A 56,341-nucleotide genomic window follows, 5' to 3' on the forward strand; every position below is an offset into this window, starting at 1 on the left:
GTTCCCACAGTGTGGATCGGATCATCGGGCCCTGGGGGAATCAGGCGTCGGGAGCCTGATCTTTCGGTGCATCGACATCGTCTTCTGCTGCTACTTCGCCTTCGCTATCCGGGCTCAGTGCGGCTTCTTCTTCAGCTGTGGCTTTCTTGCGCTGCAGCTTTTCCTCTTTCTTCTGCTCCTTGGCCAAGTCTCTCTGACGTTTGGCGAAGGAATAATTGGGTTTGGCCATGGGCGATCCTCTGGGGTCGAAGGTGAGGTTGAGCGGCGCATATTCTGCCCTGTATCGGGGCCGAGCCGTTAGCTGGGTTTTTGTTCGGCCCATTTTGGCTGTACGGACGGTTGCCATTCGTCCAGGGCATCGAGCAGGTTCTGCGCGGATTCGCTCACTTGCAGCATGTCACGATGGGGCGTGCGGACGAAGCCTTCGCCGACGATATGATCGAGAAAAGCGGTGAGCTTGCTGTAGAAACCGTTCACTTCCAGCAGCCCCAGCGGTTTGCCGTGGTAGCCGAGTTGGCCCCAGGTCCAGACTTCGAACAACTCCTCCAGCGTGCCGAGGCCGCCGGGCAGGGCGATGAAGGCATCGCTGAGTTCAGCCATGCGCGCCTTGCGAGCATGCATGCCGTCCACCACTTCCAGGCGGGTCAGGCCGCTGTGGCCGATTTCCTTGTCCTTCAGGCTTTGCGGGATGATGCCGATGACTTCGCCACCGGCCGCCAGGGCCGCGTCGGCGACGACACCCATCAGGCCGACGGCCCCGCCGCCATAGACCAGGGTCAGTTTTCGTTCCGCCAACGCCCGCCCGAGGGCCTGCGCCGCTTCACGATATGCTGGGTCGGTGCCAGTGCTGGCGCCGCAAAATACACAAACAGACGCAATGGACATGCTTTACTCCGTGGTCAGTCACCACACCAGAGTAAAGCCTGGCCTATGCTGCGCAAAGGACTTAAACCTCGCGCCGGGGTTTTTCATAGGTGCCACTGGCGCCACAGGCGTAGGCGGCGAGCAAGCTGCATAACAGGCTATTGAAGTTCATGGCGATCGCTCCAGAGGTTGATGGGCTGATCATAGGGGCGCGTCATACTTCTGGCTGGTTGATTATGTCCATCAGGCTGATAGCCTTAAGTTGTATACAATCTTTGACTCAGGTCATAGGAACTTGCCGGAAAATCAGGCAGTCTTTCTCTTTGACGGATTTTTGTTAACCATGCCTTGGAGATTCACGATGTTTGCCAAACTTGTTGCAGTATCCCTGTTGACGCTGGCCAGCAGCCAACTGATGGCAGCGGATTGCAAGACCACCATCGACTCGACCGACCAGATGTCCTTCAACACCAAGGCCATCGAGATCGACAAGAGCTGCAAGACATTCACCGTTGAGCTGACCCACTCGGGCAGCTTGCCGAAAAACGTCATGGGCCATAACTGGGTGCTGAGCAAAGAGGCCGACATGCAGCCGATCGCCACCGATGGCCTCGCTGCCGGTATCGACAAGAACTACCTCAAGGAAGGTGATGCCCGCATCATTGCCCACACCAAGATCATTGGTGCTGGCGAAAAGGACTCGGTGACCTTCGACGTCTCGAAACTTGATGCTGCCGAAAAATACGGCTTCTTCTGCTCGTTCCCGGGCCACATCTCGATGATGAAAGGCACTGTTTCGCTGAAGTAATCCTACCAGGCACAAAAAAGCGCCCGCTTCAGGGCGCTTTTTTGTGTCCGGCCAATAACCGCACCCCCTGTGGGAGCGAGCCTGCTCGCGATGACGGCAGCACATCCAACATCAATGCAAACTGACCCACCGCTATCGCGAGCAGGCTCGCTCCCACAGAGATTGCCGGTCAGGGGGCGTAGGGCATCACCCGCTTGTGCTCGGTCTTGCGATAGGTGTCGCAAATGATCCTGGCCGCCTCTTCGCGAATCGGTTGGCCGTGCAGGAACGCATCGATCTCGGCGTAAGTCACGCCGTGGGAGGCTTCATCCGGCTTGCCAGGCGACAGGTCTTCAAGATCGGCGGTGGGGACTTTTTCCACCAGCGATTCCGGGGCGCCAAAGTCACGGGCGATGGCCCGGACCTGGTTTTTCACCAGGCCGCTCAACGGCGCCAGGTCGCAGGCGCCGTCACCGAACTTGGTGAAGAACCCCATGACCGCTTCGGCCGCATGGTCAGTGCCGATCACCAGGCCCTGCTCGGCCCCGGCGATGGTGTATTGCGCCACCATGCGCATCCGCGCCTTGGTGTTGCCCAGCACGAAGTCCCGCGAGACCGCCGCCTTGCCTTCGAACGCGGCGACTTGCTCGGCCAGGGCCTTGACCGCCGGGCCGATATTGACGGTATGGCGTTCGTCGGGATCGATGAAGTCCACACAGGCCTGTGCTTCATGCTCGTCGAACTGGGTGTCGTACGGCAGGCGCACGGCGATGAACTTATAGGCCGCGTTGCCGGTTTTCTCCCGCAGTTCGCGCATGGCACGTTGGGCCAGCAGCCCGGCGGTCAACGAGTCGACGCCACCGCTGATGCCCAGCACGAGGGACTTGAGCCCGGAATTGACCAGGCAATCCTGAATAAAGCTCACTCGCCGGGCGATTTCGGCCTTGAGGTCGGCGTCATGGGCGAACGGTGGCTGGACCTTGAGCTGTTCAGCTATCTCACGCTGTACGGCTTGCATGAATTCACTCCTTGCGTATCAAAGGGCGGCAGGTACTTGGAAAACGTGTCGCATGTAGGCGACGAAATTCGGATCCTTGCAGTGGGTCTTGCCGGGCTCGTCTGAAATCTTGGCCACGGGTTGCCCGTCACAGCTGATCATTTTAAGCACGATGCTCATGGGCTCGACACCCGGAATGTCACAGGTCAGATTGGTGCCGATACCGAAGCTGACATTAATGCGACCACGCAACGCCCGAAAAATCTCCAGGCATTTGGGCAATGTCAGGCTATCGGAGAACACCAGCGTCTTGCTCATCGGGTCGATGCCGAGCTTGTGGTAGTGGGCGATGGCTTTTTCGCCCCAGATCACCGGGTCGCCGGAGTCATGGCGCAAGCCGTCGAACAGCTTGGCGAAGAACAGATCGAAATCCTTGAGGAAGGCATCCATGGTGATGCAGTCGGTCAGCGCGATCCCCAACAGGCCGCGGTATTCGCGCACCCAGCAGTCGAGGGCGGCGATCTGGCTGTCGATCAGCCGCGGGCCCAGTTGCTGGTGGGCCATTATCCACTCATGGGCCATGGTGCCCAGGGGTTTCATGTCCAGCTCCCGGGACAGGTGCACGTTACTGGTGCCGACGAAACGCCCGGGGAAATCATGCTTGAGCACGTTGACCACTTCTTCCTGGACGCGGAAGGAAAACCGCCGACGGGTGCCGAAATCCGCGACCTGCAGTTCGGACAACTCGTCGGCGCTGGCGTTGGCGCTCAGCCAGTCGAACTTGCGATACAGCTGCTCGCGGGCCTGCTCGAGGACGATTTCACGGTAGCGATAGCGATTGCGCACTTCGCTGACAATGGCCAGCAGCGGTACTTCGAACAGAATCACGTGCAACCAGGGGCCGCGCAGGCGGATGAACAGCTCGCCGTTGTCGATGCCGGTGTGGACGTAGCGCAGGTTGAAGCGAAACAGTCCCAGGAACCGCAGGAAGTCCGGCTTGAGAAAGCTGATACGTTCCAGGAAACCCAACTGGTCGGCGCTCAGGCTCAGCTCCGCCAGGCGCTCGATCTGGAAGCGGATCTCCGCCAGGTACGGACGCAGGTCTTCGCTGTTGCGGCAACGAAACTCCCACTCGACTTCGACGTTGGGGTAGTTGTGCAGCACCGCCTGCATCATCGTCAGTTTGTAGAAGTCGGTGTCGAGCAGGTTCTGCACGATACGATCGGCAAATACGCTCTCGCTCATAGGGTTCTCCAGACAGGCCGCTGCGGCGGGTTGGGATGAGGGGTTAGTGGCGCATAACCTGGGTGGGTATTGCCAGTGATTTTTGGTCACCGACTCTTCTCTGGCAAAGGTCTCTCTACTGTGGCGAGGGGATTTATCCCCGCTGGGTGCGTAGCGCCCCATCAATTGTTGGGCCTGCTGCGCAGTCCAGCGGGGATAAATCCCCTCGCCACAGGGGGAAAGCCAATGGCTATTGCGGCGTACCCGGACTATCGAGCTGTTCCAGCATCCACTCCACGAAAAGCCGCACCTTGGGCACCTCCGCCGAATGTTCCGGGTAGGCCAAGTAATAAGCATCGGTGCTTGGCATCGCATGCTGCCAGGGAATGATCAGTTTGCCATCGGCCAGTTCTTCTTCCACCAGAAACCGCGGCAGCAGGGCGACGCCGCAGCCGACCTGGGCGGCCCGGATGCACATGTAGAAGGTTTCGAAGCGTGGCCCGTGGTAGCTGTGTTCGGTGTGGTAGCCCTGGCTGTCGAACCAGTCGTGCCAGGCCTGGGGGCGCGAGGCGTTTTGCAGCAGCACCAGCTCGGCCAGTTGGGTCGGGTCGGTGAAGGCCTGGTCAGGCAGGCTGCCGGGCGCGCAGACCGGCACCAGCTCTTCGTCGAACAGTCTCCGGGACTCGGTGCCAGGGCGCGAACCCTGGCCGAAGTAGAACGCCAGGTCGCTGCGCCCCTGCTGCAAATCGTCGGCTTCCTGCTCGCTGCACAGGTCCAGATGAATTTTTGGATGACGCAACCGCCAACCCTTCAGGCGCGGGACCAGCCAGCGGGCACCGAAGGTCGGAGGCGTGGAAACACGCAGCACTTCGGTATCGCCGCCGTAGGAGCGCAGGTAGTGGGTGGACATCTCCACCTGGGTAAGGATTTTTCGTACTTCCCCCAAGTACAACTCACCGGCCGGTGTCAGTTGCAAGCGGCGACGCACACGCCGAAACAGCAGGTGCTGCAACAGTTCCTCGAGCTGGGCGACCTGTTTGCTGACGGCGCTCTGGGTCAGATGGAGTTCTTCGGCGGCACGGGTAAAGCTCAGGTGGCGAGTCACGGCTTCGAAGCACTGGAGTGCGGTGATCGACGGTAAATAGCGCTTGTTGAGCATGACGAGGGCCTTTTTTCTTGTTGCTCTATAAATCGAGTCAGGGGCAGCATGAATAAACGGAATGATATCTCGCTTAATGGTCGTTTGTTGGCAAGACTCGGGCCAGCTAAAACTAGAGGCCTGAGCGTACGGTGATGGTCCGTCCGCCAATCTTTTATCGCTCGTTTAGAGGAGTTACCCCATGGTTGCTGCATTGCTTGATCGTCTGGGCGTCAATCCGGCCTTGTACCAGGGCGGCGCACAGCCGGTGCATTCGCCTATCGATGGCAGCCGCATCGGCGCCGTGAACTGGGAAGGCGCCGCTGAAGTCGAGCAGCAGGTCAGCCGTGCCGAACACGCCTTCGACCTGTGGCGCCAGGTGCCGGCCCCGCGTCGCGGCGAGCTGGTGCGTCAATTCGGCGACCTGTTGCGTGAGTACAAGGCCGACCTCGGCGAGCTGGTGTCATGGGAAGCCGGCAAGATCACCCAGGAAGGCCTGGGTGAAGTACAGGAGATGATCGACATCTGCGACTTCGCCGTCGGCCTGTCCCGCCAGCTGTACGGCCTGACCATCGCCTCCGAGCGTCCGGGCCACCACATGCGTGAATCCTGGCACCCGCTGGGTGTGGTCGGGGTGATCAGTGCCTTCAACTTCCCTGTCGCGGTCTGGGCCTGGAACACCACGCTGGCCCTGGTCTGCGGCAACTCGGTGATCTGGAAACCCTCGGAAAAGACCCCGCTCACCGCCCTGGCGTGCCAGGCGCTGTTCGAGCGGGTGCTGAAGAACTTCAGCGACGCACCACCGTACCTGAGCCAGGTGATCATTGGCGGTCGCGATGCCGGTGAGGCCCTGGTGGATGACCCGCGCGTGGCCTTGATCAGCGCCACCGGCAGCACCCGCATGGGCCGAGAAGTGGCGCCGAAAGTCGCCGCGCGTTTCGCCCGCAGCATCCTCGAACTGGGCGGTAACAACGCCATGATCCTGGCGCCGAGCGCCGACCTGGACATGGCCGTGCGCGCCATCCTGTTCAGCGCCGTCGGCACCGCCGGCCAGCGTTGCACCACCCTGCGCCGGCTGATCGCCCACGAATCGGTGAAGGAAGAGATCGTCACCCGCCTCAAGGCCGCCTACTCGAAAGTGCGCATCGGTCATCCGCTGGAAGGCAACCTCGTCGGGCCACTGATCGACAAGCACAGCTTCGACGGCATGCAGGACGCGCTGGAGCAGGCCCTGAGCGAAGGCGGGCGCGTGTTTGGTGGCAAGCGCCAGCTCGAAGACCAGTTCCCGAATGCCTACTACGTCTCGCCGGCCATCGTCGAGATGCCCGAACAGAGTGATGTGGTGCGCCACGAAACCTTCGCACCGATCCTGTACGTGGTCGGCTACAAGGACTTCGCCGAAGCCCTGCACCTGAACAATGCCGTGCCCCAGGGCCTGTCGTCCTGCATCTTCACCACCGACGTGCGTGAAGCCGAGCAGTTCATGTCGGCCGTGGGCAGCGACTGCGGCATCGCCAACGTCAACATCGGCCCGAGTGGCGCGGAAATCGGCGGCGCATTCGGTGGCGAAAAAGAAACCGGCGGCGGTCGCGAATCCGGCTCCGATGCGTGGCGCGGCTACATGCGCCGCCAGACCAACACCGTGAACTACTCGCTGGAGTTGCCGTTGGCCCAGGGGATTACCTTCGACTGAAGTCCGGTCAACGAAAATCCCTGTGGGAGCGAGCCTGCTCGCGATGGCGTCGGTCCGGTTGGCAACTATGTTGATGGGTACTGCGCCATCGCGAGCAGGCTCGCTCCCACAATTGAATCATGTGTTTGTTGGGTTTCTGTCTGGAGTCTGGCAATGCCGTTACGCGAAGAATGTCTGTGGGAAAAACTGACGCCGCAAAGGCCTGAAAATACTCCGCTCACCGGCGAGGTCACGGTGGATGTCTGCGTGATAGGTGCCGGCTTCACCGGGCTGTCGGCGGCGGTGCACTTGCTCGAACAAGGCAAGCGCGTGGCTGTGCTGGAAGCCCATCGGGCCGGGCATGGCGGATCGGGGCGCAACGTTGGCCTGGTGAACGCCGGGCTGTGGATCCCGCCGGATGACATCGAGGCCGGATTCGGCGAGGCAGTGGGCAGCCAGCTCAACCGCATGTTGGGAGCCGCGCCGGCCCTGGTGTTCAGCCTCATCGATAAATACAACATCGATTGCCAGTTGCGCCGCGAAGGCACCTTGCACATGGCCCATAACGCCCGGGGCGAAGCCGACCTGCGCAGTCGCGAAGCTCAATGGAAGCGCCGTGGCGCCCCGGTGGAATTGCTCACCGGCCAGGCCTGTGCCGAGGCGACAGGCACCTCGAAAATCGCCGCGGCCTTGCTCGACCGCCGCGCCGGCACGCTCAATCCGATGGCCTACACCAGCGGGCTGGCCAAGGCCGCCACGGACCTTGGTGGCCAGTTGTTCGACCATTCGCCGGTGACGCGCCTGGAACGTCAAGGCCAGCGCTGGTCGGTGCAGACCGCCCAGGGTTCGGTGCTGGCCGAGCAGGTGGTGATTGCCTCCAATGCCTATACCGAGGGTGATTGGACCGAACTGCGGCGCAATTTCTTCCCGGGTTATTACTATCAGGTCGCTTCCGTCCCGCTGACCGACGAAGCCGCCCAACGCATTCTGCCGGGCGGGCAGGGCTCGTGGGATACCCGCCAGGTGCTGAGCAGCATCCGGCGGGACAAGGACGGTCGTTTGCTGCTGGGCAGCCTGGGCAACGGCAACCGCAAGCCGACCTGGTTCCTCAAGGCCTGGGCCGACCGGGTGCAGCAGCACTATTTTCCTTATCTCAAGCCGGTGGAGTGGGAGTGCACCTGGACCGGTTGCATCGCCTTCACCCCCGATCACTTGATGCGCCTGTTCGAACCCGCTCCCGGGCTGGTGGCCGTAACCGGCTACAACGGCCGGGGCGTAACCACCGGTACGGTGGTCGGCAAGGCGTTCGCCGATTACCTGTGTCACGGCAATACCCAGGCCCTGCCTATCCCTTTCGCCCCCATGCAGCCGCTGGCCGGGGTGGGATTGCGCAGTTGCCTGTATGAGGCGGGCTTTTCGCTGTATCACGCGGGCCAGTGCCTGCGGATCGTCATTTGAGTGACGAAAATTGTTGCTGGACGCCGCGTTTTCCGGCGTAGCGTCTAGCCTGTTATGGTGCGGGTTGTAGCAGTCGCGCACCGACAGTGTGCAGTTCGGTGACGTGGGTTGTTACACAGTGGTTGCACGCCGTTTCGCGCGATGGTTGCAATGATGGCTCATGAAGGGTTTTACCCGTTTGGACAAAAGGTTGCACCTTGTGCGGTTTAGACGGTTGCACGCCCCATGAAAAAGGGCCCGAAACAGTCGAAATAACAATAAAGCAGCGACTTTTTTCAGAATAAAAAACCGATGGCACGGCCCTTGCTCTGAGCTTTTCAGTGAAATGAAGTCGCAGTGCCAACTAAAAAAAACCTTGGAGCACCACCTCATGTCCCAGACGTTTTACAAGAAAGGTTTCCTGGCCCTCGCAGTGGCAGCTGCGCTGGGTGTTTCTGCGTTTGCCCAGGCTGACGTGAAATTCGGTGTGGCGGGGCCGATGACTGGCGCCAACGCCGCATTCGGCGAGCAGTACATGAAGGGTGCCCAGGCGGCAGCCGATGTCATCAACAAGGCCGGTGGCGTCAACGGCGAGAAAATTGTCCTGGTGGCCGGCGACGACGCCTGCGAGCCCAAGCAGGCCGTGGCCGTGGCCAACCGCCTGGTGGAGCAGGACAAGGTGATCGGCGTGGTCGGGCACTTCTGCTCGTCCAATACCATCCCGGCCTCCGAGGTCTATGACGAAGCCGGCATCATTGCCATCACCCCCGGTTCGACCAACCCGAAAGTCACCGAGCGTGGCCTGAGCGCGATGTTCCGCATGTGCGGTCGTGATGACCAGCAAGGCATCGTGGCGGGCGACTACATCGTCGACGTGCTCAAGGGCAAGAAAGTCGCGGTACTGCACGACAAGGACACCTACGGCCAGGGCCTGGCGGATGCAACCATGGCCCAGCTCGAGAAGCGTGGTGTCAAGCCAGTGCTGTACGAGGGGTTGACCCGCGGCGAAAAAGACTTCAGCGCCGTGGTGACCAAGATCCGTTCGACGGGCGCCGACGTGGTCTATTTCGGTGGCCTGCACCCGGAAGCCGGCCCGCTGGTTCGCCAGTTGCGTGAGCAAGGCCTCAAGGACGTGAAATTCATGTCCGACGACGGCATCGTCACCGACGAACTGGTCACCACCGCCGGTGGTGCGCAGTATGTCGACGGCGTGTACATGACCTTCGGCGCCGATCCGCGCCTGCTGCCAGACAGCAAGGCCGTGGTTGACGAGTTCCGCAAGAACGGCACCGAGCCGGAAGGCTACACCCTGTACGCCTACGCTTCGGTCCAGGCCCTGGCCGCCGCCTTCAATGGCGCCAAGTCCAACAAAGGCGATGACGCGGCCAAGTGGCTCAAGGCCAACCCCGTCCAGACCGTGATGGGCAAGAAGGAATGGGATACCAAGGGCGACTTGAAAGTCTCCGACTACGTGGTCTATCAGTGGGACAAGGACGGCAAATACCACCAGTTGGAAAAACAGAAGTAAGGGCTGACGCGACCGTCAACGACGCCTCCTTTGGGGGCCGGGCAAACCCCGGTTTCCAAAGGGCGCGTGCCGGTCGTGCCTGACATTGCTCCGACGTTAATCTGTATTTTCCTTAGAAGAACCGCGCACCCGAAGGTGTGCAGGTTCTCACTGCGTGAGATTGCGTTATGGATGGTATTTTCCTGCAGCAACTGATCAATGGCCTGACCCTAGGGTCGGTCTATGGTCTGATCGCCATCGGCTACACAATGGTCTACGGCATCATCGGCATGATCAACTTCGCCCACGGCGAGGTTTACATGATTTCCGCTTACCTCGCGGCAATCAGTCTGGCTCTGCTGGCTTACTTCGGTATCGAATCCTTTCCGCTCATGATCCTTGGCACGCTCGTGTTCACGGTGGTGGTCACCGGGGTCTACGGCTGGGTCATCGAACGCGTCGCCTATAAACCCCTGCGCAACTCGACCCGGCTGGCACCGCTGATCAGTGCCATCGGTATTTCGCTGATCCTGCAGAACTACGCACAGATCAGCCAGGGTGCCCGTCAACAGGGTGTCCCGACGCTGCTCGAAGGTGCCATGCGCCTCGACATCGGCAGCGGTTTCGTCCAGCTCACTTACACCAAGATCTTCATCCTGATCGCCGCATTCGCCGGCATGGCGTTGCTGACCTACATCATCAAGTACACCAAGCTCGGACGCATGTGCCGCGCCACCCAGCAAGACCGCAAGATGGCCTCGATCCTGGGGATCAACACCGACCGGGTGATTTCCTACGTATTCATCATCGGTGCGGCCATGGCGGCCCTGGCCGGCGTGCTGATCACCATGAACTACGGCACATTCGATTTCTATGCCGGCTTCATCATCGGCATCAAGGCGTTCACCGCGGCGGTACTCGGCGGCATCGGTTCCCTGCCTGGGGCCATGCTCGGCGGGATCATCCTCGGGATTTCCGAGTCGCTGTTCTCCGGTCTGATCAACTCCGACTACAAAGACGTGTTCAGTTTCTCGCTGCTGGTGCTGATTCTGATTTTCCGTCCCCAAGGCCTGTTGGGTCGCCCACTCGTGGCGAAGGTATAAGTATGTCTGCTGCCAATAAACCGCTTGATATCAAACAGAGCGTCATCGACGCGATCCTGGCTGGCCTGATCTCGCTGATCGTGTTCGGGCCCATTGTCGGCGTGGTGCTCGACGGCTACAGCTTCAACCTGCAACCGGCCCGCGTCGGCTGGCTGGTGGCGATCGTGATGGTCGGGCGCTTTGTCTTGAGCCTGTTCCTGCAAACCCCCAAGGGACTGAAGATTCTCCAGGGTTTCGAAAGCACCGGCTCCGGCGTGCACGTGCTGCCACCGGATTACAAATCGCGGCTGCGCTGGGTCATCCCGGCACTGATCGTGATTGCCATCGTGTTTCCGTTCTTCGCCAACAAGTACGTGCTCACGGTGGTCATTCTCGGGCTGATCTATGTTCTGTTGGGCCTTGGCCTGAACATCGTGGTCGGCCTGGCGGGGCTGCTCGACCTGGGTTACGTGGCGTTCTACGCCATCGGCGCCTATGGCCTGGCGCTGGGCTACCAATACCTGGGGCTGGGCTTCTGGACGGTGCTGCCGCTGGCGGCCATCGCGGCGGCGATGGCAGGGTGCATATTGGGATTCCCGGTGTTGCGAATGCACGGTGACTACCTGGCCATCGTGACCCTGGGCTTTGGCGAGATCATTCGCCTGGTGCTGAACAACTGGCTGTCGTTCACCGGCGGGCCGAATGGCATGCAGGTGCCGTGGCCGACCTTCATGGGATTGGAGTTCCGCAAGCAGGCGAGGGACGGTGGGATTCCGTTCCACGAGTTCTTCGGCATCGATTACAACCCCAACTACAAGTTTCTGTTTATCTACATCGTGTTGTTCCTCACGGTACTGCTGGTGCTTTACATCAAGCATCGCCTGACGCGCATGCCGGTAGGCCGCGCATGGGAAGCCCTGCGTGAGGACGAGATCGCTTGCCGTTCGATGGGCTTGAACCACGTGCTGGTCAAGCTTTCAGCGTTCACCATCGGTGCGTCCACCGCTGGCCTGGCCGGTGTGTTCTTCGCCAGCTACCAGGGCTTCGTCAACCCGGCGTCGTTCACTTTCTTCGAGTCGGCGCTGATTCTGGCAATCGTGGTGTTGGGCGGCATGGGCTCGACGGTGGGCGTGGTGATCGCCGCATTCGTACTGACCATTACACCGGAATTGCTGCGCAGCTTTACTGAATACCGGGTGCTGATGTTCGGCGTGTTGATGGTGTTGATGATGATCTGGCGTCCTCGTGGGCTGATTCGGATCAGCCGTACCGGTGTGGCACCGCGTAAAGGAGTAGCGCCATGAGCGACGTCGTACTCAGCGTCGAAAACCTGATGATGCAGTTCGGTGGCATCAAGGCCCTCAGCGATGTCAGCCTGCAGGTCAAGCGCAACTCGATTTTCGCCCTGATCGGCCCCAACGGCGCGGGCAAGACCACGGTGTTCAACTGCCTGACCGGTTTCTACAAGGCCTCCGGCGGCAAGATCGAACTCAATGTGCGCGGTGAGCGGACCAACGTGATCAAGCTGTTGGGCGAGCCGTTTCGCCCGACTGATTTCGTGTCGCCGAAAGCCTTCGCCAGCCGGCTGTTCTACAAGATGTTCGGCGGCACGCACCTGGTGAACCGCGCCGGCCTGGCGCGGACGTTCCAGAACATACGCCTGTTCAAGGAAATGTCGGTGCTGGAAAACCTGCTGGTGGCCCAGCACATGTGGGTCAACCGTAACCTGCTGTCGGGGATCCTCAACACCAAGAGCTACCGCAAGGCCGAAAGCGACGCCCTGGACCATGCGTTCTATTGGCTGGAAGTGGTGGACCTGGTGGATTGCGCCAACCGTCTGGCGGGCGAGCTTTCCTACGGTCAGCAGCGGCGCCTGGAAATCGCCCGGGCCATGTGTACGCGCCCGCAGATCATCTGCCTCGACGAACCGGCCGCCGGCCTCAACCCTCAGGAAACCGAAGCGCTGAGCGCGATGATCCGGCTGCTGCGCGACGAGCATGATCTGACCGTGGTGCTGATCGAACACGACATGGGCATGGTAATGAGCATTTCCGATCACATCGTGGTGCTGGACCACGGCAACGTGATCGCCGAGGGCGGTCCCGAGGCGATTCGCAACGATCCGAAGGTGATCGCGGCCTACCTGGGTGCCGACGAAGAGGAACTGGTATGAGTGGACCTATCCTCGAACTCAAGGAGTTGGACGTGTTCTACGGGCCGATCCAGGCCCTGAAAAAGGTCTCGATGCACATTGGCGAAGGTGAAACCGTGAGCCTGATCGGCTCCAACGGTGCCGGCAAGTCCACGTTGCTGATGTCCATCTTCGGCCAGCCCCGTGCGGCGGGCGGGCAGATCATCTACCAGGGCGTGGACATCACCCACAAGTCGTCGCACTACATTGCCTCCAACGGCATCGCGCAGTCACCGGAAGGGCGACGGGTATTCCCGGACATGACCGTCGAGGAAAACCTGCTGATGGGCACCATTCCCATCGGTGACAAATACGCCAGCGAAGATATGCAGCGCATGTTCGAGCTGTTTCCGCGGCTCAAGGAGCGCCGCAACCAGCGGGCCATGACCATGTCCGGTGGCGAGCAGCAAATGCTCGCCATCGCCCGGGCATTGATGAGCCGGCCCAAGTTGTTGCTGCTCGATGAGCCGAGCCTGGGGCTGGCGCCGATCGTGGTGAAACAGATCTTCGCCACCCTGCGTGAACTGGCGTCCACCGGGATGACCATCTTCCTGGTGGAACAGAACGCCAACCACGCCTTGAGGTTGTCGGACCGGGCCTATGTGATGGTCAACGGAGAAATCCGCCTGACTGGCACCGGCAAGGAACTGCTCGCCAACGAGGAAGTGCGCAACGCGTACCTGGGCGGGCATTGAGGCGGCTGCTGTAATGAAAAAACCGGCGAGAGATCGCCGGTTTTTTTATCCCTTCAAACCACCACCCACCCTTGCTCGCGATGGCGGCGGGTCAGCCGACATCAATGTTGATTGAACCAAAGCTATCGCGAGCGAGCTCGCTCCCACAGGGCTTTGTATGTTTTTCACAATTGTGGACAACAATCCTGAGCCCCTGCGAAACCGCGACATAAAGTCGCCGCAAACAGTTGTTTTGTCACGGTTTTGACTTGTCCCCGTTTGCTGTGGAACTGGCTGTGGGTAACGTGGGAGTAGCTGGCTGCAAGCCTTTGAATACGTGGCTTGCAGGGCTATGATCATTTTTTGATCAGGCGTTTTTGGTCAGCCGGGAGCGGCTGTTGTCAACACTTTTATGAGCGCGGGAATGGACTGGAAAGAGTGTGGGCAAGCCTGTGGATAAGTCTGTGACTAAACTCTGGAAAGACCGCGCTGAGGGCCGTAGTTACTGGCTTGGAGCCATCGCCTATTTTGCGCTGGCTTATAGCAGATAACTTGCGCTGCACAACCTCTCTTGCAGGGTCAAGCGAAAAAATTTTCCAAATACCCCGAAAAGCCTTATGCACAGCGGCCTGCGGGATTTTCACTTGCCCCCGATTACTGTGGACGTGCCTGTGGATAAGGTGCGAGCAACCGGCTGCGGGCCTTGTTGGGAAAGGCCTGGCGTGGATTGGTTGTTTTATGAGCAGCCGTGGGCCAAAAGCTCATGCGCAAGCCTTGCCCCTGGCGTGCCAGGCCGGGCATGCTGTGGGCCGATTTCCATTCAATGGCTTTTGAAGTTCAAACAAGGAGAACACGATGTCTGACACCCTGTTTATCACCGGCGCGACGTCCGGTTTTGGTGAAGCCTGTGCCCGTCGGTTTGCCGAGGCCGGTTGGAAACTGGTGCTGACCGGTCGTCGTGAAGAACGCCTCAATGCCCTGTGTGCCGAGTTGTCGAAGCAGACCGAAGTCCATGGCCTGGTCCTGGATGTGCGTGATCGCAAGGCCATGGAGGAGGCCATCGCCAACCTGCCGCCATCCTTCGCCAAGCTGCGCGGGCTGATCAACAATGCCGGCCTGGCCCTGGGCGTCGACCCGGCCCCCAAGTGCGACCTCGATGACTGGGACACCATGGTCGACACCAACGTCAAAGGGCTGATCTACAGCACGCGCCTGCTGTTGCCGCGGCTGATCGCCCACGGCCGTGGCGCCGGGATCGTCAACCTGGGCTCCATCGCCGGCAACTACCCGTATCCGGGCAGCCACGTGTATGGCGCGAGCAAGGCGTTCGTCAAACAGTTCTCCCTGAACCTGCGTTGCGACCTGCTAGGCACGGGCGTGCGGGTGAGCAACATCGAGCCGGGCCTGTGCGAGAGCGAGTTCTCCCTGGTGCGCTTCGGTGGCGACCAGGAGCGCTACAACGCGACTTATGCCGGCGCCGAGCCGATCCAGCCACAGGACATCGCCGATACGATTTTCTGGGTGCTCAACACACCGGCGCACATCAACATCAACAGCCTGGAGCTGATGCCGGTGAGCCAGACCTGGGCCGGGTTTGCCATCGAGCGCAACAAGGCGTAGCGGGAGAGCCTGTGGTGAGGGGATTTATCCCCGTTGGGAGCGTAGCTCCCCTAAGACCTGAGCCCATGATTTATCTTTTTAGGGCTGCTGCGCAGCCCAGCGGGGATAAATCCCCTCGCCACAGAGGCGTTACACCAAGTAATCGGCCAGCCCGCGATAGCAGGTCAGCAGGTGATACGGCGTGGTGGACGGCATGTCCCGACGGCTGACCATGCCATCGGCGTCCAGGCATTCGTTCCAGCCCCTGGCATGGAGGAAATGCTCCTGCAAGGCCTGCAATTGACGCAGTAACACTCCCTGGTTGCCAGGGCGTAATGTCAGTGCCCGCAGGTACTCGGCCTGAGCCCAGATGCGTTGGGTGGCATCGCGCGGGCTTGCTTGTGGTTCCTGGTCCAGCATCGCGCACACGGCGCCGGATTCCGGATCGACGCCGCGTTGTTCGGTATGGTCGAAGCTGCGCTCCAGGGCGGTGTGCAGCTTGCCGTTGCGCAACAGCGGCGATGAGGCCAGCAAGTAATACCATTCGAACTGGTGCCCCGGCTCGAACCAGTTATCCACAGCCTTGAGCGGTTTTTCCATCATGACCCGTTGCTGCGGCTCGATGAAATGCTTGGCTATCCCGTCGCACAAGCTCAGCAATGCTTGGCGGACGTTGGCATCCTCGCGGACCGAGAGCGTGGCGAGGAAAGCTTCGGCCAGGTGCATCAAGGGGTTTTGCAGAGGGCCGGAGCCGGTCGTTGACCAATCGCGCTTGAGGCTGGCTTCGTAGAGACCTTCCGCGCTGGCAAAGCGCTGGGCGATGACCTCCAGGCTGGCGTTGAGTACCGATTCCACCAGCGGCTCGCGGACCTTGTCCCAGTAATGGGCGCAGGCGAACAGGATAAAGGCGTGGGTGTAGAGGTCTTTGCCGGTGTCCAGCGGCGCGCCTTGGGGGTCGATGCTGTAGAACCAGCCGCCGTGTTCGGCATCGTGGAAATGCCGTTGCAACGAGCGGAACAGGGCACCGGCCCGCTCCTCGGCCTGGGGGACTTCGCCAATCAGGCTGGCGAACACATACAACTGTCGCGCACAGGCCATGGCGCGGTAGCGCTGGGGCGGCAGCGGCGCATGTCCGGCATCCAGGGATTCATAGGGCAGCGCCAGTTCGGCGTTCCAACCCGGGCCTTGCCACATTGGCACGATCACGTCGTGAAAATGCTGACGCACTGTTGCGAACAGGGCGATCAATTCAGGCTGGGGGGCGGGGCGGGAAGCATCAGGCATCGGCGGAGGTCGTCACGGCTGGGGGCGATTGCGCGACATGGTAGCAGAGTGACCGACTCCAGAGAGATGGCGCTTGCAAGTCCGTCATCGCGAGCAAGCTCGCTCCCACAGGGGCTGGTACACACCGATCCCGAACAGACTGTGGGAGCGAGCTTGCTCGCGATGGCGGCCAGGCAGGCGCTAAAGATTCAGCTGGCCAACAACCACACCCCAGCTCCCGCCGAAGCCGCCCCGGCCAACCTGACCAACGGGGCCGCCGCTTGCGGCAACACCCGCACCAGCGCAAAACCTGCGCCATGCAGCGCCGCCGTGGCCGCGACGAAGCCTGCCGCGTAGGCCCACGGGCTCGACATGTCCGGCAGTTCCAAGCCATGGGCCACGCCATGGAACAGTGCAAACAGGGCGGTTGCACCGACCGCCAGGCTCAACGGCGGACGCACCGCCAGTGCCACCGCCAGGCCCAGGGCGAGCACCGAGGCGGCGATCCCGCTTTCCAGCGCCGGCAGGTCCAGGCCTTCAAAGCCCAGCAGGCCGCCAAGCAGCATCGTACCGACGAAGGTGCACGGCAGTGCCCAGCGCGCGGCGCCTTGTTGTTGCGCAGCCCACAAACCCACCGCCAGCATCGCCAGCAAGTGGTCGAGCCCGCCGATGGGGTGGCCGAGGCCGGCGATCAGGCCATTGTCGCCGTGGCCGGGATGGGCGAAGGCCAGGGCCGGGGTCAGCAGCAGGGCGAGGGCGCCGAGAATGCGTTTGAACGTCATGGGTAAGCTTCCTTGTTGTCAGTCGAAAAATCAGGCGGCGCTCAGCAAACCCTGGCGCTCGATGAAGGCGATGATGTCGTCCAGGCCTTGGCCGGTCTTCTGGTTGCTGAACACGAAAGGCTTGCCGTTGCGCATCCGCCGGGTGTCGCTGTCCATCATCTCCAGGGATGCGCCCACCAGCGGGGCCAGGTCGATTTTGTTGATGACCAGCAGGTCGGATTTGCAGATGCCCGGCCCGCCCTTGCGTGGCAGCTTGTCGCCGGCCGAGACGTCGATCACATAGATCGTCAGGTCCGACAGCTCGGGGCTGAAGGTCGCCGACAGGTTGTCGCCGCCCGATTCCACCAGGATCAGGTCCAGGCCCGGGAAGCGCCGGTTCAACTGGTCCACCGCTTCAAGGTTGATCGACGCATCTTCGCGAATCGCCGTGTGCGGGCAGCCGCCGGTTTCCACGCCGATGATCCGCTCCGGCGCCAGGGCTTCGTTGCGCACCAGGAAGTCGGCGTCTTCGCGGGTGTAGATGTCATTGGTGACCACCGCCAGGTTGTAGCGTTCACGTAGAGCCAGGCACAGGGCCAGGGTCAGGGCGGTCTTGCCGGAGCCCACCGGGCCGCCGATACCGACGCGCAGAGGTTGTGTATTCATGTGTGTCTCCTAGGAACGGAACAGGCGGCTGTACTGGCGCTCATGGGCCATGCACGCCAGGGACAGGCCAAACGCGGCGCTGCCGTAATGATCGGGGTCGATGTTCGAGGCGTCGTGCTGGGCCTGTTGCAACAGCGGCAGCAGTTCGCTGGTCAGGCGCTGGGCCGCTTGCTGGCCCAGGGGCAGGGTTTTCATCAGCACCGCCAGTTGGTTCTCCAGCCAACTCCACAGCCAGGCGGCGAGGGCGTCCTGGGGGGCTATCTGCCAGGCGCGGGCGGCCAGGGCCCAGCCCAGCGCCAGGTGCGGCTCGCTGCGCTGTTCGAGAAAGCCTCGCGCGGCGTGGTCGAGTTCCGGCAGGCCTGCGAGTAATTGCTGCAGCGAGTAGCCCATCTGCCGGCTCTCCTGATACAGCTCGCGGGTTTCCCGGCTGGCGCGGTGCTCTTCGCAACGTCGCAGCAGCGCGTCCCAGTCGTCAGCGGCGGCTGCGGTGCAGTGCGCCAGCAGCAAGGGCGCTTCGAAGCGTGCCAGGTTCAGCAGCAATTGATCGCTGATCCAGCGCCGCGCGTCGTCGGGGTTTTTCACCTGGCCGTTGTCCACCGCCATCTCCAGCCCCTGGGAATAGCTGTAGCCGCCAATCGGCAGCTGCGGGCTGGCCAGACGCAGCAGCGCCCAGGCCGGGTTCATGTGCGCACGCCAAACTGATGCAGGCGCGGCGCGTAGTTGAAGTCTTCGTCGCCGTGCCGGGAATGATGATGGCCGCCGCCATAGGCACCGTGTTCTGGCTGGAACGGGGCTTCGATGGATTCGACACTGGCGCCCAGTTGCTCGAGCATCGCCTTGAGCACATAGTCGTCCAGCAGGCGCAGCCAGCCATCGCCCACTTGCAGGGCCACGTGGCGATTGCCCAGGTGATAGGCGGCGCGGGTCAGTTCGAAGGCGTTGGCGCAGGTGACGTGCAGCAATTGTTCGGCGCGGGCGCGGACGCGCACGATGCGCCCGTCTTCGGCCTGCAGGCATTCGCCGTCGTACAGCGGCGGCTGGCCTCGTTCCAGGAACAACCCCACGTCTTCACCTTCGGCACTGAAACAGCGCAGGCGGCTTTTGCTGCGGGCGTCGAAGGTCAGCTGCAGCTCGGCGTCCCAGCGCGGTTGAGTGTCGATTCTGCGGTGGATCACCAGCATCGGAGTGCTTCCAGCAATGAACGGTGTTGTGTTTAGAGCAAGGGGCTTGCCAATCGAAGAAGGTGTAGGAAATAGCTGGGATGGCGTTTCAGGATGGGGCGGATTGCGTGCCATATTGGTGCGCGCTTGGATATCGCGCACCATTTTGCGGCGAATGCAAAAAGAACCTGTGGGAGCGAGCTTGCTCGCGATTGCGGTCTGTCAGTGGCATCAATGCTGACTGACCCAACGCTATCGCGAGCAAGCTCGCTCCCACAGTGGGTACATGCGGGGTCTATTCGGTACTGCCCAACCCTTGCCAATGCTTGAGGCCAATGAAGATGAACCGCAGTTGCTGGGTAATCTTCGCCTGGGGCGTGAGGTGTTCGGGGAGGGCTTGGGCCGGTGGGTCGATGATGTCCGGCAGGGTGGCGAACACGCTCTTGACGATGAGGTCGGCCATCACGCCCAGGGCGGCCAGGTCCAGGTGCTGCAACTTGGGCATCAAGGCCAGGTCGGCGGCCAGGTCCGAGCTGATGCCTTCGCGCAATTGGGCGATGGCCTGGCGCACCGGCAGGGAGCCGCCGTATTGCTCGCGGGCCAGGAACAGGAATTGGGATCGGTTGGCTTGCACCACATCGAGAAAGATCCGCACCGACGCATCGATAATGCCGCCCATGACGAACTCGTTGTGGCGTACCAGGCGGATGGTCTCGCGGAAGGTCTGGCCGACTTCGCTGACCAACGCCAGGCCCAGTTGGTCCATGTCCTCGAAGTGCCGGTAGAACCCGGTGGGCACGATGCCTGCCGTCCGGGCGACTTCCCGCAGGCTCAGGCTACCGAAGCCCCGGCCGCACTCCATCAAATGACGGGCTGCGTCCATCAGGGCAATTCGGGTCTGTTGTTTCTGTTCGGCGCGGGGCAGCATCGCAGGGCTGGCTTCTGGTCACGGAAGCGATGCACTCTAGCAAATCGGCTTTGTCGACGTCGAACGGTAGAGAGGGATCGGGCGGGGAAAACGAGGGGGTTGAAAAGTCAAAAGCCCGATTGCAGGAATCGGGCTTTTTTCTGGGCCACCATGGGCTCAGCTCACTGCACTGTTGCGTTCGATCACGCGGTCACCACCGTCAGCTGCCAAGGCTTCGCCCAGTGGAGTGCGGTCGGAACCGTCGGCTGCGAGGGTCTGGCCTTGTGGAGTGCGATCGGAACCGTCAGCTGCGAGGGTCTGGCCTTGTGGGGTGCGGTCGGAACCGTCGGCTGCGAGGGTCTGGCCTTGTGGGGTGCGGTCGGAACCGTCAGCTGCCAGGGTCTGGCCTTGTGGGGTGCGGTCGGAACCGTCAGCTGCGAGGGTCTGGCCTTGTGGGGTGCGGTCGGAACCGTCAGCTGCGAGGGTCTGGCCTTGTGGGGTGCGGTCGGAACCGTCAGCTGCCAGGGTCTGGCCTTGTGGGGTGCGATCGGAACCACCTTCAACCAGACCTTTTTCTTCCAGCCTGTCACGTCCACCTTCAGCGACGGTCTGGCTGTAGACAGAATGGCTGTCCTTGACCTGTGGCGTGGCTTGTTCGGAGGCTGGCAGCGCGAAGGCGGTAGAGGCCAGCAGTGAAAGCGAAAGACTCATCAGTAATTGGCGTTTCATGATCGTTGCTCCTTGGGAGGGCGATAAAGTGGGTACGAGGGCAATGCTACTCTCGATAAGTCGATATAAAAGTTCATAAAGACAATGGTAATAATCAACGGAATTGATTGTTCCGGGCGGAGGCTCTAGACCGGGCGTTTCCGGGGTGCGGTTTTGCACTGTGATGGGTATTTTGTACCCATTTGTGACTCGTAAATGTGCGGGTGCGGTAACAGTTTGTTGGCTGATCGGTCAGGATCCCGGCATTTTTTTGTGCCGTTCATCGGCACCTGTTGGTCGGTTTATCAGTCCAATCTTTCATGACGAACCCACTGCGGGTTCGTATTTTCAACAGCGCCGTGGTTGCGGACGCTGACTTGTCATCAGGAGCCTTGTGCATGACGCGCACTTCGAAAATCCTCGCCTGGAGCTTTGCCAGCCTTGTTGTCCTGCTGGCGGTGCTGGTCCTGGTCATCGCGTTCTTCGACTGGAACCGCATCAAGCCCCCGCTCAATGCGAAGGTTTCCGAGGAGTTGCATCGCCCCTTCGCCATTAACGGCAACCTGGCAGTGGTCTGGCAGCGCGAACTGGGGGAAGGTGGCTGGCGCGCCTGGTTGCCGTGGCCCCATGTGGTGGCCGAAGACTTGAGCCTGGGTAACCCGGACTGGTCGAAAACCCCGCAAATGGTCACGCTCAAGCGTGTCGAGCTACGCGTTTCGCCCTTGGCCTTGCTGGCCCGGCGAGTGGCGATTCCGCGCATCGACCTGACGGAGCCCGATGCCAACCTGCAACGCCTGGCGGACGGTCGCGCCAACTGGACCTTCCAGTTCGACCCGAAGGACCCGGACGCCGAACCGTCCAGCTGGGTGGTGGACATTGGTGCCATCGGCTTCGACAAGGGCCACGTCACTCTGGACGACCAGACGCTCAAGACCCGGCTCGACCTGTTGATCGATCCGTTGGGCAAACCCATTCCGTTCAGCGACATCGTGGGCGACAAGGCCGCCAAAAAAGCCCAGGACCAAGGCGCGACGCCGCAGGACTATGCGTTCGCCTTCAAGGTCAACGGGCAGTATCACGGGCAAAACCTGACCGGCTCCGGCAAGGTCGGTGGCTTGCTGGCGTTGCAGGATGCGTCACGACCCTTTCCGCTCCAGGCCCAGGCGAAGATCGGCGACACTCGCATCGAACTGGCTGGCACCCTCACCGACCCGCTGAACCTCGGGGCCTTGGACTTGCGCCTGAAGCTGGCCGGCAAAAGCCTCGCTCATCTCTACCCACTGACCGGCGTGACCTTGCCGGATTCGCCGCCTTACGCCACCGATGGCCGCCTGATTGCCAAGCTGCATGAGCCGGGTGGGGCGCTGTTCCGCTACGAGGCGTTCAACGGCAAGATCGGCGACAGCGATATCCATGGCGACCTGGCCTATGTCGCCAGCCAGCCGCGGCCGAAACTCAGTGGTGCGCTGGTCTCCAATCAGCTGCTGTTCAGCGACCTGGCGCCGCTGATCGGTGCGGACTCCAATGCCGAGCAAAAGGCCCGGGGCGGCGCCAGCAAACAGCCGACCGACAAGGTCTTGCCCGTCGAAGAGTTTCGCACCGAGCGCTGGAGCGTGATGGACGCCGATGTGGAGTTCACGGGCAAACGCATCGTTCACAGCGAACAATTGCCGTTCAACGACCTTTATACCCACCTGGTGCTCAATGATGGGCAGTTGAGCCTGGAACCCCTGCGCTTCGGCGTGGCCGGTGGCCGCCTCGATGCGCAGATCCGCCTCAACGGGCACACCCAGCCCCTTGAAGGCCAGGCGAAGCTGACGGCGCGGGGGTTCAAGCTCAAGCAGCTGTTCCCGGGGTTTGAACCGATGAAAACCAGTTTCGGCGAATTGAACGGCGACGCCGATATCGCTGGGCGCGGCAATTCGGTGGCGGCACTGCTGGGCACGGCCAATGGCACGCTGAAAATGCTCATCAACGATGGCGCCATCAGTCGGGAATTGATGGAGTTGGCGGGACTGAACGTCGGTAACTACGTGGTGGGAAAAATCTTTGGCGACAAAGAGGTGAAGATCAATTGTGCGGCGGCGGACTTCGATATCAAGACGGGTCTGGCGACCACGCGGCTGTTCGTGTTCGACACGGAGAACGCGATCATCTACATCGACGGCACGGCGAACATGGCGAGCGAACAACTGGACCTGACCATCACTCCCGAGTCCAAGGGCTGGCGTCTGATTTCCCTGCGCTCGCCGTTGTACGTGCGCGGCCCGTTCGCCAAGCCCGCCGCCGGCGTCAAGGCCGTGCCCCTGATGCTGCGCGGTGCCGGGATGGTGGCGTTGGGCGTGATCGCCGCGCCGGCGGCCGGGTTGCTGGCGCTGGTGGCGCCCAGTGGGGGTGAGCCAAACCAGTGCGCGCCGCTGCTGGAGCAGATGAAGGCGGGCAAGGCGCCGGTGACGGTCAAGCCTACCCGGTAGCCCGGTTGTGCGGTGAGGTGGCTGGCCTCATCGCGAGCAAGCTCGCTCCCACAGGGGGCCGCATTCCGTCTGAAGGAATGCGGTCAAAATGTGGGAGCGAGCTTGCTCGCGATTGGGGCTGAAGATTGTTACAGATCGGCCAGGATGTCGGCCATGTCATCGGCATGCTCTTCTTCCTGGGCCAGGATGTCTTCGAAGATGCGCCGGGTGGTCGGGTCTTTTTCGCCGATGTACTGGATGATTTCCCGGTAGCTGTCGATGGCGATCCGTTCGGCCACCAGGTCCTCGTACACCATTTCCTTGAGGGTGTTGCCCGCGACGTACTGGGCGTGGGAATTACGGGTCAACAGGTCGGGGTTGAACTCCGGCTCGCCGCCCAACTGCACGATGCGTTCGGCGAGTTTGTCGGCGTGTTCGGCTTCCTGGTTCGCGTGCTCGAGGAACTCACTGGCCGCCACGCTGGCCTTGAGGCCGGTGGCCATGAAGTAGTGACGCTTGTAGCGCAGCACGCAGACCAGTTCGGTGGCCAGCGCTTCGTTGAGCAGGCGGATGACTTCCTGCCGGTCGGCGCCATAGCCTTCGGTCACTGCGCCGTTCTGCACGTTCTGCCGTGCACGTTCGCGCAGGGTGGTTACATCGGATAAGTGCATGTCGCTCATCTCGTTCTCCTGGGGGCTGATCCGGTTGGAGCGTCACGCTCTGCTGGCGCGATCACTTCTTAGGTGGAGTGAGGAACGAGGCAAAAAGTTTAATGAAATGTGTCAATGCAATTCCCATGGGCAGGCGCAGCCTTCGGCAGTTCCTACGCCTGCGACATCGCAAGCACTGGAGGAAATCCGGACAGCCGCGCTTCCTCTCCCAGCCACTGGAAAAATGCCCGCACCGGCGGATGGCGTTCACGGCCCGGGACGCACAGGGCGCTGTAGCCGGCGCCATCGATCTGGACGTCCGGGCGATAGCCCACCAGCAAGCCGCTGGCGATGCTTTCCGACGCCAGGATATTGCTCGCCAGCACCAGGCCTTGCCCGGCAATCGCCGCTTGCAAGGCGTAATGCTCTTCGTCGTACTCGCGCATGCACGGCTGTCGGGTGAGCCAGGTTTCCCCGGCCTGGGCGCACCAGGCATCCCAACCATGGGCGTACAGTTTGGCGTTGTGCCAGCGCACGCTGATCAGCGTCGGCGGCTGCCGGGCTGCCAGGGCCACTTGTTCAGGCGAGCCGTAGACCCCGAAGCTTTCATCGAGCAGGCACATGCCGTACAGGTTCGGATAGGCCTCCAGGCTGTAGCGCACCACCAGGTCGACGCTGGCGTCCTGGTGCAGGTCGATCACTTCGCAATGGGTGTCCAGGCGCACCTTGATGTTCGGGTGGCGCGCATAAAAGCGCCCCAGGCGAGGCACCAGCCACAGGGCGGCAAACGCAGCGGTGGTGGACAGGGTCAGGTGGGTGCTGCTGCGTTGCGGGCGCAGGGTGTCGACGCTTTGCGCCACCTCCAGCAAGGCCCCGTGCAGGCTGTGGAACAAGCGTTGCCCACCTTCGGTGAGGCGTACCTGGCGTGGCAGGCGGTCGAACAGCATCAGCCCCAGCCAGTTCTCCAGCGCTCGAATCTGGTGGGAGACTGCCGTCGGCGTTACCGATAACTCCGCCGCGGCCGCCTTGAAACTGAGCAGCCGTGCGGCGGACTCGAAGGCGCGCAATGCGTTGAGCGGCAGGTTGGCGAACATTTGAATTCTCCTGGCGTGCAATGGATGAAATTAACTCATCCAGATGAACTAACGCTCATTTGTCTGAAGCCCGTTCTGAGCTTCAAGCTGCAAGGCACAAGCAATGTTTGATTGTAGCCGCAGGAAAGGAGATTCAGATGAGCAATATTCTTGTAGTGCACGGCAGCCCTCGTGGCGAGCGTTCTCATTCCCGGCGCTTGGCCGAGACCTTTGTCTCGGCGTGGCAGGCCGCCCATCCGCAGCCCCACGTGACCCGTCGTGAAGTCGGACGCACGTTGATTGCGCCGGTCAACGAAGCTTTCATCGCCGCGGCGTTCTACCCCGAGCCCCAGGCTCGCCCGTTGATCATGCAAGCGGACCTGGCCCTGAGCGATGCCTTGGTCGAGGAGTTGCAAGCCCATGACCGACTGCTGATCTCAGCGCCCATGCACAACTTCAGCGTGCCCAGCGGCGTGAAGGCCTGGATCGACCAGATCGTGCGCATCGGGCTGACGTTCAACCACCGCCTGGACAACGGCGTGTCGCACTACGAGCCGCTGGTGCTGGGCAAGAAGGCGCTGATCGTGACCAGCCGCGGCGATTTCGGTTTTGGCCCCGGTGGCCCACTGGAGAGCATGAACCACGCCGACACGCTGTTGCGCACCGTGCTGGGGTTTATCGGCATCACCGATGTGACGGTGGTGGCGGCCGAAGGCGAAGAGTCGGCCGAGCGCAGTTTCGCGTTGTCTTGTGCCGAGGCCGAGGAGCGTCTGCTCGCACTGGCGCGCACCTTTTGACGCGGCCCTGCGGGCGCAAACGCCTGCGCCATGGACGCCTGCGCATACTTGAAGTGACACGGGTGTCATAGCCGGGTCATCATCGGTACCGATGCTGAGCCCTTCTTGATCACAAGGATGTCGCCATGTCGCAACGCTGCGCCACTCGTTACCCGCTGGTACTGGTCCCGGGCATGTTCGGGTTCATACGCCTGGTGCTGTATCCGTACTGGTATGGGATCGTCTCGGCGTTGCGTCGCGCAGGGGCCGTGGTGGTGGCGGTGAAGGTTTCGCCGGTGCATTCGTCCGAGGTGCGCGGCGAACAGTTGCTGGCATTGATCGACGACATCCTGCGGCAAACCGGCGCGCAGAAGGTCAACCTGATCGGCCACAGCCAGGGCAGCCTCACCGCCCGTTATGCCGCCGCCAAACGCCCGGACCTGGTGGCGTCGGTCACGTCAGTGGCCGGCCCCAACCATGGCTCCGAACTGGCCGATTATCTGCAGGCCCACTACCCGGCCGACAGTGCCAAGGGGCGTGTGCTCAGTGTCGTGTTGCGCCTGATCAACGCCCTGATGAGCCTGCTGGACACCGGCTATCGCGGGCCGAAGCTGCCAGTGGACATCCACGCCTCCCACGCCTCCCTGACCACCGCCGGGGTGGCGCTGTTCAATCAAGATTATCCACAGGGCCTGCCGGTTACCTGGGGCGGGCACGGGCCGGAAGAGGTCAATGGCGTGCGCTATTACTCGTGGTCCGGCACCTTGCAGCCGGGCAAGACCGATAAAGGGCGCAATCTGTTCGACGGCACCAACCGCACTTGCCGTTTATTTGCCCGCACCTTTGTCAGGGAAGCGGGGCAGTGCGACGGCATGGTCGGACGCTACAGCTCACACTTGGGCACGGTCATCGGCGATGACTATCCGCTGGACCACTTCGACATCGTCAACCAGTCGCTGGGGCTGGTGGGCAAGGGGGCCGAGCCGGTCCGGTTGTTTGTCGAGCATGCGCAGCGGTTGAAGGCGGCCGGGGTGTAGGGTTTCGGATCGAGTTGGTCACTATCGCGAGCAAGCTCGCTCCCACAATGGGCCGAGCGCTGCAAATCCCCTGTGGGAGCGAGCTTGCTCGCGATGGCGATGGGCCAGGCACAGCGGATCCAACAGATGAAGGTGTAACAGGCTTTGTCTACACTGCACCTCATCGCCGTACCCTCGTGCGGCAGCCAGGAGAAACACCATGAAGATGCTGCGTGTGCCTTTGTTGATGATCGGTTTGCTGTTGTGTTCCCAAGGCTTCGCCGCGACGGCGCAGCAGACCAAGATGACCACCTGCAACGCCGACGCCACCGCGAAGGCGCTCAAGGGCGACGAGCGCAAGGCGTTCATGAGCACCTGCCTCAAGGCTGCACCGAGCACCCCGCAGGAACGCATGAAGACCTGTAACGCCACGGCCACCACCCAGGCCCTGAAGGGCGATGCCCGCAAGACGTTCATGAGTGAGTGCCTGAAGAAAAAATAAGGGCTGGGTTTTTCTCCAGCCTGTGAGGGCCTTATCGCGAGCAAGCTCGCTCCCACCATGGACCGGGCACTACAAATCCATGGTGGGGCGAGCTTGCTCGCGATGGGGGCGGCACCGCACTGCAAAAAAACAGCTGAACCCTGTCCAGGATCGGCCGATACAATGTCTAGTGCTGTTGGTGGATCGCTGGCAGACTGCCGATCCTTTCACGCCGTTTTGTCCTGAGGCTGTATGCCAACGTTTTCTCAGCGTCATGTATTGTTGGTGATCAGTTGGGTGATCATTTTTGGTGGGTTGTTGCTGGTGCTGCCACTGCGCCTGTTGCCGAGCCTGCTGGCCGGGTTGTTGGTGTTCGAGCTGGTCAACATGCTCACCCCACAATTGCAGCGCCTGATCGAAGGTCGCCGTGCCCGCTGGCTGGCCGTGGCGTTGCTGGGCACGCTGGTGGTCAGTGTGCTGACGCTGATCTTCGCCGGAGCCATCAGTTTCCTGCTCCATGAGGCCGAAAACCCCGGAGCCTCCCTGGACAAGTTCATGACGGTGGTCGACCGCGCCCGAGGGCAATTGCCGCCATTCATCGACGCCTACCTGCCGGCCAGCGCCGCCGAGTTCCGAGTGGCCATTGGCGACTGGGTGAGCAAGCACCTGAGCGACCTGCAACTGGTGGGCAAGGACGCGGCCCATATGTTCGTGACGTTGCTGATCGGCATGGTACTGGGGGCCATCGTCGCCTTGCAGCGCATCCCCGACCTGACCAAGCGCAAGCCCCTGGCCGCGGCGCTGTTCGATCGCCTGAACCTGCTGGTCAAGGCGTTTCGCAACATCGTCTTCGCCCAGATCAAGATTTCCCTGCTCAACACCTTCTTCACCGGGATTTTCCTGGCGGTGGTGCTGCCGCTGTTCGGGATAAAGCTGCCGCTGACCAAGACCCTGATCGTGATGACCTTCCTGCTGGGGCTGCTGCCGGTCATCGGCAACCTGATGTCCAACACGCTGATCACCATTGTCGGCCTGTCGCTGTCGATCTGGGTCGCCGTGGCGGCGCTGGGTTACCTGATCGTGATCCACAAGCTCGAATACTTCCTCAACGCCCGCATCGTCGGCGGGCAGATCAGCGCTAAGTCCTGGGAGTTGCTCATGGCGATGCTGGTGTTCGAAGCCGCGTTCGGGTTGCCGGGAGTGGTGGCGGGGCCGATTTACTATGCGTATATCAAGAGTGAGCTGAAACAGATCGGGATGGTTTGATCCGGTAGGGATGGCGCCTGATCTGGCGCCATCGCGAGCAAGCTCGCTCCCACAGTTGACCGAGTTCCTTCAGATGGAATGCGATTCAATGTGGGAGCGAGCCTGCTCGCGATGGCCGCGCCTCGGTCTGGGATCAGACCTGCGTTCCGTAGCGCTTCATCGCCTCGATCGCCAGCCCGCTGCCAATGCTGCCGAAGATATTGCCTTCCACATGCCGCGCCTGGGGCAGCATCGCCGAGACGCTGTTGCGCAGCGCCGGGATGCCGCTGGAACCGCCGGTGAAGAACACCGTGTCGACCTGATCGACCCGCACCTCGGCATCGCCCAGCAACTGCGTGACGCTGCCGCGCACCCGCTCCAGCAAGCCGTCGATGGCCGACTCGAACAGCGCCCGGCTCAGTTCCACGCTCAGGCCCGGCTCGATCCGGTCCAGGAGCAAATGACGCTGGTCGGTGTGGGTCAGCTCGATCTTGGTTTCTTCCACTTCCATCGCCAGCCAATGCCCGGCGCGTTGTTCGATCAGCTTGAACAGGCGGTCGATGCCGCCGGTGTCTTCGATGTCGTAGCGCATGCTGCCCAGGGCCAGGGTGGACTTTTGCGAGTACACCGCGTTGATGGTGTGCCAGGTCGCCAGGTTCATGTGATGGCTGGTGGGCATGTAGGCGCCGCTTTTCATACGGCTGCCGTAGCCGAACAGCGGCATCAGGCCGGCCAGGGAGAGTTGCTTGTCGAAATCGGTCCCGCCGATGTGCACGCCACCGGTGGCGAGGATGTCGGCGTGGCGGTTGTCGTGGGTACGGCGCTCGGGGGAGAGGCGCACCAGAGAGAAGTCCGAAGTACCGCCGCCGATGTCGACGATCAGCACCAGCTCTTCTTTCTCGATGGTCGATTCATAATCGAAGGCCGCCGCGATGGGCTCGTACTGGAACGAAACCTCCTTGAAGCCGATGGCGCGGGCGACGTCCACCAGGGTGTTTTCCGCTTCCTGGTCGGCCATTTCATCGTCGTCGACGAAAAACACCGGGCGCCCCAGTACCACTTCTTCGAATTCCCGACCGGCGGTGGCTTCGGCGCGTTTCTTCAACTGGCCGATGAACAACCCCAGCAGATCCTTGAAGGGCATGGCCGTGCCCAACACGCTGGTATCGTGCTTGATCAGCTTGGAGCCCAGCAGGCTCTTGAGCGAGCGCATCAGCCGGCCTTCGTAGCCTTCCAGGTATTCGTGCAGGGCCAGGCGGCCATACACCGGGCGGCGTTCCTCGAGATTGAAAAAGACCACCGAAGGCAGGGTGATCTTATCGTCCTCCAGCGCGATCAACGTTTCCATGCCGGGGCGCAGCCAGCCGACGGTGGAGTTGGACGTGCCAAAATCGATGCCGCAGGCACGGGCCGGGGATGCGTTTTTCATGTCTTTCGGGTTCCAGTTGAAAAAACGGCCGCGCAGTGTATGTCAGTGGGGCGCGGATTCGAAGGCCGGTTATCTGCTAATTCTCGACCGCAGGCCTTGAAAGACTCTCTTATACCCCCAAACTTGCTGGCATGAGCCTGGTAGCGCAAGGCGGGTACAAGAACCGTCGCCAGCTGCCGATAAACTTCTGACGTGCCGCCCGGTCCCAATCTTGAGGTCGGTCAACCCGCTGTCCGGTCATCCGGGCATGCTGTGCGTGGCGGTGCGACATCGATAACGGATGGTGATGCTTAGATGGACTTCAAAGACTATTACAAGATCCTGGGTGTCGAGCCCACGGCGGACGACAGTACGATCAAGGCTGCCTACCGCAAGCTGGCGCGCAAGTACCACCCGGATGTAAGCAAGGAAAAAGACGCCGAGACCAAGTTCAAGGACGTCTCGGAGGCCTATGAAGCGCTGAAAAGTGCCGACAAGCGCGCCGAATACGACGACCTGCGCCGCTACGGCCAGCACGGCCAGCCGTTCCAGGGCCCGCCGGGTTGGCAGAGCCGTGGCGGTTTTGGCGGTGGCCAGGACGCTGGCGACTTCTCGGACTTCTTCAGTTCGATCTTCGGTAACCGTGGGTCGGGTTTCGGTGGCGGACAGTCAGGTCGCAGCGCCGGCCGTCGAGGGCAAGACGTGGAAATGGAATTACCGATTTTCCTGGAAGAAACCCTGTCGAACGAGTCGAAGAAGGTCACGTTCCAGGTGCCGCAATACAACGCGGCCGGCCAACACGTGAGCAACACCAGCAAGAGCCTGAACGTGAAGATCCCGCTGGGCGTGACCGACGGCGAACGCATCCGCCTCAAGGGCCAGGGCGCGCCGGGTGTCGGTGGCGGTGCCAACGGCGACTTGTACCTGACCATTCGTTTCGCCCCGCACCCCAAGTTCGACGTCGAAGGCCAGGACCTGATCATCACCTTGCCCCTGGCCCCGTGGGAATTGGCGCTGGGCACCGAAGTGGCGGTGCCGACCCTCACCGGCAAGATCAATCTCAAGGTCCCGGCCGGCAGCCAGAACGGCCAGCGCATGCGCGCCAAGGGCCACGGCCTGCGCAACAAGGCCGGCGAGCGCGGCTACCTGTTCGTGCAGCTCAAGGCCGTGATGCCCAAGGCCAGCGACGAAGCGGTCAAGGCACTGTGGGCCGAACTGGCGAAGAAAGCGGCGTTCGATCCGCGGGAGAATTTCTGACAGCGGCCGGTCTCTGTTGGTAGGAGCGTAGGAGCTGACGAGTGAAACGAGGCTGCGATCTCTTGATCTTTCGCTCTAGACTCAATGTGGGGTGGAAAGATCGCAGCCTCGTTTCACTCGTCAGCTCCTACGTTCTTGCACCCCTACACAGTTAAGGCATTGGGAGAAGCAGACCATGAACAACCCGATCATTGAACTGACCCTGACGGAATTCTGCGAGGCTGCCGCGTTGGCCGACGTCCATGTGATCGAGATCGTCGCCCACGGCATCCTCGAACCCCACGGCGCGGCTCCTGCGGATTGGCGTTTTACCGACTATGAACTGGTCCTGGCCCGTCGTGCGGCCAAATTGCGCCGCGAGCTGGACCTGGAATGGGAAGGCGTCGCCCTGGCGCTGGACCTGCTGGAGGAAGTCCAGCAACTGCGTGCCGAGAATCGTCGGCTGCGCCAGCAATTGGGCCGTTGGGTGGAATGACCGTGGCGGTTCGTATCCGTCATGTCTTGTCGAAAAAGCAATAAATAGTTACCGCACGCCTCGGCGGCACGCTGGTTAGGCTCGGGTTTTCCATCGTCAAGGATGACCCGATATGCCAGGCTTCACCCCCCGTCTCGCCACTCCCCAAGGCGAGCATTTCGACCTGCTCAAAGCCCGCATTCCCGGCTGGTACAGCGGGGCCATCGTGCAACGCCAGCAGGAACTGAGCGACCATGAACTGACGCTTCCGGACTGGTACGCGAAAGCCTCCCCCGACCTCTGGAACAGCCTCAAGGACAGTCATTCCCGCTACCGCGAGCGCCTGAACCAGGTCGACAACCGGCTGGGCAATATCCAGGACATCCGCGCCTTTGCCGAACCCTTGCTTGAGCAGGCGCTCCTGGATGAGTTCAACCTCACGCTGAACGTCAACGAGGTGTATTTCGTCCGCCAGTACGGGCGCAGGACCCGCGATGATTTTTTTGGGGCGCTGGTCCTGGACAGCGAGGGCGGCCACTTCGATCGCTACGAATATCGTGGCACGTCATTGCTGGAGGCGGCGCTGGCCAATTTCGCGCCAGAGGAAGCGCGCAAGCCCGCCTGTGCCGATTGCAGCCTCATTACCACGGTGCGTCCGTTCCAGGGCGGCGCAGTGGTGCCTTCCGTCGACGCCGTTCGCGCAGGTGCGTTGCCGATTGCCCCAGAAGCCTTCGCCCAGTTGTGTCGCACCCTGGACCTGGGGCGCCAGTATCAGGAACACATCAACGCTGTCCTGCGGCTCGACGACAGCAAGACATACAACCCGCTGGATCATTCACTGGAGGAGCATCACCGGCAGGGCCTGGCGCTGAACATCGAGATCGCCCGGGCCAAGGCCGACATCAGCCCGGCGGTCTACGCGATGTTGCAGCGGGTGATCGACGGTGCCAGCGACGTCACCCTCGATGGCCAGGCCGTGACTTTCACTTCCCTGAAAGTGTTCGACATCGACCTGGTCGGCCCGCTGTTGATCGGCCCCGACCTCGAAAGCAGTCGCCGGGTGGTGCCGGTCGTGGCCTACCTTCCGGGTGATCCCGAGCATCCCCTGAAAGCCTATGCCTCCAGCGCCGACTTCATGGTCGAACTGCGGCGACGCCTGCACGGTAGCACCTACCGCCGCTTCTTCAGCCGTTTCGTGCCGCTGCGTCAGCAAGGGGTGTTTTTCCGCCAGTTCAAGCACTTCTATCAAACCTCCCCGACGGCCGATGACCAGGCCGATTACCCACTCAAATCGTCGTTGCGCAACCTGCCCATGGCCACGGCGCCGATTACCGGCGACCTGTGGGGCTCGCTACGCCTGCGGCAGATCGAGAAGATCCAGGCTGACGCCCGCGCGGTGGCGGTGCCTACCGGTGATGAAGACCAGAAAGCCCGCCTGGCGCGCCTGGACAGTTACCTGGACGCGGTGGTCGACGTGTTCAACCTGGCGGCGTTCGTCGTGCCAGGATTGGGGCCGCTGATGTTGACGGTCGGGGCGGTGCAGATGTTCAACGAGGCCTTCGAGGGCATCGAAGCGTTCGAACGTGGCGAGACCCGGGAAATGTGGGCGCATTTTTCCAGCGTGGCCCTCAACACGGCCTTCGTCGCCACCGGTGCGGCGGTGCTGCCGCACATTCGATGGTCGGGCGCGGTGGATCAGCTGGAGCCGGTGCAATTGGCCAACGGCGAATCGCGCCTGTGGCGTCCCGACCTGAGCGTTTATCAAAGTGAGCTGGCGCCTCCCCCGGCGTCGAGTCCGGATACCCAGGGCCTGTATCGGGTCGGCGACCGGCAGGTTCTGCCGCTGGGTGACCGATATTATGAAGTGCAACAGGACCCGCAGACTCTTCGCTATCGCATTCGTCATCCTTCCCGTCCGCAGGCCTACCAGCCCGAACTGACGGGCAACGGCAACGGTGCCTGGCACCATGAACTGGAACAACCGCGCAGCTGGGAAGGCCCGACGCTGATGAGGCGCCTGGGCCACGGCGTCAAGGACTTCAGCGATGCTGAACTGGAGCGGATCCGCCTCGCCAGCGCGACCCCGCAGGACGTGCTGCGACGGGTGCATGTCGAGGGCGAGCCGGTGCCGGCGTTGCTGGCCGACACCCTGGATCGCTTCGACCTCTGCCGACAACTCGACACGTTCATCGGGCAACTGCAAAGCGAGGAACCGCTGGGCCATGACTTGGCCGAGCCGATGTTGCACCTGCTGAGCCAATACGGCCCGTGGCCAAGAGGGCTGAAGCTGAAGGTCGTCGACGGCGCCGGGCGGACGCGCTGGGAATACGTCCGGCCCTCGGAAGGCGAGACCCCGTTCCGTGAAGCCAGCCTTACCGAGGCCAAGGTCCGCACATCTTCGCTGTTGAAAAACCTGATCGCAGCGGTGGATGCCGCAGGCGCCGACCTGTTGGCCACGGCGAGCCCGCCGATTGCGAAAACCAACATGGATGCTCGCGTCCGGCACCTGCGCCAGGCACTCGCCGAAGCGGCGGTAAATGAAAAGGTGCAGTTGCTCAACGATTACTACGCCATGGGTGAGACGAGAGGTGACCCCCATGTCACGCTGATCAAGTCCCGTTTCCCCTCGGTTCCGGCAAAGGCGATCGAACAGATCATCACCCTGGCCGGTAGCGAAGAGTTGCAGCAAATGGCCGCCTGGGATTTCGATGAGGCCAGCCAGACCAAACCCATCCCGCTGCGCATCGCCGAAGAGTTGCGCCATTATCAGCGCGTGGTGCGTTTGAACCGAGCCTACGAGGGCCTGTATCAGGACGCCTTGGCCACGGCGGACACGCCTCGATTGGTGTTGGCGACCCTGGAAACCTTGCCTGGCTGGAGCGACACGGTGCGCATCGAATTGCGCGAGGCCGATGTGTCCGGCGCCTTGATCGACAGCATCGGGCCGCAGAATGCGCCGCAGACCAAGGTCGTGGTCAAGGACGATGATGTCTACCAGGCCTTTGACGACAGCGGCAATGAGTTGAGCCATTGGGGCAGTGTCTTCGATGCCTTGCAGCATGCCCTGCCGGATGCCGAACGCCGGGCCATGGCTCGGCCCTCGATCCATCACGGCGACCGGTTGAGAGAGGCCATCGGCGCTTCGCCAGTGGACCGGGATGTGCTGGCGAGCCGCTTGAAGATGCCCGCGCTCAAGCCCGCCTTCCAATCACCGATGCGCCTGGCTTCGGGCAAAGTCGGCTACCCCTTGGGTGGACTGCGGGATTGGTTGCGCCTGGGCCGGTCGCCGGAGAGCCGGGTGCAGGAGTTGTACCCGGGCTACACGGCGGAGCAGACCGAGGCGCTGTTGCGATCGCTGGGCAATGGCGCGGTGAGGGAACTCAAGCGACGTAAAGTCGAGTTGAAAATGCTACGCCGGGATCTGGACCGCTGGGTCGCTACCTTTGGATGGCGTTACGAGGGTAATCACCGTCGGCAAGTACCGACGGGGGTCAGAGAGATCGCGGCCGAACACATCGAGCGCTGCTGGCGGCGTCAGACCCGGGTCGTTGCAGGGGCCGATGGTCGCAGGCTCGGGTATGAGCTTGATTTGAGCGGATTGAACATCGGCGCATTGCCGGAGCTGACGGCCGACTTCAGCCATGTGGGTGTGCTCATGATGTCTGACATGGGCTTGACGCTGGACTACTGCGAGAGCTTCCTCAGCGCGTTCTCCTCCCTCAAGCGCTTGGAAATGTCCAGGAACAGGCTGATGGATATTCCCGGAACCCTGGAGGGGATGCGAAATCTGGAGACGCTTCGGCTGGCGAATAACCAGATCGGCCTGACACGTCGTAGCGTTGAAATCCTGCAAAGCCTTGGCCGGCTGAAAAACCTCGACCTGGATAATAACTTGCTGGAGCGCCTGCCGGACTTCAGCAGGTTACCTGACCTGGAACGATTGCACCTGAAGAACACCGGGATCACTGCCTGGCCCACCGGCCTGCGCGACCAACCGCTGGAGCTGATCGACTTGCGCGACAACGGCTTGACCCAGGTACCGGATCACCTGCTCGACCCGCCCGCCGAGCGTGCCCATGCCACGGCACGTCTGAATCGCGTGACGTTGTTGCAGGGCAACCCGTTGAGCGAGGGGGTCCAACAGCGCATGCGTGATCATTGGGCGACGGTCTTGCAGACGCGTCCCGAATGGGCCGTCCTGCGTTTGCCCGAGGCGTTTGGGTTTTCAGCGCCGGTCGGGCCGTCGAACATGCAGCAATGGCTGCGCGACCTGCCTGCGGGCCAACTGGCGGACAAAAGAGCCTTGTGGCAAAGCCTGGCGGACGAGCAGCACTCGGGAGAGTTTTTTGAATTGCTGCATCGGTTGGCTAACTCCTACCAGGGGCTGGAAGATTATCCGGACCTCCAGGCCCGCGTCTGGCAGATGCTCGGGGCGATGGGCAACGCCACCGACTTGCGTCATGAGCTGTTCGACCTGGCCGGCCGACCGGCCTGTGAAGATCGCGCAGCCTTGTCCTTCAGCTACCTGGAAATCCGCTTGATGATCTACAACGCCAGGGCCTTGGCGGTTGGAAAGGATGAGGCGGCAACGCTGGTCCAGTTGGCCAAGGGGCTGTTTCGCCTCGATGAGGTAGAGCGTATTGCCCTGAAGGATATCCAGCGGCGCCGTGATGCGATCAATGCCCGCACCGACCTGACCAACGATGAAAAGCGCGAAAACCTGGCGCTGATAGAAGAAGTCGAGGTCCGCCTGGCTTACCGTGTGGGGCTCAAGGATCGATTGGGGCTACCGGGCCAGCCCGCGGGCGGGGTTTTTCTCAGGCTGGGAGATGTCACCCCTGGAATGCTCGATGCCGCTGCCAATGAGGTGCTGGCGCTGGACGATTCCCCCCAGCAGTTTCAGTCGCTGGTGGGCCGGGATTTCTGGATCGATTATTTGAAGCAGGCCCATGGGGCCTCCTTCCAGGCGCTGAACGACACCCTTATCGCCAACCAGATCGAGCTGGATGAAGCGAAGGCGGCCGGGACCCTGGAGGAAGCCGACTACATCAGCCAGTCCGAGGCGTTGGGCCTGCAACACAAGATCAAGGAAGCGGAGCTGGTCCAGTCGTTGACGCGAACCGAGCTGGAGCAGTTGCCAGGCAGTACCGACCTGTAGGCTGATCCTTTCAGGCAATGAAAACCGTGGCGAGTACGCGTGCTCTCGCTGGACCGTAGGAGCTGTCGAGCGCAGCGAGGCTGCGATCTTTCCAAAAACGCTTGAGTCCCAAGCGAAAGATCAAAAGATCGCAGCCTTTGGCAGCGCCCTCGCCACAGGAACTGCGCCGGTTCAAAACAGGAAATAACGCTGCGCCATCGGCAGCACTTCAGCCGGTTCGCACCACAGCAACACGCCGTCGGCCTTGACCTGGTAAGTCTGCGGATCGACGTCGATGCTCGGCAGGTAGTCGTTGTGGATCAGGTCGGTCTTCTGCACGTCGCGGCAGCCTTTGACCACGGCGATTCTTTTCTTCAGCCCCAGTTGTTCCGGCAACCCGGCCTCGGCGGCGGCCTGGCTGATGAAGGTCAGGCTGGTGGCATGCCGTGAGCCGCCGTAGCTGGCGAACATCGGTCGGTAGTGCACCGGCTGTGGTGTCGGGATCGAGGCGTTGGCGTCACCCATCAGGCTGGCGGCAATCGCTCCACCCTTGAGGATCAGCGTCGGCTTGACGCCGAAGAACGCCGGGCGCCACAGCACCAGGTCGGCCCACTTGCCCACTTCGATGGAGCCCACTTCATGGCTGATGCCATGGGTGATCGCCGGGTTGATGGTGTACTTGGCGATGTAGCGCTTGATGCGGAAATTGTCGTTGCCTTCGCCGTCGCCGGGCAGGGCGCCGCGTTGCTTTTTCATCTTGTCGGCGGTCTGCCAGGTGCGCGTGATGACTTCGCCGACGCGGCCCATGGCCTGGCTGTCGGAGCTGATCATCGAGAAGGCGCCGAGGTCGTGGAGAATGTCTTCGGCGGCGATGGTCTCGCGGCGGATGCGGCTTTCGGCGAAGGCCACGTCTTCGGCAATGCTCGGGTCCAGGTGATGGCAGACCATCAACATGTCCAGGTGCTCGTCGATGGTATTGCGGGTGAACGGCCGGGTCGGGTTGGTGGAACTGGGCAATACGTTGGGGAAACCGCAGGCCTTGATGATGTCCGGCGCATGCCCGCCACCGGCACCTTCGGTGTGGTAGGTGTGGATGGTGCGGCCCTTGAACGCGGCAAGGGTGGTTTCCACGAAGCCCGACTCGTTGAGGGTGTCGGTGTGGATCGCCACCTGCACATCGTACTGGTCGGCCACGCTCAGGCAATTGTCGATGGCCGCGGGCGTGGTGCCCCAGTCTTCGTGCAGCTTCAGGCCGATGGCACCGGCCTTGACCTGCTCGATCAACGGTTCCGGCAGGCTGGCGTTGCCCTTGCCGGTGAAGCCGATGTTCATCGGGAAGGCATCGGCGGCCTGGAGCATGCGCGCCAGGTGCCACGGCCCGGAGGTGCACGTGGTGGCGTTGGTCCCGGTGGCCGGGCCCGTGCCACCGCCGATCATGGTGGTGACGCCGCTCATCAGCGCTTCTTCGATCTGCTGGGGGCAGATGAAGTGGATGTGGGTGTCGATCCCGCCGGCGGTGAGGATCATGCCTTCGCCGGCGATCACTTCGGTGCTGGCGCCGATGGCGATGGTCACGTCGGGCTGGATGTCCGGGTTGCCGGCCTTGCCGATGGCGGCGATGCGCCCGTCCTTGAGGCCGACATCGGCCTTGACGATGCCCCAGTGGTCGATGATCAGCGCGTTGGTGATCAAGGTGTCGACGACCTCGGCGGCCAACAGTTGGCTCTGGCCCATGCCGTCGCGAATCACCTTGCCGCCGCCGAATTTCACTTCTTCGCCGTAGGTGGTGAAGTCTTTTTCCACTTCGATCCACAACTCGGTGTCGGCCAGGCGGACCTTGTCGCCGACGGTGGGGCCGAACATGTCGGCGTAGGCTTGTCTCGAAATTTTCATGTGCTTGCCTTGGAATTCAATTGAATGTTGAAACCGTTCGCTGCGCTCACTCATCGCGAGCAAGCTCGCTCCCACATTTGATCGCGTTTCCCTGTGGGAGCGAGCTTGCTCGCGATGAGGCCAGTGCAGGCACCCTATGACTTACAGGTCGCCCATGACCCGCCCGGCAAACCCGAACACCCGGCGATGCCCGGCCAGGTCCACCAGCTCCACCTCGCGGCTCTGGCCCGGTTCGAAACGCACCGCGGTGCCGGCCGGGATGTTCAGGCGCATGCCACGGCTGGCGGCGCGGTCGAAGGTCAAGGCGTCGTTGGTCTCGAAAAAGTGATAGTGCGAGCCGACCTGGATCGGTCGGTCGCCGCTGTTGGCGACGTTCAGCGTGAGCGTGCGGCGACCGACGTTGAGTTCGATGTCGCCGGGCTGGACCTGGTATTGCCCTGGAATCATTGCGGTTGCCCCAAAATCTTGTAGTAAATGGCGGTCGGGGTGTAGGTCCCGTCCGGGCTCTGGCAGTAGTCGGGCAGTTCACCGACGCGGGTGTAGCCCATGGCGCGGTAGAACGCCTCGGCCTCGGAACCGGCCTCGGTGTCGAGGTACAACAGGCCACGTTTGTGCTGGCGGGCGCCAAGTTCCAGGGCGCTCATCAATTGCTGGCCCAGCCCGCGGCGGCGAGCCTCACCGCGGACCAGCAGCTTCTGCACTTCGGCGCGGTTGAGGCCGTTGGGCTTCTGGCACAGGGCGAGCTGGACGCTGGCCTGTACCTGTTCATCCTTGACCACCACCCACAGCAGCAGGTGGCCCTGATTGAGGCTGGCCTGGACCTCGTCGAAATAGGCGCGGGCCTGGACGGCATCGAGATCGGCCATGAACCCCACGCTGGCTCCGTAGCCGACGGCGTCGAGCAACAGATCGATCAGGCCCTGGCGATAATGCGCAAAGCTCTCGGCGTGGACCCGACGCAACTGGGCGGCGTTCATTGGCTTTTCACTCCTTGTTGATGGCAGGCGGTAGCGCCCCGGGGTTGAGGTTCAACTGCATGAAGGTCAGGTCCAGCCAGCGGCCGAACTTGGTCCCCACCTCGGGCATCTGCCCGGTGATCACGAAACCGGCCCGCTCGTGCAGGCGAATCGAGGCCACGTTGCCACTTTCGATGGCCGCGACCATGACGTGTTTATCGCAGGCCCTGGCACGTTCGATCAGCGCGGCCATCAACAGCGGGCCAAGGCCATTGCCGCGTTGATCGCTGCGCACATACACCGAATGCTCCACGGTGTGGCGGAAACCGTCGAACGGCCGCCAGTCGCCGAACGAAGCGTAGCCCAGCACGTTGTCTTCGGCGTCGACGGCCACCAGTACCGGATAGCCCTGGGTCTGCCGGGCGCTGAACCAGGCCTGGCGATTGCCCAGGTCCACGGCTTGTTCGTTCCAGATCGCCGTGGTGTGGAGGACGGCGTCGTTGTAGATCTCGCGGATCGCCGGCAGGTCTGTGGCATGGGCGTCTCGAACATGGGCAGTCATGGCGTGGCCTCAGGCGATGGGTTGGTGGACGGTGACCAGTTTGGTGCCGTCGGGAAACGTCGCTTCGACCTGGATCTCCGGGATCATTTCCGGGATGCCTTCCATCACCTGCTCGCGGCTCAACAGCGTGGTGCCGTAGTACATCAGCTCGGCGACGGTCTGGCCGTCACGGGCGCCTTCCAGCAGCGCGGCGGAAATGTAGGCCATGGCCTCCGGGTAGTTGAGCTTCAGGCCCCGGGCCAACCGTCGTTCGGCGACGAGGCCGGCGGTGAAGATCAGCAGCTTGTCTTTTTCGCGTGGGGTCAGGTCCATGTGCAATCCATAAGGGCAGATAAAAAAATTCGCTGTAAACCCATTCCACTGTGGGAGCGAGCTTGCTCGCGATAGCTATCGAACATTCAACATCACCGTTGGCTGGTACACCGCCATCGCGAGCAAGCTCGCTCCCACAGGAAAGCCAATTCAGGTGCTCCAGATTCTCGGTGGTACGGCCTCTCTTCCAAGCAATGCAGGCCTGAGCAAGCGCCACAATTCAATCAACCACCCCCGCGCCAGCAATGCCTCGCTCGCCAGGCAGCGGGCCACGACCAGGCCGGGCAATTGGGTCAGGTCGCCGCGCACGGCATGGCCCAGGGATCGGCAGTGTTCCAGCAACTCGCTGTCGATCTCGCCGGTCACCAGCAACGTGGCGAACACCGGATCGCCGCCCAGCCCGATGGGCGAGTCCAGCAGCCCATCACCGCCCACAATGCGCTGGCGCTCATGCCACAGCAACTGGCCGTCGCGGCGGATGTCCAGTCGCGATTGAAAGTGCCCCAGGTCGAACCGCTCGCCGCTGGCCGGTCGGCCGAGGGCGACCATGTCCCAGTAGAGCAGGCCTGCGTCGCCCTGCAGGTCGATACTCGTGCCGAGTTCGGCCTGGGCCGCGCTGAAGACGATGGTTTCCTGGGGCAGCCATTCCAGGGTCGCGCCGGGGGCCACGCTCAGGCTCAACTGTTGGTACGCCGGGCCGGCAGCGCGGTACCACTTGGCCGCGCCGGGGCTGGTCAGTTGCGCCCAGGCGCCAGGGCCGACATGGGCCGAGATATCCAGCCGGTCACCGCCGGCAATCCCACCGGGCGGGTGGACGATGATGTGCTGGCACACCTCGGGACCTTCGGCGTACAAGTGCTTCTGCACCCGCAGCGGACCTTTGTGGCGGCGCTGTACCGGGCGTGTGCACTCGCCGAAGCGGGCGTAGCCCAATTCCAGCTCGGCGTGCCAGCTGGGGGTGAACAGGGCCGAAGGCGCCAATGAACAGACAGGTAGATTCATGATTTCTGATTATCGTCAGGACGCTACAGACTAGATCGTAACCAGTCCACGCACACCCTCGGCTTCCATATTTTCTCCGCGCCCCTGCTGCACGATCTCGCCCCGGGACATCACCAGGTACTGATCGGCCAGCTCGGCGGCGAAGTCGTAGAACTGCTCCACCAGCAAAATCGCCATGTCGCCCCGGGCCGCCAGCTTCTTGATCACCATGCCGATCTCCTTGATCACCGAGGGCTGGATGCCTTCGGTAGGCTCGTCGAGAATCAGCAGGCGCGGGCGACTGGCCAGGGCCCGGCCAATGGCGAGCTGCTGTTGCTGGCCGCCGGACAGGTCACCGCCACGGCGTTGTTTCATCTGCAGCAGCACCGGGAACAATTCGTAGATGAATGCCGGCACTTCCTTGGCTTCGGCGCCGGGAAAGCGCGACAGGCCCATCAGCAGGTTTTCTTCCACCGTCAGCCGTCCGAAAATTTCCCGGCCCTGGGGCACGTAGGCAATGCCGGCATGCACCCGTTGGTGCGGCTTGAACGCGGTGATGGCCTTGCCTTCCCAACTCACCGCGCCTTCCTTGGCCGGCAACAGGCCCATCAGGCATTTGAGCAGGGTGGTCTTGCCCACGCCGTTGCGCCCCAGCAGGCACGTCACCTCGCCGACCTTGGCGTCGAACGACAGGCCGCGCAGGATGTGGCTACCGCCGTAGTACTGGTGCAGCTTGTCGACTTGCAGCATGTTCCAGATTCTCCTCAAGTTCCCTGTGGGAGCGAGCTTGCTCGCGATAGCGGTGGGTCAGCTTGCTTAGGCGCTGAATGTGTCGCCTCCATCGCGAGCAAGCTCGCTCCCACAGGGAACAGCATTTGCCACTCTAGCGACCGAGATACACCTCGATCACCCGCTCATTGTCCTGCACCTGTTCCAGCGAGCCTTCGGCCAGCACGCTGCCCTGGTGCAGCACGGTGACGTGGTCGGCGATCGCGCCGACGAAGCCCATGTCGTGTTCCACCACCATCAGCGAATGCTTGCCCGCCAGGGACTTGAACAGCTCGGCGGTGAACTCGGTCTCGGCGTCGGTCATGCCCGCCACCGGTTCGTCGAGCAACAGCAATTGCGGGTCTTGCACCAGCAGCATGCCGATCTCCAGGAACTGCTTCTGCCCGTGGGACAGCAACCCGGCGGCGCGGTTGACCGACGTGGCAAGGCGGATGGTCTCGAGCACTTCGTCGATACGGTCGTGCTGCTCGCCGGTGAGTCGTGCCCGCAGGCTGGCCCACACCGATTTGTCGGTCTTGAGCGCCAGTTCCAGGTTCTCGAACACGCTCAGGGCTTCGAACACCGTGGGCTTCTGGAACTTGCGCCCGATGCCGGCCTGGGCGATCTGTACTTCGCTCATGCTCGTCAGGTCCAGGGTCTCGCCGAACCAGGCCTTGCCGTGGCTGGGGCGGGTCTTGCCGGTGATCACGTCCATCAGGGTGGTCTTGCCGGCGCCGTTGGGGCCGATGATGCAGCGCAACTCGCCGACGCCGATGTACAGGTTCAAATCGTTCAAGGCCTTGAAGCCATCGAAGCTGACGCTGATGTCTTCCAGGGTCAGGATGGTGCCGTGGCGGGTGTTCAGGCCCACGCCGGCTGCCTGGCCGAGGCCGATGGCGTCGCGGCTGCTGCCTTGGTCCTTGTTGGGCTCCAGGATGGGTTCGAGCATGAAGTCCGCCGTAGGTGTGATTCGCATCATTCGCTCCTTTTCTTCAGCAACCCGATCACACCCTTGGGCAGATACAGGGTCACGACGATGAACAGGGCGCCGAGGAAGAACAGCCAATATTCAGGAAACGCCACGGTGAACCAGCTCTTCATGCCATTCACGACTCCGGCGCCCAGCAACGGCCCGATCAACGTGCCGCGCCCGCCAAGGGCGACCCACACGGCGGCCTCGATGGAGTTGGTCGGCGACATTTCGCTGGGGTTGATGATGCCCACCTGCGGCACGTACAACGCCCCGGCCAGGCCGCACAACACCGCGCTCAACACCCAGACGAACAGCTTGAAACCACGGGGATCGTAGCCGCAGAACATCAGGCGGTTTTCCGCGTCCCGCAGGGCGGTCAGTACCCGGCCGAACTTGCTGCGGGCCAGGCGCCAACCGATGAACAGGCTCGCCACCAGCAGCGACACCGTGGCGAAAAACAGCACCGCCCGGGTGCCGGGCTCGGTGATGCCGAAGCCCAGGATCGAGCGGAAATTGGTGAAGCCGTTGTTGCCGCCAAACCCGGTTTCGTTGCGGAAAAACAGGAGCATCCCGGCGAAGGTCAGGGCCTGGGTCATGATCGAGAAATACACGCCCTTGATCCGCGAGCGGAAGGCGAAGAAGCCGAACACCAGGGCCAGCAACCCCGGCGCCAGTACCACCAGGCACATCGCCCAGAGGAAACTGTCGGTGCCGGCCCAGTACCAAGGCAACTCGGTCCACGACAGGAAGGTCATGAACGCCGGCAAGCCATCCCCGGCGGCCTGGCGCATCAAGTACATGCCCATGGCGTAGCCGCCCAGGGCGAAGAACAGGCCGTGGCCCAGGGAGAGCAAGCCGGCGTAGCCCCAGACCAGGTCCAGTGCCAGGGCGACGATGGCGTAGCAGAGAATCTTGCCCACCAGGGTCAGGGTGTAGGCCGAGACGTGCAGCGGATTGTCCGCCGCCAGCAGCGACAGCAATGGCAGGCTCAGCAGCACGGCCAGGATCAGCGCGCCGACGGCGAGGGTGACTTTGGGACCGGCCTTTTGCGTGGCCGTGAGCATCAGGGGCTGGTTCATCAGTCGATTACCCGTCCTTTGAGCGCGAAGAGGCCTTGCGGACGCTTCTGGATGAACAGAATGATCAGCGCGAGGATCAGGATCTTGCCGAGCACGGCGCCGATCTGCGGTTCGAGGATCTTGTTGGCGATGCCCAGGCCGAACGCGGCGAACACACTGCCGGCCAACTGACCGACACCACCGAGCACCACCACCAGGAACGAGTCGATGATGTAGCTCTGGCCCAGGTCCGGGCCGACGTTGCCGATCTGGCTCAGGGCCACGCCACCGAGCCCGGCGATGCCCGAGCCGAGGCCGAAGGCGAGCATGTCGACCCGCCCGGTGGGCACGCCGCAGCAGGCGGCCATGTTGCGGTTCTGGGTCACCGCGCGCACGTTCAGGCCCAGGCGCGTCTTGTTCAGCAGCAACCAGGTCAGCACCACCACGAACAAGGCGAAGGCGATGATCACGATGCGGTTGTACGGCAGCACCAGGTTCGGCAACACCTGGATCCCGCCCGAGAGCCAGGCCGGGTTGGCGACTTCGACGTTCTGCGCACCGAACACCAGGCGCACCAGTTGGATCAGCATCAGGCTGATACCCCAGGTGGCGAGCAGGGTTTCCAGCGGCCGTCCGTAGAGGTGGCGAATCACCGTACGCTCCAGGGCCATGCCGATGGCCGCGGTGATGAAAAATGCCACCGGCAGGGCGATCAGCGGATAGAACTCGATGGCGTTCGGGGCGAAGCGCTGGAACAGCAACTGCACCACATAAGTGGAATAGGCGCCCAGCATGAGCATCTCGCCGTGGGCCATGTTGATCACCCCCAACAGGCCGAAGGTAATCGCCAGGCCGAGGGCGGCGAGCAGCAGGATCGAGCCCAGGGACATGCCGCTGAAAGCCTGGCCCAGCAACTCGCCCACCAGGAGTTTACGCTTGACCTGGCCCAGGCTGGTTTCAGCGGCGGTGCGCACGGCGGCATCGGTTTCGACGCCGGGTTCGAGCAGGCCTTCCAGGCGGGTGCGGGCCAGTGGATCGCCGGTTTCCCCCAACAGACGGACGGCGGCCAGGCGCACGCTCGGGTTGGTGTCCACCAGTTGCAGGTTCGCCAGGGCCAGGCTCAGGGCGGCGTGTACGTTTTCGTCTTGCTCACCGGCCAATTGCCGGTCGAGAAACGCCAGTTGCGCCGGGCGGGCACTTTTTTGCAGTTGCTGCGCGGCGGCCAGGCGTACGCGGGTATCGACGGCGAGCAGTTGATGGCTGGCCAGGGCGGTTTCGATCAGCCCGCGCAAGCGGTTGTTCAGGCGCAGGGTTTTTGGCTGGCCGTCGACGATCAACTGGCCTTGTTGCAGGGCGTTGATCAGTTCGACACGCTCAGGCTCCGGCTGCGCGGCCCAGGTTTCCAGGAGTCTGGCCTGCTGGGTCGGGTTGGCGGCGACGAAGTCTTCGGCGTCGCCGGCGTGGGCCTCCAGTGGCAACAGCAGCACCAGGGCGAGAATGAGGCGGTAAAGGGCGGTGGGCATATGCTAGGCCTTGCACAGTGCTTTTTGTGGGAGCGAGCTTGCTCGCGATAGCGGTGTGCCAGTCACTGTTCTTCTGGCTGATCCATCGCTATCGCGAGCAAGCTCGCTCCCACAGGGGTTGTGTGTCGGCCCGGGGATTGGGCCGACACCCATGGGCTCAGTTGCTCTTCACCGCATAGTCAGGCTTCTTGTCGTTGCCGGCGATGAACGGGCTCCACGGTTGCGCGCGGATCGGGCCTTCGGTCTGCCAGACCACGTTGAACTGACCGTCGGCCTGGATCTCGCCGATCATCACCGGCTTGTGCAGGTGGTGGTTGGTCTTGTCCATGGTCAGGGTGTAGCCCGACGGTGCGGCGAAGGTCTGGCCGGCCAGGGCTTCGCGGACTTTGTCGACGTCGGTGGACTTGGCTTTCTCCACCGCTTGCGCCCACATGTGGATGCCGACGTAGGTGGCTTCCATCGGGTCGTTGGTCACCGCTTTGTCGGCACCTGGCAGGTTCTTGGCCTTGGCGTAGGCTTTCCAGGAATCGACGAATTTCTTGTTCGCCGGGTTATCCACGGATTCGAAGTAGTTCCACGCCGCCAGGTTGCCCACCAGCGGCTTGGTGTCGATGCCGCGCAGTTCCTCTTCGCCCACCGAGAACGCCACGACCGGTACGTCGGTGGCCTTCAGGCCCTGGTTGGCCAGTTCTTTATAGAACGGCACGTTGGAGTCGCCATTGACCGTGGAGATGACCGCGGTCTTGCCACCGGCCGAGAACTTCTTGATGTTGGCCACGATGGTCTGGTAATCGCTGTGGCCGAACGGGGTGTAGACCTCTTCGATGTCCTTGTCCGCCACCCCTTTGGAGTGCAGGAACGAACGCAGGATCTTGTTGGTGGTGCGCGGGTAGACGTAGTCGGTGCCCAGCAGGAAGTAGCGCTTGGCACTGCCGCCTTCTTCGCTCATCAGGTATTCCACCGCCGGAATTGCCTGTTGGTTCGGCGCCGCGCCGGTGTAGAACACGTTCGGCGACATCTCTTCGCCTTCGTATTGCACCGGGTAGAACAGCAGGCCGTTGAGTTCTTCGAACACCGGCAACACGGATTTACGCGACACCGATGTCCAGCAGCCGAACACCACGGCGACCTTGTCCTGGGTCAGCAGCTGACGGCCCTTTTCGGCGAACAGCGGCCAGTTCGACGCCGGGTCCACGACCACCGCTTCAAGCTTCTTGCCGTTCACGCCACCCTTGGCGTTGATCTCGTCGATGGTCATCAGCGCCATGTCCTTGAGGGACGTCTCGGAGATCGCCATGGTGCCGGACAACGAATGCAGGATGCCGACCTTGATGGTCTCGGCGGCCTGGACGGTCCAGGCCATGCCCATCGCGGCAATGCTTGCCGAGAGTGTAAAAGCCTTGATCAAGCTACGACGCTTCATTGTGCGATCTCCATGGACTTATGAGTTTTTTTTCGAGGGCAGATGCAAACGCTGAAGGCGCTTTTGCAAGGGGTGTGCCCGGTTGGAAAAAAGCCCGGAAACAGGGAAGTCGCGAGGAGGGGAGGAAGGGTGGTGCACCATGAGTGATCGCGATTCGGCGCTGGTGCGATGGGGTGCGCCGCATTGGGGCACGATGTCACGGTCGTCAACGATCAACTGTGGGAGCGAGCTTGCTCGCGATAGCTGTTTGTCTGCCACATCAATGCTGGATGGGTTGACGCCATCGCGAGCAAGCTCGCTCCCACAGGGGGCCGGGGTCTGCGTTTAGATGGCGGGCGCGATAGTAGAGCGTTCGCGCCGCCTTCCGTTAGTGCACTGTCTCAGCTTGAAGATGAGGCCACTGCAGGCTCGCGATTCAAGCGGATCAGCAGCCGGTCCAACAGCCACACCACCACCAGCGAAGCCCCCACCAACGGGAACACCAGCGCCAGGGCCAGCATGATGAACACCCCGGTCTTCCACGTCGGCAAGTCGTGACGCAGCGGCGGCACGCCGAACTTGCCCTGGGGCCGGCGCTTCCACCAGATCACCAGGCCACTCACGGCGCTGAGCAGGATCATCAGGCAAACCAGCAGCACGAGGATCTGATTCACCGGGCCGAACATCTTGCCTTCGTGCAGCATCACCCCGGTTTCGGTGGCGCGGGCCACGATGCTGTAGTGCTCCCAGCGCACATCGGCCAGGACCTTGCCGGTGTACTGGTCCACATGCAAGGTGGCATCGTTGCGCGGGTCATCGGCGAACACGGCGACGGTGAACACGCCGCTGGCCGTGGTGGGCAACGTGATGCTGTAGCCGGGCGTGACCTGGCGTTCGGTGGCGATATCCTGCACCGCTTGCAGGCTGACGGTCGGGGCGGCGGGGCCTTCGTGCATGCCACCGTGACCCATGTGCTCGGCATGGTCGCCGGACATCGGCATCGGCGTATTTTCCACGGCCCAGGGCACGGTCTGGCGGTGGGCGTTGTTGAGGCTGCCGGCCTCGACGTCGGACTTGGGCACGTCATTCCACATCGCCGCCGGGAAGCGGTTCCAGAGGTTGGCGTATTGCTTGCCCCAGAAGCCGGTCCAGGTCATGCCGCTGAGCAGCATCACCAGCAGGAATGCCGCGCCCCAGAAACCGACGACGACATGCAGGTCACGCCAGAACAATCGCCCGCGGGCGCTCCAGCGCGGCCACAGCACACCGGCCGACGATTGCCCGCGCGGCCACCACAGGTACAGGCCGGAGACCACCAGCACCACGCCCCAGCCAGCGGCCATTTCCACCAATCGGTCACCGACAGTGCCGATCAGCAACTCGCCGTGGATTGCCCGGGCCATGGCTTGCAGGTTGCTCTTCGCATCCTGTTCGCCGAGAACGTCGCCGTGGTAAGGGTCGATGAACACATTCAGTTCCCGGCCCTGGTCGATCACCACGAACTGTGCGCTGCGCTCGGCATTGACCGGTGGCAGGTACTGTTTGACCAGGCCTTCGGGGTAGGCCTGGCGGACCTTATTGAGCAAGTCGTCCGCCGCCAGGGTGTGATGCCCGGCCGGCACGTTCAACAGGCTGCCGTACATCAGTGGATCGAGTTGTGGCTTGAACAGGTAGATGATGCCGGTCAGGGCCAGCATCACCATGAATGGCGCCACGAACAGCCCGGCATAAAAATGCCAGCGCCAGGCCAGGTTGTAGAAATTCGGTTTCGGTTGGCTCATTGCAAAGCGCTCCGCAGGGCAAATTGGGTTGTTATGGTGTGCCGTCAGTCAAGGTGGAATCGAACCCTGTGGGAGCGAGCTTGCTCGCGATAGCAATGGTTCAGCTTGCATCGATGTTGAATGGGCCTTCGCCATCGCGAGCAAGCTCGCTCCCACAGTTTATGTCCTGGCTGACAGATCTCCGGTGCCGGTTAGAAACTCATGTCCACCTTGGTCCAGAGCGTGCGCCCCGGTTCGTTGATGGCCTGTGGGTCGCTCGCCGGGTAGCCGAACCCGGCGTTGCCGGCCAGGTTCAAGTGTTCGGCGTAGGCTTTGCCGAACAGGTTGTCGACACCGCTGCTGACCTTCCAGTGTTGATTGATGCGATAGGCGCCGTTGAGCGATAACACGCCGAAGCCCGAGCTTTTGCCGTAGTCCTTGCCCACCACGTTGCCCTTGTTTTCATCGACACGGTGTTGCGCCGCCACCAGCCGCCACAGGGCGCCGGCACTCCAGCGGTCTTCGCTGTAGGTCAGGCCCAGGCGTGCGTCCAGCGGCGGCATTTGCGCCAGGGCGCTGCCGTCGCTGCTGTTCTTGCCCCAGGCGTAGGCCAGGGTGGCGTCGGCTTTCCAGCGCTCGCTCAGCTTGTAGGCCGCACCCAATTCACCGCCCATGATCCGCGCATCGATGTTCTCGGCCCGGGAGGTGCTGCCCATCATGCCGGGGGTGTAGTCGAAGAGGATGTAGTCGCGTACCTGGCCGACATAACCCGACGCCCAGGCTTCAAGGGTTTCGGTCTTGTACTGCAGGCCGAAGTCGAGCTGGGTGGTTTTCTCCGGCTTGATCGAATCGAAGGCATTCAGCGACCCGCCGGGGCCGGCGTCCGGCGAGAACAGCTCCCAGTAATCCGGGAAGCGTTGCGCGTGACCGACGCCTGCGTAGAGGGTGGCGGGGCTGTCCTTCAGGTCGTGCTCGTAGCGGACGAAACCGCTGGGCAGTGTGTCGGCGCGAGTGTCGTCGGCGGTGGGGTTGGGGCGCGCCGACATGCCGGAACCGATGCTCTGACGGTAATCCTTGGCCGAGGCCCGGTCGAGCCGGGCGCCGGTGATCACCCGGTCACGGTCGGCGGCGTACCAGGTCAATTCGCCGAACACCCCGTAGTTGTGGAAGTCGGCGTCCTTGGTGTACGGCAGGTCCTTGTAGGTGTCCACGCCCATGCTGCTGCGTTGGCGATGCTCGTTGGTCTGGGCGTCCAGGCCGCTGATCAATTGCACATCGGCCCAACGCCAAGTGGCCTTGATGCGGGCACCGAGGGTGCGGCGATCGACGTTGGAAGCCATGGGCCCGGCCATCATCCCGGTGCCGGACGGTGTGCGCAGGGTGTAGTTGTCCATCACGTGGTCGGCGTAGTTGTAGTAGACCTGGGCCTCGACCTTGTCCAGCACCTGGCCGATGTTCGAGCGCTCGAAACGCAGCCCGAGGCTTTCGCGCTTGAACTGTGAGCCGTCCATGCCGCGTCCGGCGTAGCGCGCTTCACCGTCGCCCTTGCCGGCCGTCAATTCCAGCAAGGTGTCGGCGTCCGGCGTCCAGCCAAGGGTGACGTCGCCATTCCACTTGTCATAGCGCGACGGCACGGTGTCGTTATTGCCGTCGCGGTAGTCGTCCGAATGGGCGGTGTTGCCGATCACCCGTACATAGCCCAGCGGGCCACCGGCGGCGGCATCCAGCACTTTGTCGAAACGGCCGTTGGAGCCGGCCAGCACACTGGCGTTGACCCGGGTGCCCAGCTCGCCGAACTGTTCCGGCTCGCGCTCGAACAGCACGGTCCCGGCCGAGGCACCGGGGCCCCAGAGTACGGTTTGCGGGCCTTTGATGACGGTGAGCTTGTCGTAGGTTTCCGGCGAGATATAGGAGGTCGGCGCGTCCATCCGGCCAGGGCAAGCACCCAACAGCATGCTGCCGTTGGTGAGGATGTTCAGCCGTGAGCCGAACATGCCACGCAGCACCGGGTCGCCATTGGTGCCGCCGTTGCGCACCAGGGCAAAACCCGGAATGGTCTTGAGGTAGTCGCCGCCATCACTGGCCGGCACTGGTTGGCGCGGGTCCTTGGGGTTGGTGACGACGGTCAGCGGCGAACTGGGGGCGATGGCGGTGATGACCGTCGGGCTCAGTTCGTCGACCTGATGGTCGTGATGCTCGTGCTCGTCGGCCAGCGCGAGAGGCGTGAGCAGCAGGCCGCACAGTGCGGCGATGGTTTGGCGCAAACGAACCCGTGGCTCGTTCAGGGGGCAGCGAACCTGGGCAGAGCCCAACGCGATGCCAGCAGAAAACCTGGACATGATGATTCCATCGAACAAACGTAGACGACACGGTCGGGCAGCCTGGGGCTGTCTTGTACGACCGGGTGAGTGAAGTGTCGGCTTACGCGTCGAGGGGCGGTGCGCGGGTGCGGGCTCCCGGGAAGAACGCGGGTCGGGCATGGCCCAGGCGTGGGGAAGGGCTGGTGTAGGTGTTGGTGTGGGGGGTGTCGAAGACGGCGAAGGTGTGGCCGCCAGGCAGCGCGGGGCAATTGAACAGCAGGCTGCAATAACCGCACTTTTCCCACAACGCATGGTGCTCGCTCCGGGGCGGGCAATGTTCGGCTGCCGGCGCTTCGTGCGCCGTCATGTCCATCTCCATGTTCATGCTCATGGACACAGGCATGGACGAAGACATGCGCTGACCCATCGGCATCGACTGGGAAATCAGCGGACCGATAAAGATCATCAGCATGGCGAACAGGCTGATCCAACTGCCGCGTGTCAGGCTCATGGGCTGACGGCGGGGCATGGATGGCCTGGCGCGAAGGGCGTGCACGGGCGGCTACGTCTACTGGGCGTGCATGTGTGTCTTGGTGCCGTCGGGCGCTTTTTTCTGCACCGCGACGTCGACCGTGACATCGCCGGCTTTTTCGAAATGCAGGGTCATCGGGAAACGCTTGCCGTCGCTGAGCAGGCTGCGGTCATTCAACTCCAGCAGCATCACGTGATACGCCATCGGCGCGAAGGTGACAGTCGCCCCCGGGGCGATATCGACGTCGGAAACCGGTTGCATTTTCATCAGGTCGTTTTGCATCACATGCTCATGGAGCTCGGCCTTGCCGGCGATGGGTGAGTCGACGCTGAGCAGCTTGTCGGCGCGGGTGCCGCCGTTGTGGATGACGAAATACGCGGCCACGGTCGGCGCATTGGGCGGCAACTCTTGAGACCACGGGTGGGCGATTTCAAGATCGCCTGCCTTGTACTGGTGAGCTTGGGCAAAGCCGACGGGAAGCAGCAGGGCAGCCAGCAGGATAAGTCTGTTCAACATGGCGATTCTCCGGAACGATTCAGGGCGCAGGTGTGTGCGGAAAGAATCAGACCAGGGGCGAGGCGCGGGGATTGAGGCTTGGCCATTGCTGGCGGGGCGTGGGGTTATCGAGTTTCGATTGGGCGATGCCGCGATGATCGAGCCGGGCGTCCAGGTACAGTTGCGGGGCATGGCCGGTGAGTGCCACCAGCGACGCGGTGCCGGCGCAGCACCAGCAATGCTGCATCGTCGAGTGAGTGTCTTTCTGTGGCGTGCCCTGCTCGAGCGTGCCCAGGGAAATCGCGACCATTTTCGTGCCGCTGGACGAGCAGAAACTGCCCCACAGCAGTTGCTCGGCTGGCGAATTGGCAGTCGCGCCACCGCTGTTGGAAAGCGGCATGGCAAGCATGTTGAACAGCACTGCGAAGCAGGCGATCCAGGCAAATGCAAGCCGTTGTCGGGACATGGGGCAATCCGCTCGGTTGGGCGATCAGGTGGCGGTATTTAGCCTGATCGGGGTTGAGAAGTAAAAAAGGCGTGTGCGGTATAGGGTCGCAGGGCTGGTGTTAACAGTATCAACAGATCTTCAAGTGAGTGCTTTTGTGGCGAGGGAGCAAGTTCCCTCGTCGCGTGTTTTTGATCAATCGGTATTCAATCACTCCAATACAGGAGGGAAGGGAACCTCTGTCAAATGGCCGTCGCATGTAACCTCAAGCCCAAAGCTTTCATGACTTTCATGATAGTTGTGAACTCCGGATTGCCCGTACTTCCCAGTGCTTTGTAAAGACTCTCTCGTCCCAGGCCTGCATCACGAGCAATCTGCGTCATGCCCTTTGCCCTGGCAATATCGTTAAGAGCTGCCCGAACCAGTACGCCGTCACCCGCATCCTCTTCAAAACAGGCATCCAGATAAGCGGCCATTTCCTCAGGCGTCTTGAGGTAGGTGGCTGCATCGAAACGTGTGAATTCTTCAGTCATGATTCACTCCTCATTACCCATGGTTTGCGCCATTTGAACAGCGCGTGCGATATCCCGTTTCTGAGTCGATTTGTCACCTCCCACAAGCAGCAAATAAAGCACGGAGCCTTGACGGGAGAAGTACACTCTGTAGCCAGGACCCGAGTGAATACGCATCTCATACACTGCGTTACCCACCGGTTCGCAATCACCAAAATTCCCATGCTCTGCCGATCGGAGCCTGGCAATGATGCGAGCTTTCCCAGCAATGTCCTTCAACCCGTCAAGCCAGGTTGAGAATACTCGGGACTGTTCAAATTCGATCATTTGGATCGTATTCCTTGGGATACATATTGGCAAGCAGCACTTTCCTCGGCACGAGACGGGTCGCTCATGCTGAATGACTGCCAGGTGCTGCGGTGGGTATTAAGGAGCGGAACTATAGAATTGAACGTCTTGGACGAAACAGCCGGCTTCGTCTTGAAAACTTGTCAGAAATGTCGCGCGAATGCGCTGAATTCAGAACCCGTTTTGTACGAATAAAGCGTCCAGCATTTCATTGATCTCTCCAAACTCCCGATCCACCCCCGCCAACACCGGCCGCCGCAAAACCAACACCGGCACCCCCCGCTCCCGCGCCACCTCCAGCTTCGGCTCAGTGGCCGTGCTCCCGCTGTTCTTGCTGATCAGCACATCGATCTTCCGGCGTTCGAACAGTTCGCGCTCGTCTTCGAGGTGAAACGGCCCACGGGCGCCGATGACTTCGCAGCGTTCATTACCGGGGTAAACGTCCAGGGCGCGTAGGGTCCAGAATTGCTCTGGCGGAATTTCGTGCAGGTGTTGCAGCGGTTCGCGGCCGAGGGTGAACAGCGGGCGGTGGAAGGGTTGCAGGGCCTGGATCAGTTCAGCCCAATCGGCCACTTCGCGCCAGTCATCCCCGGCCTGGGGCTGCCAGGCCGGACGGCGCAGGGCCCAGCAGGAAATGCCGCAGGTGCGTGCTGCGTGGGCGGCGTTGTGGCTGATTTGCGCGGCGTAGGGGTGGGTGGCGTCCAGCAGCAGATCGATGCCTTGGTCGCGAATGAATTGCGCCAGGCCTTCGGCACCGCCGTAGCCGCCGACGCGGACCTGGCAGGTGAGGTCGGTGGGGACGCGACCGATGCCAGCCAGGCTGTAGATGTGATCGGGTCCCAGGGTGCGGGCGATGGCCAGGGCTTCGGTGACGCCACCGAGCAGCAGGATGCGTTTCATTGGAAGCTTCCGGCGTGACCGACGATCCCACCCTGGCGGTCGATGGCGAAGACTTCGACCTGGACCTGGGCCGGTACCACACTGCGAGCGAAGGCCAGGGCGTGCTCGCACACCGCATCGCCGAGGGCGACGCCGGCGGCGCTGGCCATCGCCAGGGCCTGTTGGCTGGTGTTGGCATCTCGGATGCCCTGCTGCAAAACCTCATCGGCACCGATGGCCGCCGCCCATTCGGCCAGTTGCGGCAGGTCGATGCTCGAGTGGCGGCTGTGCAGGTCCATGTGGCCGGCGGCGAGTTTGCTGATCTTGCCAAAGCCGCCGCAGAGGCTGAGTTTTTCCACCGGCACCTTGCGCACATGCTTGAGCACGGCGCCGACGAAGTCGCCCATTTCGATCAGGGCGATCTCCGGCAGGTTATAGGCCCGGCGCATGGTGTCTTCGCTGGCATTGCCGGTGCAGGCGGCGATGTGCAGGTAACCGTTGGTCTTCGCCACGTCGATGCCCTGGTGGATCGAGGCGATGTAGGCCGCGCAGGAGAATGGCCGGACGATGCCGCTGGTACCGAGGATCGAAAGGCCGCCGAGGATGCCCAGTCGTGGGTTCATGGTTTTCAGCGCCAGGGCTTCGCCGTCCTCGACATTGACCGTGACTTCGAAACCACCGGCATAACCGCTTTCCTCGGCCAGGCGGCCCAGGTGATCGTTGATCATTTTGCGTGGCACCGGGTTGATCGCCGGCTCACCGACACCCAGCACCAACCCCGGTCGTGTCACCGTGCCTACGCCGCGACCGGCGACGAAACGCACGCCGGGTTCGGCGATCAGGCGCACCTGGGAAAACAGCAGGGCACCGTGGGTCACGTCCGGGTCATCGCCGGCGTCCTTGATCGTCCCGGCCTCGGCGCCTTGTTCGGTCAGGCGGCAGAACTCCAGGCGCATCTGCACCTGCTTGCCCTTGGGCAGTACGATTTCCACGGCGTCGGCTTCGGTGCCGCGCAGCAGCAAGCGGGCCGCTGCCAGGCTGGTGGCCGTGGCGCAACTGCCGGTGGTCAGGCCGCTGCGCAGGGGGGCGGGTTGTTCGGCGGTTTCGTCACGCATCGAGAGGTTTCGTCAGGTCCAGCAAGGTAATCGGCAAGGCCTGGCGCCAGGTGTCGAATTCGCCCAACGGCTGGGCCTGGGCGATGTGGATGCGGGTCAGCTCACCGCCGTGACGTTCGCGCCAGTGCATCAGGGTCATTTCGCTTTGCAGGGTCACGGCGTTGGCGACCAGCCGACCGCCGGGCTTGAGTCGGGCCCAGCAGGTGTCGAGCACGCCTTCGCGGGTGACGCCGCCTCCGATGAACACTGCGTCCGGACGCTCCAAGTTGTCCAGCGCCTGCGGGGCGCTGCCGCGAATCAGTTGCAGGCCGGGTACACCGAGGCTGTCGCGGTTGCGTTCGATCAAGCCTTGCCGGCCTTCGTCGGCTTCGATGGCCAGGGCCCGGCAGCTGGGGTGGGCGCGCATCCATTCGATGCCGATGGAGCCGCTGCCGGCGCCGACGTCCCAGAGCAGCTCGCCGGGGGTCGGGGCGAGGCGGGCGAGGGTGATGGCGCGCACGTCGCGTTTGGTCAACTGGCCGTCATGCTCGAACGCGCTGTCCGGCAAACCGGCCAAGCGTGACAGTCGCGGTGTCGACGGTTCGGCCCGGCATTCGACGGCGATCAGGTTCAGGTCGGCGACGCTGTCATCGGACCATTGCGCGGCGCTACCGTCGATCCGTCGTTCCGCTGCACCTCCCAGATGCTCCAGAACGGTCATGGCGCTTGGGCCGAACCCCCGCTCGCGCAGCAACGTCGCCACGGCGGCAGGGCTGTGGCGGTCATTGCTCAGCAGCAACAGCCTGACGCCTGTGGATAAATGCCCATTGAGCGCCGCCAGGGGACGTGCCACCAGCGACAGCGTGACCACGTCCTGCAACGGCCAGCCCATGCGCGCCGCGGCCAGCGAACAAGAGGAAGGCGCGGGGATGACCAGCATCTGATCGTCCAGCAGCTGTTT

Annotated in this window: 53 protein-coding genes (1 of these 53 running past the window's edge); 17 read left to right on the top strand and 36 right to left on the bottom strand. The window is 62.4% G+C overall.

Annotated features, from left to right (window positions below):
* Window positions 1-40 precede the first annotated feature (40 nt).
* Both BLQ55_RS17915 and BLQ55_RS17920 read right to left on the bottom strand, forming a co-directional pair.
* Window positions 41-229 (bottom strand): hypothetical protein, encoded by a 189-nt coding sequence (locus BLQ55_RS17915; protein WP_092205322.1) that lies wholly within the window; start codon window positions 227-229, stop codon window positions 41-43.
* A 68-nt stretch (window positions 230-297) separates the two neighbouring features.
* Window positions 298-885: an LOG family protein gene (locus BLQ55_RS17920; RefSeq protein ID WP_092205323.1), complete on the bottom strand. Its 588-nt coding sequence runs from the start codon at window positions 883-885 to the stop codon at window positions 298-300.
* Between the two features lie 340 nt (window positions 886-1,225).
* Between BLQ55_RS17920 and azu the strand changes: the two genes are divergently transcribed.
* Window positions 1,226-1,672, top strand: a complete 447-nt coding sequence (gene azu / locus BLQ55_RS17925; protein WP_092255582.1) for an azurin — start codon at window positions 1,226-1,228, stop codon at window positions 1,670-1,672.
* Between the two features lie 169 nt (window positions 1,673-1,841).
* On the opposite strand, the gene nadE is transcribed toward azu, so the two are convergent.
* From nadE to BLQ55_RS17945, 3 genes are all read right to left on the bottom strand, one after another.
* Entirely contained in the window at window positions 1,842-2,669 is an 828-nt protein-coding gene (gene nadE, locus BLQ55_RS17935; protein ID WP_092255588.1) for an ammonia-dependent NAD(+) synthetase, read from the bottom strand.
* 18 nt (window positions 2,670-2,687) lie between these two features.
* A complete protein-coding gene (pncB, locus tag BLQ55_RS17940; protein ID WP_092175865.1) occupies window positions 2,688-3,893 on the bottom strand; it encodes a nicotinate phosphoribosyltransferase in 1,206 nt (401 codons plus the stop codon).
* Window positions 3,894-4,122: 229 nt separating this feature from the next.
* A complete protein-coding gene (locus BLQ55_RS17945; RefSeq protein ID WP_092255591.1) occupies window positions 4,123-5,031 on the bottom strand; it encodes a LysR family transcriptional regulator in 909 nt (302 codons plus the stop codon).
* Between the two features lie 181 nt (window positions 5,032-5,212).
* On the opposite strand from BLQ55_RS17945, the gene BLQ55_RS17950 reads away from it, so the two are divergent.
* From BLQ55_RS17950 to BLQ55_RS17990, 8 genes are all read left to right on the top strand, one after another.
* On the top strand, window positions 5,213-6,703 hold the full coding sequence (locus BLQ55_RS17950; protein WP_092205328.1) for an L-piperidine-6-carboxylate dehydrogenase: 1,491 nt from the start codon (window positions 5,213-5,215) through the stop codon (window positions 6,701-6,703).
* A gap of 153 nt (window positions 6,704-6,856) precedes the next feature.
* The gene (locus BLQ55_RS17955) at window positions 6,857-8,140 is read left to right on the top strand and encodes an L-pipecolate oxidase (RefSeq protein ID WP_092255594.1); all 1,284 of its coding nucleotides are present in this window, start codon (window positions 6,857-6,859) and stop codon (window positions 8,138-8,140) included.
* 370 nt (window positions 8,141-8,510) lie between these two features.
* Entirely contained in the window at window positions 8,511-9,647 is a 1,137-nt protein-coding gene (locus tag BLQ55_RS17960; protein ID WP_092205330.1) for a branched-chain amino acid ABC transporter substrate-binding protein, read from the top strand.
* A gap of 167 nt (window positions 9,648-9,814) precedes the next feature.
* The gene (locus BLQ55_RS17965; protein ID WP_072412007.1) at window positions 9,815-10,729 is read left to right on the top strand and encodes an ABC transporter permease subunit; all 915 of its coding nucleotides are present in this window, start codon (window positions 9,815-9,817) and stop codon (window positions 10,727-10,729) included.
* A 2-nt stretch (window positions 10,730-10,731) separates the two neighbouring features.
* Entirely contained in the window at window positions 10,732-12,012 is a 1,281-nt protein-coding gene (gene livM / locus BLQ55_RS17970) for a high-affinity branched-chain amino acid ABC transporter permease LivM (protein WP_092255597.1), read from the top strand.
* Window positions 12,009-12,881, top strand: coding sequence for an ABC transporter ATP-binding protein (locus BLQ55_RS17975; protein ID WP_092255600.1), 873 nt, complete (start codon window positions 12,009-12,011; stop codon window positions 12,879-12,881). Before livM ends, BLQ55_RS17975 begins: the two co-directional genes overlap by 4 nt.
* Window positions 12,878-13,594, top strand: a complete 717-nt coding sequence (locus BLQ55_RS17980) for an ABC transporter ATP-binding protein (RefSeq protein ID WP_018606262.1) — start codon at window positions 12,878-12,880, stop codon at window positions 13,592-13,594. Before BLQ55_RS17975 ends, BLQ55_RS17980 begins: the two co-directional genes overlap by 4 nt.
* A gap of 834 nt (window positions 13,595-14,428) precedes the next feature.
* Window positions 14,429-15,193: an SDR family oxidoreductase gene (locus BLQ55_RS17990; protein ID WP_092255603.1), complete on the top strand. Its 765-nt coding sequence runs from the start codon at window positions 14,429-14,431 to the stop codon at window positions 15,191-15,193.
* Between the two features lie 129 nt (window positions 15,194-15,322).
* Here BLQ55_RS17990 and BLQ55_RS17995 read toward each other — a convergent pair whose 3' ends face one another.
* The 7 genes from BLQ55_RS17995 to BLQ55_RS18025 all read right to left on the bottom strand — a co-directional run bounded on the left by BLQ55_RS17995 (window position 15,323) and on the right by BLQ55_RS18025 (window position 20,658).
* On the bottom strand, window positions 15,323-16,456 hold the full coding sequence (locus tag BLQ55_RS17995; RefSeq protein ID WP_092255607.1) for an AGE family epimerase/isomerase: 1,134 nt from the start codon (window positions 16,454-16,456) through the stop codon (window positions 15,323-15,325).
* A 188-nt stretch (window positions 16,457-16,644) separates the two neighbouring features.
* On the bottom strand, window positions 16,645-17,217 hold the full coding sequence (locus BLQ55_RS18000) for a HupE/UreJ family protein (protein ID WP_060739394.1): 573 nt from the start codon (window positions 17,215-17,217) through the stop codon (window positions 16,645-16,647).
* Between the two features lie 30 nt (window positions 17,218-17,247).
* Window positions 17,248-17,862 (bottom strand): urease accessory protein UreG, encoded by a 615-nt coding sequence (gene ureG, locus BLQ55_RS18005; RefSeq protein ID WP_060739393.1) that lies wholly within the window; start codon window positions 17,860-17,862, stop codon window positions 17,248-17,250.
* 9 nt (window positions 17,863-17,871) lie between these two features.
* A complete protein-coding gene (locus BLQ55_RS18010; RefSeq protein ID WP_092205335.1) occupies window positions 17,872-18,546 on the bottom strand; it encodes an urease accessory protein UreF in 675 nt (224 codons plus the stop codon).
* Window positions 18,543-19,043 carry an urease accessory protein UreE gene (gene ureE / locus BLQ55_RS18015; protein ID WP_092205336.1) on the bottom strand — a complete coding sequence of 167 codons (501 nt, stop codon included), beginning with the start codon at window positions 19,041-19,043 and terminating at the stop codon, window positions 18,543-18,545. The genes BLQ55_RS18010 and ureE overlap by 4 nt, the downstream gene beginning before the upstream one ends.
* A gap of 274 nt (window positions 19,044-19,317) precedes the next feature.
* A complete protein-coding gene (locus BLQ55_RS18020; protein ID WP_060739390.1) occupies window positions 19,318-19,950 on the bottom strand; it encodes a TetR family transcriptional regulator in 633 nt (210 codons plus the stop codon).
* A 156-nt stretch (window positions 19,951-20,106) separates the two neighbouring features.
* Window positions 20,107-20,658: a hypothetical protein gene (locus BLQ55_RS18025; RefSeq protein ID WP_092255610.1), complete on the bottom strand. Its 552-nt coding sequence runs from the start codon at window positions 20,656-20,658 to the stop codon at window positions 20,107-20,109.
* A 377-nt stretch (window positions 20,659-21,035) separates the two neighbouring features.
* Between BLQ55_RS18025 and BLQ55_RS18030 the strand changes: the two genes are divergently transcribed.
* On the top strand, window positions 21,036-23,111 hold the full coding sequence (locus tag BLQ55_RS18030; protein WP_092255613.1) for an AsmA family protein: 2,076 nt from the start codon (window positions 21,036-21,038) through the stop codon (window positions 23,109-23,111).
* 128 nt (window positions 23,112-23,239) lie between these two features.
* Here BLQ55_RS18030 and BLQ55_RS18035 read toward each other — a convergent pair whose 3' ends face one another.
* Together BLQ55_RS18035 and BLQ55_RS18040 are read right to left on the bottom strand one after the other, a co-directional pair.
* Window positions 23,240-23,770, bottom strand: a complete 531-nt coding sequence (locus tag BLQ55_RS18035; protein ID WP_092171445.1) for a ferritin-like domain-containing protein — start codon at window positions 23,768-23,770, stop codon at window positions 23,240-23,242.
* Between the two features lie 143 nt (window positions 23,771-23,913).
* Window positions 23,914-24,834 (bottom strand): LysR substrate-binding domain-containing protein, encoded by a 921-nt coding sequence (locus tag BLQ55_RS18040; RefSeq protein WP_092255616.1) that lies wholly within the window; start codon window positions 24,832-24,834, stop codon window positions 23,914-23,916.
* Window positions 24,835-24,971: 137 nt separating this feature from the next.
* Between BLQ55_RS18040 and BLQ55_RS18045 the strand changes: the two genes are divergently transcribed.
* The 4 genes from BLQ55_RS18045 (at window position 24,972) to BLQ55_RS18060 (ending at window position 28,352) form a co-directional block, all read left to right on the top strand.
* On the top strand, window positions 24,972-25,610 hold the full coding sequence (locus tag BLQ55_RS18045; protein WP_092255619.1) for an FMN-dependent NADH-azoreductase: 639 nt from the start codon (window positions 24,972-24,974) through the stop codon (window positions 25,608-25,610).
* A gap of 125 nt (window positions 25,611-25,735) precedes the next feature.
* Window positions 25,736-26,626, top strand: coding sequence for a lipase family alpha/beta hydrolase (locus tag BLQ55_RS18050; protein WP_092255622.1), 891 nt, complete (start codon window positions 25,736-25,738; stop codon window positions 26,624-26,626).
* 199 nt (window positions 26,627-26,825) lie between these two features.
* Complete coding sequence (locus tag BLQ55_RS18055) at window positions 26,826-27,107, top strand: PsiF family protein (protein ID WP_092204821.1); 282 nt, start codon at window positions 26,826-26,828, stop codon at window positions 27,105-27,107.
* Window positions 27,108-27,338: 231 nt separating this feature from the next.
* Window positions 27,339-28,352, top strand: a complete 1,014-nt coding sequence (locus BLQ55_RS18060; protein ID WP_092204820.1) for an AI-2E family transporter — start codon at window positions 27,339-27,341, stop codon at window positions 28,350-28,352.
* Window positions 28,353-28,485: 133 nt separating this feature from the next.
* Here the strand turns inward: BLQ55_RS18060 and BLQ55_RS18065 are convergent, their stop codons facing one another.
* On the bottom strand, window positions 28,486-29,760 hold the full coding sequence (locus BLQ55_RS18065; RefSeq protein ID WP_092255625.1) for an Hsp70 family protein: 1,275 nt from the start codon (window positions 29,758-29,760) through the stop codon (window positions 28,486-28,488).
* A 294-nt stretch (window positions 29,761-30,054) separates the two neighbouring features.
* On the opposite strand from BLQ55_RS18065, the gene BLQ55_RS18070 reads away from it, so the two are divergent.
* From BLQ55_RS18070 to BLQ55_RS18080, 3 genes are all read left to right on the top strand, one after another.
* The gene (locus BLQ55_RS18070; protein ID WP_092204818.1) at window positions 30,055-30,996 is read left to right on the top strand and encodes a DnaJ C-terminal domain-containing protein; all 942 of its coding nucleotides are present in this window, start codon (window positions 30,055-30,057) and stop codon (window positions 30,994-30,996) included.
* A gap of 175 nt (window positions 30,997-31,171) precedes the next feature.
* On the top strand, window positions 31,172-31,471 hold the full coding sequence (locus BLQ55_RS18075) for a chaperone modulator CbpM (RefSeq protein ID WP_092204817.1): 300 nt from the start codon (window positions 31,172-31,174) through the stop codon (window positions 31,469-31,471).
* A gap of 112 nt (window positions 31,472-31,583) precedes the next feature.
* Window positions 31,584-36,608, top strand: a complete 5,025-nt coding sequence (locus tag BLQ55_RS18080; RefSeq protein ID WP_092255628.1) for an NEL-type E3 ubiquitin ligase domain-containing protein — start codon at window positions 31,584-31,586, stop codon at window positions 36,606-36,608.
* 171 nt (window positions 36,609-36,779) lie between these two features.
* Here BLQ55_RS18080 and ureC read toward each other — a convergent pair whose 3' ends face one another.
* From ureC to cbiE, 21 genes are all read right to left on the bottom strand, one after another.
* Window positions 36,780-38,480, bottom strand: coding sequence for an urease subunit alpha (gene ureC / locus BLQ55_RS18085; RefSeq protein ID WP_060743085.1), 1,701 nt, complete (start codon window positions 38,478-38,480; stop codon window positions 36,780-36,782).
* Between the two features lie 141 nt (window positions 38,481-38,621).
* Complete coding sequence (locus BLQ55_RS18090; protein ID WP_014336352.1) at window positions 38,622-38,927, bottom strand: urease subunit beta; 306 nt, start codon at window positions 38,925-38,927, stop codon at window positions 38,622-38,624.
* Complete coding sequence (locus BLQ55_RS18095) at window positions 38,924-39,457, bottom strand: GNAT family N-acetyltransferase (RefSeq protein WP_060739380.1); 534 nt, start codon at window positions 39,455-39,457, stop codon at window positions 38,924-38,926. Before BLQ55_RS18095 ends, BLQ55_RS18090 begins: the two co-directional genes overlap by 4 nt.
* Window positions 39,458-39,464: 7 nt before the next feature.
* Window positions 39,465-39,998 carry a GNAT family N-acetyltransferase gene (locus BLQ55_RS18100; RefSeq protein WP_092255631.1) on the bottom strand — a complete coding sequence of 178 codons (534 nt, stop codon included), beginning with the start codon at window positions 39,996-39,998 and terminating at the stop codon, window positions 39,465-39,467.
* A gap of 9 nt (window positions 39,999-40,007) precedes the next feature.
* Entirely contained in the window at window positions 40,008-40,310 is a 303-nt protein-coding gene (ureA, locus tag BLQ55_RS18105; RefSeq protein ID WP_092255634.1) for an urease subunit gamma, read from the bottom strand.
* A gap of 150 nt (window positions 40,311-40,460) precedes the next feature.
* Window positions 40,461-41,312 carry an urease accessory protein UreD gene (locus BLQ55_RS18110; RefSeq protein WP_092255637.1) on the bottom strand — a complete coding sequence of 284 codons (852 nt, stop codon included), beginning with the start codon at window positions 41,310-41,312 and terminating at the stop codon, window positions 40,461-40,463.
* A gap of 30 nt (window positions 41,313-41,342) precedes the next feature.
* Window positions 41,343-42,041, bottom strand: a complete 699-nt coding sequence (gene urtE, locus BLQ55_RS18115; RefSeq protein ID WP_092204813.1) for an urea ABC transporter ATP-binding subunit UrtE — start codon at window positions 42,039-42,041, stop codon at window positions 41,343-41,345.
* 133 nt (window positions 42,042-42,174) lie between these two features.
* Window positions 42,175-43,035: an urea ABC transporter ATP-binding protein UrtD gene (gene urtD / locus BLQ55_RS18120; RefSeq protein WP_092204811.1), complete on the bottom strand. Its 861-nt coding sequence runs from the start codon at window positions 43,033-43,035 to the stop codon at window positions 42,175-42,177.
* A complete protein-coding gene (gene urtC, locus BLQ55_RS18125) occupies window positions 43,035-44,111 on the bottom strand; it encodes an urea ABC transporter permease subunit UrtC (RefSeq protein ID WP_092255640.1) in 1,077 nt (358 codons plus the stop codon). The genes urtD and urtC overlap by 1 nt, the downstream gene beginning before the upstream one ends.
* Window positions 44,111-45,613 carry an urea ABC transporter permease subunit UrtB gene (urtB, locus tag BLQ55_RS18130; protein WP_092255643.1) on the bottom strand — a complete coding sequence of 501 codons (1,503 nt, stop codon included), beginning with the start codon at window positions 45,611-45,613 and terminating at the stop codon, window positions 44,111-44,113. Before urtB ends, urtC begins: the two co-directional genes overlap by 1 nt.
* A gap of 157 nt (window positions 45,614-45,770) precedes the next feature.
* Window positions 45,771-47,036, bottom strand: coding sequence for an urea ABC transporter substrate-binding protein (urtA, locus tag BLQ55_RS18135; protein WP_025211599.1), 1,266 nt, complete (start codon window positions 47,034-47,036; stop codon window positions 45,771-45,773).
* Window positions 47,037-47,416: 380 nt separating this feature from the next.
* Window positions 47,417-48,796, bottom strand: a complete 1,380-nt coding sequence (locus tag BLQ55_RS18140) for a PepSY-associated TM helix domain-containing protein (protein ID WP_092255646.1) — start codon at window positions 48,794-48,796, stop codon at window positions 47,417-47,419.
* Between the two features lie 191 nt (window positions 48,797-48,987).
* Window positions 48,988-51,114 (bottom strand): TonB-dependent copper receptor, encoded by a 2,127-nt coding sequence (locus tag BLQ55_RS18145; RefSeq protein WP_092255649.1) that lies wholly within the window; start codon window positions 51,112-51,114, stop codon window positions 48,988-48,990.
* An 82-nt stretch (window positions 51,115-51,196) separates the two neighbouring features.
* The gene (locus tag BLQ55_RS18150) at window positions 51,197-51,586 is read right to left on the bottom strand and encodes a DUF2946 domain-containing protein (protein WP_092255652.1); all 390 of its coding nucleotides are present in this window, start codon (window positions 51,584-51,586) and stop codon (window positions 51,197-51,199) included.
* A 57-nt stretch (window positions 51,587-51,643) separates the two neighbouring features.
* Window positions 51,644-52,123 (bottom strand): copper chaperone PCu(A)C, encoded by a 480-nt coding sequence (locus BLQ55_RS18155; protein ID WP_092204804.1) that lies wholly within the window; start codon window positions 52,121-52,123, stop codon window positions 51,644-51,646.
* A 46-nt stretch (window positions 52,124-52,169) separates the two neighbouring features.
* Window positions 52,170-52,568, bottom strand: a complete 399-nt coding sequence (locus tag BLQ55_RS18160; RefSeq protein ID WP_092255655.1) for a DUF2946 domain-containing protein — start codon at window positions 52,566-52,568, stop codon at window positions 52,170-52,172.
* 221 nt (window positions 52,569-52,789) lie between these two features.
* Window positions 52,790-53,080, bottom strand: a complete 291-nt coding sequence (locus BLQ55_RS18165) for an addiction module antidote protein (protein WP_024617344.1) — start codon at window positions 53,078-53,080, stop codon at window positions 52,790-52,792.
* A gap of 3 nt (window positions 53,081-53,083) precedes the next feature.
* Entirely contained in the window at window positions 53,084-53,386 is a 303-nt protein-coding gene (locus BLQ55_RS18170; RefSeq protein WP_060739368.1) for a type II toxin-antitoxin system RelE/ParE family toxin, read from the bottom strand.
* Between the two features lie 192 nt (window positions 53,387-53,578).
* A complete protein-coding gene (locus BLQ55_RS18175) occupies window positions 53,579-54,307 on the bottom strand; it encodes a cobalt-precorrin-6A reductase (protein WP_092255658.1) in 729 nt (242 codons plus the stop codon).
* Entirely contained in the window at window positions 54,304-55,401 is a 1,098-nt protein-coding gene (locus BLQ55_RS18180; protein WP_092255661.1) for a cobalt-precorrin-5B (C(1))-methyltransferase, read from the bottom strand. Before BLQ55_RS18180 ends, BLQ55_RS18175 begins: the two co-directional genes overlap by 4 nt.
* Window positions 55,394-56,341, bottom strand: partial view of a precorrin-6y C5,15-methyltransferase (decarboxylating) subunit CbiE gene (cbiE, locus tag BLQ55_RS18185; RefSeq protein WP_092255664.1) — the 3' portion only. Its footprint extends 264 nt past the window's final position; the window shows 948 of its 1,212 coding nt (coding positions 265-1,212); its start codon lies beyond the right edge, outside the window; its stop codon occupies window positions 55,394-55,396. The genes BLQ55_RS18180 and cbiE overlap by 8 nt, the downstream gene beginning before the upstream one ends.

The organism is Pseudomonas sp. NFACC13-1 (genome assembly GCF_900104425.1).
Lineage (GTDB): Bacteria > Pseudomonadota > Gammaproteobacteria > Pseudomonadales > Pseudomonadaceae > Aquipseudomonas > Aquipseudomonas fluorescens_AA.

Bases quoted from the DNA above. Each gene is read 5' to 3' on its own strand.
- BLQ55_RS17915 (WP_092205322.1), bottom strand. From the start codon at position 229: ATGGCCAAACCCAATTATTCCTTCGCCAAACGTCAGAGAGACTTGGCC.
- BLQ55_RS17920 (WP_092205323.1), bottom strand. From the start codon at position 885: ATGTCCATTGCGTCTGTTTGTGTATTTTGCGGCGCCAGCACTGGCACC.
- azu (WP_092255582.1), top strand. From the start codon at position 1,226: ATGTTTGCCAAACTTGTTGCAGTATCCCTGTTGACGCTGGCCAGCAGC.
- nadE (WP_092255588.1), bottom strand. From the start codon at position 2,669: ATGCAAGCCGTACAGCGTGAGATAGCTGAACAGCTCAAGGTCCAGCCA.
- pncB (WP_092175865.1), bottom strand. From the start codon at position 3,893: ATGAGCGAGAGCGTATTTGCCGATCGTATCGTGCAGAACCTGCTCGAC.
- BLQ55_RS17945 (WP_092255591.1), bottom strand. From the start codon at position 5,031: ATGCTCAACAAGCGCTATTTACCGTCGATCACCGCACTCCAGTGCTTC.
- BLQ55_RS17950 (WP_092205328.1), top strand. From the start codon at position 5,213: ATGGTTGCTGCATTGCTTGATCGTCTGGGCGTCAATCCGGCCTTGTAC.
- BLQ55_RS17955 (WP_092255594.1), top strand. From the start codon at position 6,857: ATGCCGTTACGCGAAGAATGTCTGTGGGAAAAACTGACGCCGCAAAGG.
- BLQ55_RS17960 (WP_092205330.1), top strand. From the start codon at position 8,511: ATGTCCCAGACGTTTTACAAGAAAGGTTTCCTGGCCCTCGCAGTGGCA.
- BLQ55_RS17965 (WP_072412007.1), top strand. From the start codon at position 9,815: ATGGATGGTATTTTCCTGCAGCAACTGATCAATGGCCTGACCCTAGGG.
- livM (WP_092255597.1), top strand. From the start codon at position 10,732: ATGTCTGCTGCCAATAAACCGCTTGATATCAAACAGAGCGTCATCGAC.
- BLQ55_RS17975 (WP_092255600.1), top strand. From the start codon at position 12,009: ATGAGCGACGTCGTACTCAGCGTCGAAAACCTGATGATGCAGTTCGGT.
- BLQ55_RS17980 (WP_018606262.1), top strand. From the start codon at position 12,878: ATGAGTGGACCTATCCTCGAACTCAAGGAGTTGGACGTGTTCTACGGG.
- BLQ55_RS17990 (WP_092255603.1), top strand. From the start codon at position 14,429: ATGTCTGACACCCTGTTTATCACCGGCGCGACGTCCGGTTTTGGTGAA.
- BLQ55_RS17995 (WP_092255607.1), bottom strand. From the start codon at position 16,456: ATGCCTGATGCTTCCCGCCCCGCCCCCCAGCCTGAATTGATCGCCCTG.
- BLQ55_RS18000 (WP_060739394.1), bottom strand. From the start codon at position 17,217: ATGACGTTCAAACGCATTCTCGGCGCCCTCGCCCTGCTGCTGACCCCG.
- ureG (WP_060739393.1), bottom strand. From the start codon at position 17,862: ATGAATACACAACCTCTGCGCGTCGGTATCGGCGGCCCGGTGGGCTCC.
- BLQ55_RS18010 (WP_092205335.1), bottom strand. From the start codon at position 18,546: ATGAACCCGGCCTGGGCGCTGCTGCGTCTGGCCAGCCCGCAGCTGCCG.
- ureE (WP_092205336.1), bottom strand. From the start codon at position 19,043: ATGCTGGTGATCCACCGCAGAATCGACACTCAACCGCGCTGGGACGCC.
- BLQ55_RS18020 (WP_060739390.1), bottom strand. From the start codon at position 19,950: ATGCTGCCCCGCGCCGAACAGAAACAACAGACCCGAATTGCCCTGATG.
- BLQ55_RS18025 (WP_092255610.1), bottom strand. From the start codon at position 20,658: ATGAAACGCCAATTACTGATGAGTCTTTCGCTTTCACTGCTGGCCTCT.
- BLQ55_RS18030 (WP_092255613.1), top strand. From the start codon at position 21,036: ATGACGCGCACTTCGAAAATCCTCGCCTGGAGCTTTGCCAGCCTTGTT.
- BLQ55_RS18035 (WP_092171445.1), bottom strand. From the start codon at position 23,770: ATGAGCGACATGCACTTATCCGATGTAACCACCCTGCGCGAACGTGCA.
- BLQ55_RS18040 (WP_092255616.1), bottom strand. From the start codon at position 24,834: ATGTTCGCCAACCTGCCGCTCAACGCATTGCGCGCCTTCGAGTCCGCC.
- BLQ55_RS18045 (WP_092255619.1), top strand. From the start codon at position 24,972: ATGAGCAATATTCTTGTAGTGCACGGCAGCCCTCGTGGCGAGCGTTCT.
- BLQ55_RS18050 (WP_092255622.1), top strand. From the start codon at position 25,736: ATGTCGCAACGCTGCGCCACTCGTTACCCGCTGGTACTGGTCCCGGGC.
- BLQ55_RS18055 (WP_092204821.1), top strand. From the start codon at position 26,826: ATGAAGATGCTGCGTGTGCCTTTGTTGATGATCGGTTTGCTGTTGTGT.
- BLQ55_RS18060 (WP_092204820.1), top strand. From the start codon at position 27,339: ATGCCAACGTTTTCTCAGCGTCATGTATTGTTGGTGATCAGTTGGGTG.
- BLQ55_RS18065 (WP_092255625.1), bottom strand. From the start codon at position 29,760: ATGAAAAACGCATCCCCGGCCCGTGCCTGCGGCATCGATTTTGGCACG.
- BLQ55_RS18070 (WP_092204818.1), top strand. From the start codon at position 30,055: ATGGACTTCAAAGACTATTACAAGATCCTGGGTGTCGAGCCCACGGCG.
- BLQ55_RS18075 (WP_092204817.1), top strand. From the start codon at position 31,172: ATGAACAACCCGATCATTGAACTGACCCTGACGGAATTCTGCGAGGCT.
- BLQ55_RS18080 (WP_092255628.1), top strand. From the start codon at position 31,584: ATGCCAGGCTTCACCCCCCGTCTCGCCACTCCCCAAGGCGAGCATTTC.
- ureC (WP_060743085.1), bottom strand. From the start codon at position 38,480: ATGAAAATTTCGAGACAAGCCTACGCCGACATGTTCGGCCCCACCGTC.
- BLQ55_RS18090 (WP_014336352.1), bottom strand. From the start codon at position 38,927: ATGATTCCAGGGCAATACCAGGTCCAGCCCGGCGACATCGAACTCAAC.
- BLQ55_RS18095 (WP_060739380.1), bottom strand. From the start codon at position 39,457: ATGAACGCCGCCCAGTTGCGTCGGGTCCACGCCGAGAGCTTTGCGCAT.
- BLQ55_RS18100 (WP_092255631.1), bottom strand. From the start codon at position 39,998: ATGACTGCCCATGTTCGAGACGCCCATGCCACAGACCTGCCGGCGATC.
- ureA (WP_092255634.1), bottom strand. From the start codon at position 40,310: ATGGACCTGACCCCACGCGAAAAAGACAAGCTGCTGATCTTCACCGCC.
- BLQ55_RS18110 (WP_092255637.1), bottom strand. From the start codon at position 41,312: ATGAATCTACCTGTCTGTTCATTGGCGCCTTCGGCCCTGTTCACCCCC.
- urtE (WP_092204813.1), bottom strand. From the start codon at position 42,041: ATGCTGCAAGTCGACAAGCTGCACCAGTACTACGGCGGTAGCCACATC.
- urtD (WP_092204811.1), bottom strand. From the start codon at position 43,035: ATGCGAATCACACCTACGGCGGACTTCATGCTCGAACCCATCCTGGAG.
- urtC (WP_092255640.1), bottom strand. From the start codon at position 44,111: ATGAACCAGCCCCTGATGCTCACGGCCACGCAAAAGGCCGGTCCCAAA.
- urtB (WP_092255643.1), bottom strand. From the start codon at position 45,613: ATGCCCACCGCCCTTTACCGCCTCATTCTCGCCCTGGTGCTGCTGTTG.
- urtA (WP_025211599.1), bottom strand. From the start codon at position 47,036: ATGAAGCGTCGTAGCTTGATCAAGGCTTTTACACTCTCGGCAAGCATT.
- BLQ55_RS18140 (WP_092255646.1), bottom strand. From the start codon at position 48,796: ATGAGCCAACCGAAACCGAATTTCTACAACCTGGCCTGGCGCTGGCAT.
- BLQ55_RS18145 (WP_092255649.1), bottom strand. From the start codon at position 51,114: ATGTCCAGGTTTTCTGCTGGCATCGCGTTGGGCTCTGCCCAGGTTCGC.
- BLQ55_RS18150 (WP_092255652.1), bottom strand. From the start codon at position 51,586: ATGAGCCTGACACGCGGCAGTTGGATCAGCCTGTTCGCCATGCTGATG.
- BLQ55_RS18155 (WP_092204804.1), bottom strand. From the start codon at position 52,123: ATGTTGAACAGACTTATCCTGCTGGCTGCCCTGCTGCTTCCCGTCGGC.
- BLQ55_RS18160 (WP_092255655.1), bottom strand. From the start codon at position 52,568: ATGTCCCGACAACGGCTTGCATTTGCCTGGATCGCCTGCTTCGCAGTG.
- BLQ55_RS18165 (WP_024617344.1), bottom strand. From the start codon at position 53,080: ATGACTGAAGAATTCACACGTTTCGATGCAGCCACCTACCTCAAGACG.
- BLQ55_RS18170 (WP_060739368.1), bottom strand. From the start codon at position 53,386: ATGATCGAATTTGAACAGTCCCGAGTATTCTCAACCTGGCTTGACGGG.
- BLQ55_RS18175 (WP_092255658.1), bottom strand. From the start codon at position 54,307: ATGAAACGCATCCTGCTGCTCGGTGGCGTCACCGAAGCCCTGGCCATC.
- BLQ55_RS18180 (WP_092255661.1), bottom strand. From the start codon at position 55,401: ATGCGTGACGAAACCGCCGAACAACCCGCCCCCCTGCGCAGCGGCCTG.